Origin of the sequence: Methylocapsa acidiphila B2 (assembly GCF_000427445.1) — a bacterium.
GTDB lineage: Bacteria > Pseudomonadota > Alphaproteobacteria > Rhizobiales > Beijerinckiaceae > Methylocapsa > Methylocapsa acidiphila.
Window position 1 is genome coordinate 2,779,389 of record NZ_KE386496.1, and the last position, 57,671, is coordinate 2,837,059.

The following is a 57,671-nucleotide window of genomic DNA, read 5'->3' on the forward strand; positions in this document are numbered from 1 at the left end:
ATCTACACGTCCGGCTCTACGGGACGCCCGAAAGGCGTCGCCGTCAGCCATGCGGCCGCGCTGCGCTCGACCCTCGCGCGCCATGCCCTCTATCCCGAGCAGGTCGCGGGATTCCTGCTTCTCTCCTCCTTCAGCTTCGACAGTTCCGTCGCCGGCCTGTTCTGGACGCTGAGCCAGGGGGGGCGCCTCTGCCTGCCGCAGGAGGAAGAGCGGAGGAACCCGGCCGCGCTCGCGACGCTGATCGAGCGCCATTCGCTGTCCCATGTGCTTTGCCTGCCCTCGCTCTGGGCAGTCCTGCTCGAGCAGGACCCTGGCAAGTTGCGCTCGCTTCGAGCGGCGATCGTCGCCGGCGAGGCTTGCTCCCCGCGCCTCGGCGCCCTGCACGCCCGGCTGGCGCCGGGCGCGAAGCTCTACAATGAATATGGGCCGACGGAAGGCGCGGTCTGGAGCACGGTTCACGAGGTCGGCGCCGAGCCCGACGCGATTCGCGTCCCGATCGGCAGGCCCATCGAAGGCGTGCGAATCCACATTCTCGACGCCGCCGGCGTCGAGGCTCCGCGTGGAATCGCCGGCGAGATCCATATCGGCGGCGGCGGGGTCGCGCGCGGGTATTTCCGACAACCGAGCCTCACCGCCGCAAGCTTCACGCCCGATCCGTTCGGCGGGGCCGGTGCCAGACTTTATCGCAGCGGCGACGTCGGACGTTGGCGCCTCGACGGCGCGATCGATTTCCTTGGACGCAGCGACGACCAGATCAAGATTCGCGGCCATCGCATCGAGCTCGGCGAAATCGAAGCGAGGCTCCGGCTTCTCCCCGCAGTTCGCGATTGCGCCGTTCTCGCGCTCGAGGATGAGGCCGGCGAAAAGCGCCTCGCAGCCTATTTGGACCTGACCGCAAGCGACGATCAGGAGGCATCTGACGCGCGCGAAAGACGAATCGCCGGGACCGCCGACGCGCTCAAATCCGCGTTGCCGGATTATATGATCCCTGCCGACTGGATCGTCCTGGCCGAACTGCCGCGCAACGCCAACGGCAAGGTCGATCGCGCCCGCCTGCCCGCCCCGGATCGGGCGGGGACGCGCCGCGCCTATGTCGCCCCACGCGGCCCCATAGAGACGGCGCTCGCGGAAATCTGGCAAGAGCTGCTGTCAGTCGCGCCGATTGGCGTCGATGATAATTTCTTCGAGCTCGGCGGCGATTCCATCCTGAGCATACAGATGGTCGGGCGCGCCCGACGGCGCGGCGTCATCGTCACCGCGCGGCAAATGATCGAGCATCAGACAATCGCCCGGCTCGCGGCCGTGGCGGCGCGCGCGCCCGACGTCGGCGCCCCGGAGATTTCGCCTTCCAACGACCGCCCGCGCGACGTCCCACTCACCCCCATCCAGCGCTGGTTCTTCGAGCTCAATTACGAAAAGCCCGAGCTTTGGACCCATGCGCTTCTTCTCGACCTGCGCAAGCCGCTGCCGGCGGGAACGCTCGAAGCCGCCGCCGCCCTGTTGCTTCGCCGCCACGAGTCCTTGCGCAGCCGTTTTGACCGCGCGGCCGGCGCCTGGCGCCAGACGATCCTGCCGGACGCGGGCGAAAGCGGCATGACGCGGATCGCCCTGCCCGCTCTCGCGGAGACGGAGCGGCGCGCGGAAATCGAGCGCCTTTCGGCGGAGTTCATGCCGCTCGACCTCGGCGGCGGGTCGATGCTTCGACTCGTCCATTTCGAGGGCGAAGCGGGAACGCCCGGACAAATTCTCGTCGTCCTGCATCATCTCGTCGCCGACGGACTCTCGTGGCGGCTGATCGTCGAGGATCTCGATCAGGCCTGCCGCGACATTCTCGCGGGCTCGCCCACCCCGGACCCCGCGCCCGGCGCGCGCTTTTCCGATTGGTCGAACTTGCTACAGGGAGAGGCTCAGAAACAGGGGCTCGCCGAAGAGGCGCAATGGTGCGGCGAGCAAATCCGGCGTGCGCCGTCGCTGCGGCCGGACGATCCCCAAGGCGACCGGCGCGAGGCGTCGAGCGCAAGCCTCGTCCTGTCTTTCGATGCGGATGAAACCGAAACCTTGCTTCGCCGCGCCGCGCCCTCCCGGCGCGCCAGCGTCGAGGATTTCTTGCTCACGGCCCTGGCGCTGAGCCTCGCCCGCCGCGAGGGGGCGGAAGGCGACGGAGAAAAGGCCGTCCTGATCGATCTCGACCGCCACGGCCGCGAGAGCGGCGACGCCGAGCTCGATCTGTCCCGCGCGGTCGGCTGGTTCACCAGCGTCGCGCCCCATCTCCTGACGGTCGATCCCGCGGCGCTTCCCGTCGCGAATTTGGCGCGCGTCAAGGAGCAGATCCGACGCGTCCCGCGCCGCGGCCTCGGCTACGGGATCGCGCGCTATCTCGCCCCCGAGGCGATCCGCGCCGCCCTGCCCGGAAAATCCGACGGGATCATCTTCAATTATATGGGCCAGCTCGATCCATCCTTCGGATCGGACTCGCTCTTCGCCCTGGCGGACGGGATAATCAGAAGCGGCTCCAACCCGGAATGGGAGAGGCCCTATGAGCTCGCCGTCAACGCCGACGTCGTCTCGGGGCGGCTCCGCGTGGCATGGGATTATGGCGCGAAGCGCTGGCGCCATGAGACGATCGAAGCTCTGGCGAAGGATTTTCAGGACAGCTTGCGCAGCCTCGTCTCGGCTTGCGTCGCTTCCGGGGCGGGAGGCTACGCCCCCTCGGATTTCCCATTGGCGCGGCTCGATCAGAATCAGCTCAAACTCCTCCTCGGGGAATCGAAGGAGATCGCGGATGTCTATCCGCTGACGCCGCTGCAAGAGGGTATGCTGTTCCACAGCCTCTATGCGCCGCGCTCCGGCGTCTATGTCGAGCATTTGAGCTGCGTGCTGAAGGGCTCGCTCGACCCGCCGGCGTTCGAGGCGGCCTGGGGCCAGGTCATGCGCGAATTCGCCATCCTGCGCACAGGCTTCGCCTGGGACGGGCTCGATGCGCCCTTGCAACTGGTCCACGAGGCGGTCGCGCCGCCCCTCGTCGCGCATGACTGGCGGTCATCGCCGCACGAAGAACAGGAACGGCTCTGGGCCGAGCTTCTGGAGGAAGACTGGCGGCAGGGCTTCGACTTCGCGACCGCGCCGCTGATGCGTCTTGCATTGGCCCGGACCGGCGACAATTCGTGGAATTTCCTCTGGAGCCACCATCATATCCTGCTCGACGGCTGGAGCGCTCCACTCGTGTTGCGTAGGGCCTTCGACTGCTACCGCGCGCGCGTCTCCGGCGAGCGGCCCTCCCAGGCGCCGCGGGCTTTGTTTCGCGACTACATCGCGCATCTGCGCGGTCGAGATCCCACCGCGTCCGAGCGCTTTTTTCGAAGCTATCTCGCGGGCTTCAAGGGGTCCGCGCCGCCGCGCGACGAAGCGGCGACCGCGCCGGGCGCCGCGACTGAAAGCAAAGAATTCGCGCATTTCGAGAAAATCCTCACCCTGGACGAAGCGGCGACCGCGGCCCTGGAGGCGGCCGCGCGCGATCTAAAGGTGACCCTCAACACGATCTTGCAGGGAGCGCTCGCCGTCCTGTTGGCGCGCCTGAGCCGGCGCCGCGAGGCGCTCTTTGGGATCTCCGTCTCCGGGCGCCCCGCCGAACTTCCCGGAATCGAGGAGATGGTCGGTCTCTTCATCAACGCGCTTCCCTTGCGCGTCGCCCTGCCGCCCGAGGCTTCGATCGGAGACTGGCTGCGTGGGCTTCTGGCGCTCAACGCGGAGCTGCGCCAGCACGAGTCGACGCCGCTGGTCGACATCCAGGGCTGGAGCGAGACGGCGCGCGGCCAGCCCCTGTTCGACGTTCTCTTCGCCTTCGAGAACTACCCCGTCGACAAGGCGCTGAGCGAGCAGCAGGGGCCGCTCGTCGCGGAACAGATCCGCTTTAGGGAGCAGACCCATTACCCGCTGACCGTGGTCGCTTTTCCCGGACGGGAGCTCGTCGTCAAGTTCAACGCCGCCCCCTGCGCCTTCACGCCCGGCTTCATTGATTTTCTTGTTTCCGGCTTTGGAAGCGTTCTGGCGGGGATCGCAAGATCGCCTGAGGGGGTTGTCGGGAATCTGTCCTTGCTGACGCCCGCCGAGGAGCACCGGCTCATATCCGCGCAACGGGGCGAGGGCGTCTCCTTTGCGCATGCGGGCTCGCTCGCCGCGCTGTTCGAGGCTCAGGCGGCGCTGAGGCCCGAGGCCGTCGCGGTGAGCTTCGGCGACGCTTCGCTCAGCTACGGCGGCCTCAACGCGAGCGCCAACAGGCTCGCCCGCCATTTGCGCCGGCTCGGCGTCGGACCCGAGGTCCGCGTCGGCCTCCGCCTCGAGCGCTCGCCCGCGATGATCGTCGCCATCCTCGCCGTGATCAAGGCCGGCGGGGCCTATGTCCCGCTCGATCCCGCCCATCCGCAAGAGCGCCTCGCCTGGCTCGCCGAGGACGCGAGCCTCGCGCTTCTCCTGACCGAGGAGGCCCTGCGCGCGAATTGCCCCGAGCATTGGCCCGAGGCCGCCCGGGTCCCGCTGCTGCGCCTCGACCGCGACGCGGCCTTGTGGGCGGACGAGCCAGAGGACAATCTCGCCGACGCGAGCCTTCAAGACCAGCTCGCCTATGTCATCTACACCTCAGGCTCGACCGGCAAGCCCAAGGGCGTCCTCGTCAGCCAGCGCAATCTGGTCCGCCTCTTCGCCGCCACGCAGGAGTTCGGCTTCGGCCCGGACGACGTCTGGACCCTGTTCCATTCCACCGCCTTCGACTTCTCGGTCTGGGAGATGTGGGGCGCCCTGCTCCATGGCGGACGCCTGGTCGTGACGCCCTATTGGGCGAGCCGCGACCCCGAGGCTTTCTACGACCTCCTCCGCCGCGAGAAGGTCACCGTGTTGAACCAGACGCCCTCCGCCTTCCGCCAATTGCTCGCGAGCGAGGCTTTCGCCGCCGGCCGGCGCGATCTCGCCCTGCGCCTCGTCATTTTCGGCGGCGAGGCGCTGGATCCAGCCTGCCTCCTGCCCTGGCTCGCCCGTTATGGCGACGCGCGGCCCCGCCTCGTCAACATGTATGGCATCACCGAGACCACGGTGCATGTGACCCAAGCCGATCAGGATCTGGCCTTGGCCCAACAACGCCGCACGCAACAACATGCGGCGCAACAACACACGACGCAAGACCAAGCCGGCGGGCTCATCGGCCGACCCTTGCCCGATCTTTCCGCCTATCTGCTCGACGACGCCCTGCGGCCCGTCCCCCAAGGCGTCGAGGGTGAGCTCTACATCGGCGGCGCGGGCCTCGCACGGGGCTACCACAACCGCCCGGACCTCACCGCCGAGCGCTTCATTCCAGACCCCTTCGGCGGCGCCGGCGCGCGCCTCTACAAGACCGGCGACCGCGCCAGGCTGCGCGAGGACGGGCGCCTCGACTATCTCGGCCGCATCGATCTCCAGGTCAAAATCCGCGGCCATCGCGTCGAGCTCGGCGAGATCGAGGCCGCTATCAGACTATCCCCAAACGTCGAAGACGCCGTCGTCGTCCAACGGGGAGACGAGACAACGGACGGCGGCGGGACACTCGTCGCCTTTGTCGTGCCAAAGGCCGCGCAAGAGTTGGACGACTCGCTTGGCGCCGAGGAACAGATCACCCAATGGCGCTCGGTCTTCGACGCCGCCTATTCCCCGTCGGCGCCCAAAGGCGACCCGCGCTTCGACATTTCCGGTTGGGTCAGCTCCTACACCGGGCAGCCCGCGCCAGCGGCCGAGATGCGGGAATGGGTCGAGCGCTCCGTGGAGCGCGTTCGCGCTCTCGGCCCGCGCCGGGCATTCGAGATCGGCTGCGGGACCGGCTTGCTCCTGCTCCGGCTCGCGCCGCATTGCGAGCATTATGTCGGCGCCGATTTCTCCGCCGCCGCACTGCGTTCCCTGCAATCCGCCATGGGCGACGACAAGAGCTTCGCCCATGTTCGCCTGCTTGAGCGCTTTGCCGATGATTTCTCTGGCCTCGAGGCAGGAGACTTCGACACGGTGGTGCTGAACTCCATCGTCCAATATTTCCCGAGCCTCGATTACCTGACCCGCGTGCTGAAAGGCGCCGCCGCGCTGCTCGCGCCGAATGGGCGCATCTTCATTGGCGACATCCGCTCATTCGCCCTGCTCCCGGCGTTCCATCTCGCCGTGGAGCTCGAGAAGGCGCCCGGGTCTCTTCCGAGCGCGGAGCTGAGGCGCCTCCTGCCCCTGCGTCTCCAGCAGGAGGAAGAGCTGGCGCTGGATCCGGGCTTCTTCACGGCCTTGCGCGATCAGCTCCCGGGCATAGGCAGGGTCGACCTGCTGCTGAAGCGAGGCGTCCATGCCAATGAGATGGCGCAGTTTCGCTATGATGCGATCCTCCGCCGCGAGGAAGAGACCGAGCCGTTCCGGGCCGACGCAGATCTCGACTGGACAAAGGAGGTCAAGGATCTTGCCGGCCTTCGGCGGATCCTCGAAGCCGATCAGGATTTAGCTTCGCTGCGGATCATGGGCGTTCCGAACCGCCGAATCGCAGGACCGGTCCATGCAGCCCGCTTGCTCGCCCGAGACGAATGCCCGGCGACCGTCGAGGGCTTGCGCCAGGCGGCCGCTGCGGCGCAATCGGCGGCAATCGATCCGGAGGCGATCTGGGCTCTGGGGGAGGAACTCGGCTATGAGGTCGCCATCCATCCCGGCGTCGAGACGGCGGAGGGCGTCTTCGACGTCACTTGCCGCCGCCGTGCAGGCGGGCGCGACGGCCAATTAACCTCCCCCACGATCCCCGCGCGCGCATTCGGCCCCGCCATGCGGCGTTACGCCAATGATCCGGCGCAGGGCCGCCGCATGCGCCGATTGGGGCCGAGGCTGCGCGAATTTCTGGGCCGCAGCCTGCCGGACTATATGATTCCCGGATTTTTCATGGCGCTCCCGGCCTTGCCTCTCACCGCGAACGGCAAGGTCGACCGCGCCGCCCTGCCGGCGCTCGAGCTTCGCGACGACGCCGCGCAGGGCTATGTCGCGCCCGAAACGCCTACCCAAAAAATCCTGATCGAGATCTGGACCGAGGTGCTCGGCGTCGCGCGGATCGGCATTCACGACAATTTCTTCGAGCTCGGCGGCCATTCCTTGCTCGCGACTCAAATCCTGTCGCGCCTGCGCAAGACCTTCCGCGTCGATCTTCCCTTGCGCAGCCTTTTCGAAGCCCCGACCCCGAGTCAATTCGCGGAAATTCTCGAAGCCAAGCTGATCGAGGCGCTTGATCAGCTTTCCGAGGAGGAGGCCGAGAGCCTGCTGCGACAAATGGCGCCGGCTGAAGCTACGGGCCTCCCCCGCGCGGCCAATGGCTGACCCGACCATGAGCAAACTCACCGGCCTGTCGCCGTCGAAACCGTCGCTGTCGCCGGCCAAAGCCGCGCTTCTCGAAAAACTGTTGCAAGGCCGACTCGCCGCAGCGCCGGCGGCGGACGTCATCCAACGGCGGCCGCCGGGGCCGGCGCCGCTCTCGTTCGCCCAACAGCGGCTTTGGACGCTCGCACAGATCGAACCGCGCGACGCGACCTACAATATTCCGGCGGCCTTCCTGCTCTCTGGCCGGCTCGACCTTCGAGCGCTTCAGCGCTGCCTCGAAGAAATTTGTCGCCGTCACGAGTCGCTGCGCACGCGCTTCGAGACCAGCGACGGAGCCGTGGTTCAAATCGTCGACCCTCCCGGCCCGACGCCGCTCCAGGAAGAGGATCTGACGCATCTCCCGGAAGACGAGCGCCGCGCCAAAGCGCTAAGGCTGGCGCAAGAGGACGCCCTACGGCCCTTCGACCTCGCCGCCGGCCCGCTGGTCCGTTTCCGCCTCTGGCGGCTTTCGGGCGCCGGCGGGGCAGCCCCGTCGGATTATGTTCTTTTCGCAAACTTGCATCACATCATCGCCGACGGATGGTCGATCGACGTCCTTACGCGGGAAATATCCGAAATCTACCGCGCCTTCGCCGCCGGCGCGCCTTCGCCTTTGCCCGAGCCCGCGATCCAATATGTGGATTTCGCCTCCTGGCAGCGGGGCCAGCTGCAAGGCGACCGTCTCGCCTCGGAGCTCGATTATTGGCGCCTGCAGCTCGAGGGCCATTCCGGTCTTCTCGACCTGCCGCGCGACCATCTCCCAGCTCATGCGCCGCGCCGCGCCGGAGCGAGCCATGCCTTTCGCATCGAGGAGCCAGTGGCCCGGGGGCTGCGAGACCTCGCGCGGCGCGAGGAGGCGACCCTCTTCATGGTCCTGCTCGCGGGTTTTTACGTTCTGTTGCATCGCACCTGCGGCGAGACGGATCTATGCGTCGCGAGCCCGGTCGCAAATCGCAGTCGTCTCGAAACTGAGGGCCTCATCGGCTGCTTCGTGAACACGCTGGTCCTGCGGACGGAGCTCGCCGGCAATCCGACCTTCGTCGAGCTTCTCCGCCGCGTCCGCGAGACCGCGCTCGGCGCGCAGGCGCATCAGGATCTGCCGTTCGAGCGCATCGTCGAAGATCTGCGCCCCGAACGCGCGCTCGGCCGCAATCCGCTCGCGCAAGCGATGCTGACGCTGCAGAACCCGCCGGCGCGCAACCTGGCGCTGCCAGATTTGCAGCTGACGGCGATCGAGCTTTCGACCGAGACCGCCAAATTCGACCTGTCTCTCGGTCTGACCGAAGAATCGGACGGAGGACTGAGCGGCGCGCTCGATTATGCCGCAGATCTTTTCTCGACGGCGCGGGCAAGCCGCATGGCCGAGCAGTTTTCGACGCTGCTCGAAGCCGCAATGGCCGACCCGACCCGGACCATCGCCGATCTGCCGCTGCTGAGCGACATGCGGCGCCGGACCGTCCTTGATCTCGGACGCAGGACCGAATGCGATTGGGGCGCGCAAGGCTTTGTCCCGGAGCTGATCGAGGCGCGTTGCCGTGAGCGTCCTTTCGCGCCGGCGCTGGTCTCGCGCGCCGAAGAGACGACCTATGGAGATCTCGCCCGCCGCGCCAACCGGCTCGCGCATGGGCTGATCGCGCGCGGCGTCGGAGCGGAGGACATTGTCGCGATTTATGCGCGCCGCTCGGTCGAATTCGTGATCGCCGCGCTCGGGATCATGAAGGCGGGCGCGGCCTTTCTGCCGCTCGACCCAGAGCAACCGCCCCTGCGCCTCGCCGCGACCTGCGCGGACGCCCACCCGAAAGCGGCGCTGGTTCAAGCCGGGCTCGTCTTTCCCGAAGGGGTCTGCGACGCGCCCGCCCTGCCGCTCGACGCCGCCGTCAGCGTCTTCGCGGAGGCCCCGGAGGAGAACCCGAGCCGACCCTGCACGCCGGGTCAGCTCGCCTATGTTCTCTTCACGTCCGGCTCGACGGGACGCCCGAAAGGCGTCGGCATCCCGCATGAAGGATTGCGCAACCGCCTTCTCTGGATGCGGCGCGACCTCGCCGTTTCGGAGGCCGACAGCATCCTGCATAAAACCAGCGTCGGCTTCGACGTTTCGGTTTGGGAATATTTGCTTCCGCTCATTTGCGGCGCGCGGGTGATTGTAGCAGACCCCGCGGATCATCGCGATCCGGAACGGATCGCCGAGCTCGTCGCTCGGCACGGCGTCACGATCTTGCACTTCGTGCCTTCAATGCTGGCCGGCTTTCTCGACCTCGCTAATTTGCAAGCCTGCGCGAGCCTGCGGCATCTCGTGTGCAGCGGCGAGGCTCTGCCGCCCGAGCTCAAGAGCCGTTGTCAGAAGAAGCTTCCGGGACGGCTGCATAATTACTACGGGCCGACCGAGGCGACAATCGACGTCAGCGCCTGGGAATGCGGCGCCGAGGATGATGCGCCGATCGGCCATCCTGTCGCCAATACCGAACTCTACATCCTGGACGGGCGGCTAGCTCCGGCTCCGATCGGAGTAGCCGGCGAGCTTTACGCAGCCGGGGTTCAGCTCGCGCGGGGCTATGTCGGGCGGCCCGACCTGACCGCGGCCGCCTTCCTGCCCAATCCTTTCGGCGCGCCGGGAAGCCGCATGTATCGCACCGGCGACCGCGCCCGCTGGCGCGAGGACGGCGGCGTCGACTATCTCGGCCGCCTCGACGGCCAGGTCAAAATTCGCGGCCATCGCATCGAGCTCGGCGAGATCGAGGCCGCGCTGATGCAATGCGAGGGCGTGACGAGCGCCGTCGTCGTCGCGACGAACGAAGAGGCCGGGCGCCGTCTCGCCGCCTATATCGTCGGCGACGCCGAGCCGGAGGCTTTGCGCGAGGCGCTCGCGCGCCGGCTGCCGGACTACATGACGCCGACTTTCTTCCAGCGCCTCGAATCCTTGCCCCTCACGGCCAACGGCAAGATCGACCGCAAGGCGCTGCCGATCCCGGACGCGCAAGACGCCAAATCAGCCAGCTACGCCGCGCCGCGCACGGTGGCCGAGGCGATCCTTGTCGGTATTTGGGCCGACGCGCTCGGTCTCCCGCGCGTGGGGATCCATGATAATTTCTTCGAGATTGGCGGACATTCATTGCTTGCGGTGCAAGTCATCGCAAAGATGAGACAGGAGGGTCTACGGACCGACGTGCGGGCGTTGTTCATGAACCCGACGCCCGCCGGTCTAGCCGCCGCTCTCGGCGACGCCGCCGAATTCGCGGTTCCGCCGAATCGCATACCGGAGGGCTGCGGCGCGATCACGCCCGACATGCTGCCGCTCATGGAGCTGACGCAAACCGACATCGACCGCATCATAGCGGGGGTTCCGGGCGGCGCGGCCAATGTGCAGGACATCTATCCCCTCGCGCCTCTGCAGGAGGGCATTTTCTTCCACCATTTGATGGCGGCCGAGGGCGACCCCTATCTGTTGCGGACCCTCGTCTCCTTCGACTCGCGTGAACGGCTCGAGGCGTTTCTCGGCGCATGGCAGGCTGTCATCGCGCGCCACGATATATTGCGCACGGCGGTCGTCTGGGAAGGGTTGCCAGAGCCGGCGCAAGTAGTGCAGCGGGAGGCGCCCCTCACCGTGGAGGAGGTCTGTTTCGATCCCGCGGACGGCGCCGTCGCCGAGCAAATCTGGACCCGCTTCGATCCGAGGCGCCTCCGGCTCGACCTGCGCCGAGCGCCGATGCAACGCGGCGTCCTCACGCGCGACGATGCCTCCGGCCGCTGGCTGCTGCTGCTACTGACGCATCACCTCGCCATGGACCACAGGACGCTTGAAATCGCGGTCGAGGAAGCGCAGGAGCATCTTCTCGGCCGGAGCGACCTCTCGGCCGCGCCGACGACGCCGTTCCGCAATTTCGTGGCACAGGCGCGGCTCGCCGCCAACGCAGACGAGGACGAGGCTTTCTTCACGGACATGCTCGGCGACGTGACCGAGCCGACCGCGCCCTTCGGCATGTTGGACGTTCAGGGCGACGGCTCGGGCGTCGCGGAGGCAGGGCTAGCGCTGGACGAGAGCCTGGCGCTGCGCCTGCGGGCGCGGGCGCGGGTTTTGGGCGCGAGCCCCGCGAGCCTCTGCCATTTGGCCTTCGCCCAGGTTCTCGCGCGCGTCTGCGGACGCGACGACGTCGTGTTCGGCTCCGTGCTGTTCGGACGCATGCAAGGCGGCGCGGGCGTCGACCGGGCGATCGGCATGTTCATCAACACATTGCCGGTCCGCATCCGGATCGGCGCGGAGACGGTCGCGGCGAGCGCGTGGCGCATGCATCAGTTGCTCGCCGGCCTGTTCAGACGCGAGCACGCCTCTCTCGCGCTGGCGCAAAGATGCAGCAAGGTACCAGCGCCCGCGCCCCTGTTTTCGGCGCTGTTGAACTATCGCCACAGCCCGGCCGAGACGGAGAAGTCAAACGACGCCAAGCGCGCGTGGGAGGGCGTGGAAGTGCTCCACGCCGAAGAACGCACCAATTATCCGCTGACTCTATCCGTAGATGATTTCGGCGAAGGGTTTCGGCTCACCGCGCAAACGCAAAACCCGATCGATCCAGCGCGACTCTGCGCCTTCATGCGGGTCGCGCTCGAGCGCCTCGTCGACGCGCTCGAGACGGCGCCGGATACGGCGGCGCGCGCGATCGACGTTTTGGGCGCCGAGGAGCACCGGCTCATATCCGCGCAACGGGGCGAGGGCGTCTCCTTTGCGCATGCGGGCTCGCTCGCCGCGCTGTTCGAGGCTCAGGCGGCGCTGAGGCCCGAGGCCGTCGCGGTGAGCTTCGGCGACGCTTCGCTCAGCTACGGCGGCCTCAACGCGAGCGCCAACAGGCTCGCCCGCCATTTGCGCCGGCTCGGCGTCGGACCCGAGGTCCGCGTCGGCCTCCGCCTCGAGCGCTCGCCCGCGATGATCGTCGCCATCCTCGCCGTGATCAAGGCCGGCGGGGCCTATGTCCCGCTCGATCCCGCCCATCCGCAAGAGCGCCTCGCCTGGCTCGCCGAGGACGCGAGCCTCGCGCTTCTCCTGACCGAGGAGGCCCTGCGCGCGAATTGCCCCGAGCATTGGCCCGAGGCCGCCCGGGTCCCGCTGCTGCGCCTCGACCGCGACGCGGCCTTGTGGGCGGACGAGCCAGAGGACAATCTCGCCGACGCGAGCCTTCAAGACCAGCTCGCCTATGTCATCTACACCTCAGGCTCGACCGGCAAGCCCAAGGGCGTCCTCGTCAGCCAGCGCAATCTGGTCCGCCTCTTCGCCGCCACGCAGGAGTTCGGCTTCGGCCCGGACGACGTCTGGACCCTGTTCCATTCCACCGCCTTCGACTTCTCGGTCTGGGAGATGTGGGGCGCCCTGCTCCATGGCGGACGCCTGGTCGTGACGCCCTATTGGGCGAGCCGCGACCCCGAGGCTTTCTACGACCTCCTCCGCCGCGAGAAGGTCACCGTGTTGAACCAGACGCCCTCCGCCTTCCGCCAATTGCTCGCGAGCGAGGCTTTCGCCGCCGGCCGGCGCGATCTCGCCCTGCGCCTCGTCATTTTCGGCGGCGAGGCGCTGGATCCAGCCTGCCTCCTGCCCTGGCTCGCCCGTTATGGCGACGCGCGGCCCCGCCTCGTCAACATGTATGGCATCACCGAGACCACGGTGCATGTGACCCAAGCCGATCAGGATCTGGCCTTGGCCCAACAACGCCGCACGCAACAACATGCGGCGCAACAACACACGACGCAAGACCAAGCCGGCGGGCTCATCGGCCGACCCTTGCCCGATCTTTCCGCCTATCTGCTCGACGACGCCCTGCGGCCCGTCCCCCAAGGCGTCGAGGGTGAGCTCTACATCGGCGGCGCGGGCCTCGCACGGGGCTACCACAACCGCCCGGACCTCACCGCCGAGCGCTTCATTCCAGACCCCTTCGGCGGCGCCGGCGCGCGCCTCTACAAGACCGGCGACCGCGCCAGGCTGCGCGAGGACGGGCGCCTCGACTATCTCGGCCGCATCGATCTCCAGGTCAAAATCCGCGGCCATCGCGTCGAGCTCGGCGAGATCGAGGCCGCTATCAGACTATCCCCAAACGTCGAAGACGCCGTCGTCGTCCAACGAAAAGATAACGCCAGCGAGGCGCGCCTTGCCGCCTATGTGGTCGGCGCCTGGGACGTGGACGAGCTGCGGGCCGAACTGCGGCGCGCCTTGCCAGACTATATGGTCCCGGCCGATTTTGTCCGCATGGACGCCCTGCCTCTCACGGCGAACGGCAAGATCGATCGCCGGACGCTGCCGATCCCGGATGCGCAAGACGCTCTATCGATCAGTTATGCCGCGCCGCGCACGGAAATCGAAGCGATCCTCGCCGGAATTTGGGCCGACGCGCTCGGCCTTCTCCGCGTCGGCGTTCATGACAATTTCTTCGAGATCGGCGGACATTCTCTTTCCGCGACAAAACTCGTCGCGCGCATAAGGCGCGATCTCGGCGCCGAAATCGCGCTTCGCGCGCTGTTCGAGGCCCCGACGGTCGCCGAGATCGCGCGCCTCATCCCACATAGCGGAGCGTCGGCCCGGCCGGAGCGCATCGGCGAAATCGGCCGCGGCCTGCGCGCGGCCGCGCTGGCGAAAGGCGATCCCCTTCCTCTCTCCTTCGCGCAACAAAGACTGTGGTTCCTAGACCGGCTCGAGCCTGCGAGCCCATTCTACAACATCGGCCTGGCCCTGCGCCTCACCGGGCGCCTCGACGTTCTCGCGCTGGAGCGGAGCCTGCGCGACATGGCGCGTCGCCACGAGAGTCTCCGCACATGCTTTCCACTCGTCGACGGGCGACCGATCCAATCGATCGCTCCCGAACCGACCCTCCGCCTTGCACGCGGCGCAGTCGAGGGCGAATCCAAGCAGGATTGGGCGGAGTCCGCGCGCCGCCTTATCTCAGCCGAAGCGCAAATGTCCTTCGATTTGGCGAGCGGGCCTCTGATCCGGGCGCGCCTGCTGGAACCAAACCAACAGCAAGCCGTCGACGACGAGCAACATGTCCTCATCTTGACCTTGCATCACAGCATCGCGGACGGCTGGTCGCTGGACATTATGTTGCGTGAAATCGCGCAAAACTACGAAGCCGTCCGCTCCAGCCTGGATGCGTCTCATGCGGATCTGCCGGTTCAATATGCGGACTACACGCTGTGGCAGCGCGCTTTTCTGGAGGGAGCGGAGCTCGATCGCCAACTCGCCTATTGGCGCCGGCGCCTCGCCGACGCGCCCGAGTTGCTTGCGCTTCCGACCGACAAGCCGCGCCCCTTGGAGCAAAGTTATGCAGGCGCCATTTGCCGTTTGCCGCTCCCGCCGGGTTTGATCGGAAAGATCGACGCTCTGGCGCGCCAAAATGGCGCAACGAGGTTCGTGACCCTACTCGCCGCGTTCAATCTCCTGTTGGCGCGCTACAGCGGACAGGACGATATTTGCGTAGGAACCCCGGTCGCAAACCGCCGATGGACCGAGCTCGAGGGATTGATCGGCTGTTTCGTCAACATGCTGGCGCTTCGCGCCGATCTCTCCGGCAATCCGCGCTTCACCGAGCTGCTCGCGCGCGTGCGCGCCGTTACATTGGAGGCGCAAGATCACCAGGATCTTCCCTTCGAGCGTCTGGTGACGGAACTCGGCCTTGCCCGGGATCTCGGGCGAAACCCCTTGTTTCAGGTCTGCTTCGCCGCGGAAAACAAGCGGGCGCAGCGCATCGCTCTGGATGATCTCGCCATCGAGCCTATCGAGGTCGAGACGACGACCGCGATGTTCGACCTCTCTCTCGACGTCGTCGAGGACGATGACAACGCCTTCGCTGTCTTCGAATATAATTCCGACTTGTTTCTTCGCGCCACGATCGAGGGCCTCGCGGCAAATTATATCGCCCTCGTCGAATCGATCGTTGCGCGGCCCGACGCGCGCATCAATGCGTTTCCAACATCGACGCCGCAAGAAGGGCGCGCGCTCCTGGAGCTGGGTGCAGGCGCCGCGGCCGAGCCCGGTCCCGCCGCCGATGTCGTATCGCTGATCGAGGCGAGCGCGAGGCGTTTTCCGGATCGCCCCGCTGTAGCGGACGGCGAATATTTGTTGACTTATCGAGACCTCAACATTCGAGCCAATCGTCTGGCGCATCGCCTGATCACGCTGGGCGCAGGGCCGGAGGCCATCGTCGGCGTTCATATGGAGCGCTCGATCGCGCTCGTCGTCGCGCTCCTCGCCGTGCTCAAGACCGGCGCCGCCTATGCGCCCTTGGATCCTGAATATCCGGCCGAGAGATTGCGCGCAACACTCGAGGATTGCCGTCCCGCGCTTGTCTTGTCATCCAGCCGCAAAGCGCATGAATTCGCGGCTGGATCGCCCGTTCTCGACCCTGAGGCCGACGTCTGTCTCGATTGCCCGGAGAGCGACCCGGCCGTCCAGATCGACGGCCGAATGCTCGCCTATGTCCTTTTCACTTCCGGCTCGACAGGACGGCCCAAAGGCGTCGCCGTCCCCCATGCCGCGCTTGCCAACAGGATCGCTTGGGGCCTCGCGCAATTCGACCTTGGCCCCGCCGACGTCATGTTGCAAAGGACCTCGGCCAGCTTCGACGTGTCCGCGTGGGAGATCTTTGGCGCGATCGCCGCCGGGGCCAGCCTCGCGATCGCCGGACCCGAGGCGGCCGCGGACCCGGATCAACTCGTCGCGCTGATCCGACGCCATGGCGTGACAGCGGTCGAATTGGTCCCATCGCTTCTTCGCGCGCTCATGCTTTCCCCGCGCTTCCGCGATTGCCGCACATTGCGCGTGGTCTGCTGCGGCGGAGAGGCGATGAGCGATTTGCTGCGCGCTGAATTCCAGGCAGCGCATAACGCACGCCTCTTCAACATGTATGGCCCGACCGAGACGACCGTCGACGCATCATTCTGGAACTGCGGCGCATCGGCGGATGATCCAACAGGCGATGGCTGCGCGCCGATCGGACAGCCGATCCGCGATGCGCGCCTTTATGTGCTCGACCGCGCGTTGAATCTTGCGCCGAGGGGGGCGATCGGAGAGCTTTATATCGGCGGCGCGGGCCTCGCGCGCGGCTATTATGAAAGGCCCGGACTCACGGCGGCGAGCTTTATTCCCGATCCGTTTGGCGATCCAGGGGGGCGGCTTTATCGCAGCGGCGATCTGGCCCGCTGGCGCGCCGACGGCCTGTTGGAGTTTCGCGGCCGCGTCGACCGGCAAGTCAAGCTGCGCGGATTTCGCATCGAGCTCGAAGAGGTCGAGGCGCGCCTGGCCGAGGCCCCAGGCGTGCGCGCGGCGGCCGTCGTCGTGGAAGCGGACCGCGCCGGCGAAGGCCGCCTCGTCGCCTATGTCGCGACCAGCGACTCCCATGCGACCCAGGAGTCGGTCCGACGCTATGCCCGCTCGGTTCTGCCGAACTATATGGCGCCGGCGGTCATCGTGTTGATCGATGAGCTGCCGCTCGACGCAAATGGCAAGATTCGTCGATCCGAATTGTCGCGGCCCGGCTCCGCCGCGCACGCGCAAGCCGGGGAAATCCGCCATGATCCGCCGATCGGCGCATTTGAGTCGCGGATCGCCGAAATTTGGGCAGAAGTTCTCGGTCTGCCGCGCGTCGGTCGTAGCGACGGTTTCTTCGAGCTTGGCGGCCATTCGCTTCTCGCCGTGCGCCTCGCCGCACTCTTGGGCGATCGCCTGCAAATCGAGGTTCCGCTCGCGGCCGTCTTCCAATATCCGACGGTCGCGGCCCTCGCGGAACGACTGCGGGCCAAGCGCGAAAGCGGGACTTCGCCGCTGGTCGTGATCCGCGAAGGACGGGCGCCACTCTATGTTTTTCACACGGGCGTCGGGCATGTCCAAGGCTACCAACCCCTGATCGCGGCTCTCGATCCACGCGATCCCGTCATCGGCGTCCAGATGCGGGCTCTGGAAAATCCGGAGATGGAGGCGCAGGATTTCGAGAGCGCGACGGCGGATTACGCCGAGGCGCTTCGGTCCCGCCATCCTGGCGGCGCCTATCGCCTTCTCGGGTGGTCGCTCGGCGGCCTGCTCGCGCTCGGCGTCGCCGCGCGGCTGCGGGACGCGGGCGACGAGATCGGCTTCCTCGGCCTTGTCGACGTCGACTGTCCCCAAAAGCTCGCGATGGAAGATTGGGCGGGCCGCCTCATGGAGTTTCTGCACGATCCAGAGGATCGCGCGCGTCTCGCGGCCCTGCCGAAGGACTTGACGGCGGAGGCGGGACGCCTTTTCGCGCGGGTCCCTTGCGCCGAACGCGCGGCGACGGCAGCCCTTTGGGGGCGCGAGAAAGGCCTGTGGCTCAACGAAGCGTCGATCGAGGCTTTGAGCCTCGAAACCAAATTATGGCGCCATGTCGCGGCGCTCGAAGACACGTTCGCGCCGCCGCGCTTCGCCGGCGATCTCCATCTCTGGCTGGCGACGCGCGGCCTCGCGGTGAACGGCGCCGCCAGGGTGGATTGGGCCGCGCTCTCGGGGGCGAGGTCGCGCGTGGAGACGATCGAGGGCGATCATTTCTCCATCGTCGCAAGTCCTCGCCTCCATGCGTCGCTCCGCGAGATCCTGGCGGCTCTCGATGAGCGCGAAGGCCGAGACGGCCAAAAAAATGCGTAGGTTTTTCGGGCTCTTTGTTCCCGCCGCCGTCATCATCGTCGGAGCGCTCGCGGCTTTCGTGATTTACGCGATCAGAGCGCCTTTGCCCGACGACGACGGCTTTCTCCCCCTCCCCGGTCTACGCGCGCCTGTCGAAGTCGCATTCGACGATCTCGGGACGCCGAAAATCACGGCGCAAAACCGCCACGACGCCTTTCAGGCTCTCGGTTTCGTAACGGCGCGAGACCGTCTCTTCCAGATGGATTTGATGCGGCGCCAAACGGCGGGACGGCTCGCCGAAATTTTCGGAGGCGCGACGCTCGAAATGGATCGCTGGAACCGGGTCATGGGCTTCGGCCGATTGGCCGAAGACATTCTCCCCCGACTTCCGGCGGCGCAACGCGAAGCGCTTGAAGCCTACGCCGCCGGCGTCAATCAAGCGATCGCCTCCGCGCGCATGCCGGCGGTCGAATTCACCTTGTTGAATTACCGCCCCGAGCCATGGCGGCCGCAGGACAGCATTCTTATCGTGCTGGGGATGCAGAGCCTGCTCACCTGGTCGGCCGAGCAGGAGCGGACGGCGACGGTCATGCGGCGCGCGCTGCCGCGCTCGGTGGTCGATTTTCTGACCCCGGAAAGCGATTGCTACAATGAGGAGATTGCCCCACGCGACCCCGGCCGTTGCGCCGCCGACGCCCTGCCGCTCCACGATCTCATCGAGGTCATGAACGAGGCGCACGCGCCGGGCTCCTCGGCGCTTCATTTCGTCTCCGGCTTCGGCAATCCGCGCGGATCGAACGCCTGGGTCGTCGGCCCGGCGAAGACGACCGATGGGCGCGCCATTCTCGCCAATGACATGCATCTCGAGCTTTCGGTTCCCGATGTGTGGTATCGCGCCGAATGGCGCTATCCGGGCGCCAACCTATCCGGGCTGACCCTGCCCGGCGTCCCCTTGCTCATCGCGGGAAGCAATGGCGCGCTCGCCTGGGGCCTGACGAGCGTGGAAGGCGATTTCGTCGATCTCGTCCAAATCGACGCCGTTCCGAATGATCCGGACCAATATCAAACTCCGGTGGGCGCTCGTTCCTTCGAAAGCCGGATCGAGACCATCCACATTCGCGGCGGCGCCGATCTATCGCTCCAGGTGCAGGCCACCATCTGGGGGCCATTGCTCCCGGAGCCGCTGCTCGGTCATCGCGTGTCCGCGCATTGGACGGCGCTCGATCCGGCGGCGACGGATCTGGGCCTCGGCGACCTCGCCGAAGCGACGACGGCGGCGGCCGCGATCGCCGCACTTCATCGCGCAGGTGGGCTGCCCCTTAACGTGCTCCTGGCCGACTCGGCCGGGAACATCGCTTGGACCTACGCGGGCAAATTTCCAAATCGCCGTGGCATGGACGGGCTTTTCAGCGAGTCATGGGCGGACGGGCGCAAGGGCTGGGACGGCTATATTCCGGCGGAGGAGCTGCCGAGCCTAATCAATCCGCCCAGCGGCTTTCTCGTCAACGCCAATCAAAGAATGCTGGGCGGCGAATATCCAACCGTGATCGGGCATGATTTCTCCGGCGGCTATCGCGCCTGGCGCATTTCGCGCCGGCTGCAGGCGCTCAACCGGGTCGGCGAGCGCGACATGCTGGCGCTGCAGCTCGACGCGGAAGCGGATTTCTATCGCTATTATCAAAAAGCGGCGCTACGGGCGCTCGAGGGCGAGGACGCTTTGGGTCCGCTTCCCGCCGCCGATCTCGCCCGCGCGATCGCAGGATGGAACGGCCGAGCCGAGACCGGCTCCCTGGGCGTCGCCCTGCTGGCGGCCTTTCGCGAAGAACTCGTCGAAGCGGTGCTCGCTCCTCTGCTCGCCAAATGCCGCGAGCTCGATCCGACATTCTTTTACGGATGGACCAGCGCCGATCTGCCTGTCCAGCGGATCATCGACAGCGGCCGCGCCGAATTGCTGCCGGACCGACAACGCTTTCGCGACTGGCCGAGCTTTCTCCGCTCCGCGCTTCTGAGCAGCGCGCAAAAGCTGGCGGCGCGTCAAAACGTCGAGATCGGCGCCCTTCCGCAACTGAGCTGGGGCGAGGTCAACAAGGTCGAAATCCGTCACCCGCTCGCGGACGGACTCCCGGTCTTGCGGGGTCTCCTCGACATGCCGCGCGAGCCGCTCGCCGGCTGTGGAAACTGCGTTCGATTGGCGAATGGGAAATTCGGCGCCAGCGAGCGCTTGGTCGTCGCGCCCGGACATGAGGCGGACGGCATCCTCCATATCCCCGGAGGGCAGTCGGGCCAGTTCGGCTCTCGCCATTATTCCGATCAGCAGAAGAGCTGGCTCGAAGGGCTGCCGACCGAATTTTCCAATGGCGAGATCTCCCACCGATTGACGCTGGAGCCGCGGCCCTGACGATCCGTGCGAGGCCGGAGCGCGCCGGGGTTGCGGGTCGATAAATTTTGCGTCCAAATATGGCGGCGCCAAACCGCTCTGAACGTCTATTTGTATCGAGGCGGCTTGCGCCTTCTAATAAGAAAGCGTGCGGAATGGTGATGACGAGCCCGCCGGCGACGAGCGCATTCGCCCGGCGAAACGGGCGATTGCGGAGCGCCGCGCTCCTGGCGGCGCTCCTCGCGACGGGCGCCGCTGGCGCGATAGGCTGGCGCCAATGGAATTCGGTGAGCGAGACCTTAGGCGAAGCCTATGAAACGCGGCCGGTCGCCTTGGGCGTCGTTGAGAAAACGGTTTCGGCCACAGGGTCGGTCAAGGCCCTCGTCACGGTCGACGTGGGATCGCAGCTCTCCGGCCTGATCGCGGAAATGAAGGTCGATTTCAACGATCCCGTGAAGGCCGGGGATCTTTTAGCCGTCATCGAGCGCGCGCCCTACGAGGCCAAGGCCGCCTCGGCCGAAGCCAGTCTCGCCATCGCCCGCGCCGATGTCAGCCAGAGGGAAGCCGCGATCGCGCGCGTCATGGCGCAGATCGCTCAAGCGAAGCGCGATCTCGACCGATCGGAGGTTCTAGCGCCGCGGGGCTTCGCCTCCCATGTGCAGCGCGATCAATATGAAACCCAATATCAGATGGCGAAAGCCGATCTCGCCAGCGCCCGCGCCCAGCTCGAAGCGGCCCAAGGGACGGTCTCGCTGCGCCAGGCGGATCTCGCCAAGGCGAAGATCGATCTCGGCTATACGCTCATTCGCTCGCCGATCAATGGCGTCGTCATCGACCGCAAGATGCAGCCGGGCCAAGCCGTCGCGGCCGAATATCAAACCCCGGTCCTGTTCCAGCTCGCCCAGGATCTGTCGCAAATCCTGATCTACGCCCAAGTCGACGAGTCCGACATAGGCGCCGTGCGGCCAGGCGCGGCGGTGACCTTCACGGTCGAGGCCTATCCCGACGAGACCTTCGAGGGCAAGGTGGACCAGGTGCGGCTCGCCGCCGCGAAAATTTCCGGCGTCATCACCTATACGGTGGCGATCCGGGCGCAAAATCCGCAGCAACGGCTCTTTCCGGACATGACCGCCACAGTCCGCATCGTCGGCGCGCGGCGCGAGAACGTGCTCCAAATTCCCAATGACGCCTTGAGATTCCGCTCCCGGCCGGCTGGGGACGGAAGGGATCAGCCGGAAACGGCCGTCGTATGGACGCCGGGCGCAAGCGGTTCGCTCGAGCCTCGGACGATCGCGCTCGGCCTCAAAGGCGACGCGACGACGGAAATTCTCAGCGGGAGCGTTCAGGCGGGCGACATGGTCGCGGTCCGAGCTGGACGCGGGAAGGACCAGGGGAAGTCCTGAGTGACGGGCGGACCAGACGCGCAATCCGAGAGGCGGCCGGTCATCGCATGCTCCGCCTTGACCAAGACCTATGATCTCGGCGTCGAAAAGGTGCGCGCCTTGCGGGGCGTGACTTTTTCGATCGCGCGCGGGGAATTCGTCGCCATCATGGGCGCATCCGGGTCCGGCAAATCGACCTTGGCCAATCTTCTCGGCGCTCTCGACACGCCGACTTCGGGAGAACTCATGATCGACGGACAATCGGTCGCGGGCCTCTCGAGCGACGCGCTCGCGCGGCTGCGCAACCACGACATCGGCTTCGTGTTTCAGCAATTCAATCTGCTGCCGCGGATGACCGCGCTCGAGAATGTCATGCTCCCGCTCCTTTACGCGCCGCGTGGACGCAAGAACGGAGCCGTCGACGCCCGCGCAAGGCTCGAAGAGGTCGGGCTCGGCCGACGCATGGATCACAGGCCGGCGCAACTTTCCGGAGGCCAGCAGCAGCGCGTGGCGATCGCCCGGGCTCTGATCAACGATCCCCGCATCGTGATCGCCGATGAGCCGACCGGCGCGCTGGACACGAAGACCTCGCAGGACATTATGGAGCTTTTCCTGAAGCTTCACGCGGAAGGGCTCACCATCATCCTCATCACCCACGAGCCGGACATCGCCGCCTATGCCGGCCGACTGCTGCGCTTTTCCGACGGCGAGCTCGTCGAAGACCTGACCCGGCGCCCGCAGAATCAGGGTCGAGAGAGAGCGCGATCGTGAGCCTCGGCGCCTTGATCGCGGAAGCCGTCGCCGCGCTGCGGCTCAGCGCCTTGCGCAGCGCCCTCACGGCGATCGGCGTGATCATCGGCGCGGCTGGCATCGTCGTCCTTGGCGCCGCGGGCGGCGGCGCCAACGCCAAGATCGAGGAGCAGCTCAACGCGATGGGGACCGAAAATCTCATCGTGAACGCGGTCAAGGTCGAGAACGCCGGCGCGCACGGTCCGGTCGCGCTGTTGACCGACGAGGACGCCAAGGCGATCGCCGAGCGCGTGCCTGAGATTCAATTCGTCTCGCGGGAGGTCTACAGCAATGTAACTCTCGTCGCAGGGAACGCGAGCTGGACCACGCAATATTGGGGCGTCGACGCCTCTTACGCCGACGTGTTTAACGTAAAAATCGCTGATGGTCGTTTTCTCGACGCCGACGACATTCGCTCCGGCGCCAAGGTGGTCGTGCTCGGCCCGACGGTCGCGCAAAAACTGTTCGGCGACCAATCCCCCATCGGCCGCTCGCTGCGCATGGGCGGCGCTCCTGTGCAGGTGATCGGCGTGCGCGCGAAGCTCGGCTTCGTCGGCGGACAAGACTACGATAATTTCATCATCACGCCGATCACGACGGCGCGCGCGCGCTTGCCGAAAGCCGCGCAGGCGAGCCCGCACGAGCTCGACCAAATCGACACCAAGGTCTTTCCCGGCTCGGATAGAACAGCCGCCAAGGACGCGATTTTGGCGTTGCTGCGCGAACGCAAGCATATCCCCGCCAGCGCGCAAGACCGTTTCACGGTTTTCGATACGGCGCAATATGTCGAGTTGATGAACGCCACCCATTCAACATTGAGCTGGCTGCTCGCGGCGACAGCCGCGATCTCGCTCGTCGTGGGCGGCGTCGGCATCATGAACATCATGCTCGTCTCGGTCACCGAACGGACCCGCGAGATCGGTCTGCGCCGGGCGATCGGCGCCCGCCAACGGGACATTCTCGCGCAGTTCCTGACCGAGGCCATCGTCCTTTGCGCCGCCGCGGGCTTCGTCGGCCTCGCGCTCGGCGTCGCCTTGAGCGCGTTGGTGGCGCGGACATCGGGTTGGCCTCTGATCGTCACGCCGCAAAACATGTTGCTGGCTTTAGCGGCTTCGGTCGGGGTCGGCGTCGTCTTCGGCTATGTGCCGGCGCGCAAGGCTACAGCGCTCGATCCGATCGAAGCGCTGCGTCACGACTGAAGACGGGATAAGGGAGAGTAGGGCCGGCTATTCGTCCCGGTCCCTCGCCATTCTATCGAAATCGACCTGTTCATGAATTTGGATCGATTGCCGGTCGATTCGGCCCGCAGCTTCTGATCAGGCGTAGCTCCGACGAAGGCCACTGAGGAAGCCGCCATATTCGTTCGTCTGGCTCAGCGCCAGCCCTCCGCTATAGGCGGCGAAGGCCAACTGGCCACGGAGGGTCGGCGCCACGAGCACACCCTGGCGATACAGCGTCTCTTGCGGTCCCCATCTAAGCTTTGAAGGGTCGTTTCCGGTCGACAGATTGACGATGTCGAACCGCTGGTCGACGGCCCATTTGATCGCCTCGGCGACCACGGTCGTCATGATGCTATATTTGCTCCAATCCGGGTTAAATCCCGAATAATAAAGATAGAGTTCCTTGCCAAACACGAAACCGATTCGCGACGCCACGACCTTCCCCGCCACCAAAATTTCAAAAACCCGAAGGCTGTCGCGCTCGGCCATGGCATGCGCGTAATCGCGGAGAAACCGTCTCGATTTCTCCGCCGCGAATACGTCGCGATGCCTAACCATGTCGGCGCGAGCCGCGCGCGCTTTGTGCAGGAGGAAAAAACGAGAAATGGCGGCAGCCGACTCGTCGGGCCGGTCGATGACGCGAAACGTGAAGGCATGGCCGTCGCGCTTTAGGGAATTATAGCATTTCCGAAGCGCTTCCTTGGTGTTTCTCGACAGTCCGGCCTTCAACTCGTCCCAGGAGCGCGGAAGCCTCAAGTAGTAATCCGGCACATCCTTGACCGCCCTCAACGAAATCGAATCGTCGAGCTCGCCAGCAAGGTGCGCGTCCTTATGGATGCCGCCCCATTTGAGCCAATCCCAATTCTTGTCCCTCTCGATGAAATATGCGCTCAAAGCCAGCATGGCCCTATATTGATCCGCCGGCCGGCAAGCGAGCCCACGAATTTCCGTCATGTTCGGATCGGCGCCGAAAAACCCGAGCTCGCGCAACGGGAATAGTCGTGAACGGGGCCTACGCGTGAGCATCATCGGCGCAACCGCGATCAGCCTGGACGCCGCATCGCGAACGACATGCGCGTAGAACGAGTCCCGAACATATATGTTGTCGGAGGGCATATGTCGCCACCACAACATATTCCATAATGGGCCTGTGAAAGGCAGGCGCGGGCTCAATTCGGCGTCGAGATCCTCCCATTCGGAACAGAGTCGCCAAAGAGATTCGGGGTCGGTCACAGCCTGAACGGTCAGCACGATACGACCCTCAACATGCGTTCAAACGCCTTGAGCCCGTAAAATTCGACGGACCCCATTTCCGCGCGATACCTTTCATGCATGCGTTTGTAGCTTTGCCTGACGAGCGTCTGAACGCCCGGGCGATGCATGAGCGACGGGCCTATGCGATAATGCAAGGAGACTTGCTGCATGAATAAAGCGCCGAAACGGCGAATGGTCCGCGCGTAGAAATCGACATCCTCCATGAGCGGCAAGTCGGGGTCGAAGCCGTTCACCGCAATGACGCACTCCCGTCGAACGACTCCTGCGCTGCAAACCAACATGGTTTCGCCGAAGAGCATGCGCGCGGCGAAGGCCACATGCGGGCCGAACTTTTGACAGGTTGCGGCGCGGCGCGCGGCGCGCGAGAAAAACGCCCGCTCATGAGAAAGTTGCGCTTCGTCGAAGCCGAATGGCTCGACCGTCCCGAAAACGACCCCGATATCGGGAGTCGCAGCGAAGACCTTCTTGATGGCGCGGTAGTGTCCATCCGGCACGATGTCGTCGTCATCGAGAAAATGCATCAGCGCGCCGTTCGCTAGCGGCCAGGCCAGATTGCGCACAACCGCGGGCTTCCCCCCCGAAGGCTCCGAATTTCTAACATAGCGTATGCGCGGATCGGCGAAACGCGACACGGTTGCCTCGGCCGAACCGGAAGGACAATCGTCGACGACGATAATTTCAACAGACGCGTCCGTCTGCCGGAGAGCGCTGGCTATGGCGTCGACCAGCGTCTGAGGCCTGCGAAAAGTAGGAATAACGACGGTAATGTCTGGAATTTCAAATGAAATAGGATTTGCCATTTTGAATATGACGTCCGTCATTCCTCCGCCAACGGAACAATCGCAACAGACACACGAACGAAGGTTGGACGGACAATCGTCTAAGAGCGAAGCGCTGCTTGAGAATTCAGTAAGAATAGTAATTAATCTCAGACTTGGATCTGCAATACGACTGAAATGTAAACGGGCGCCCCCCGTTGCGCCTCGTTCAAATATATGACTTGCATAAGTCTAATGTGAGCCTCTTAAAGTAAATTGCTCAAAAATTCTATATTTTTTCGGACTTCAGCGTAGAAGGCCTATCCGATCGAAAAGACGCGAGGCGCGATGGCCTACGCATCCTTGAAGCCACAACACATATTTCTTGTCGCAGACCCTGACGTTCAACGCCTTAGAAAGCTGACGACATTCGTTAAATGTTATATGCCTGCGGCGCGCCTTAGGCTCTAGATAATGAATTTTTCAAAGATACCGCAAACTTGGCTCGGGCGCAAATTTCCAACCTGTGTCGCAACCAAGGCGAAGGAGCGATCTTTCTGCCGAATTCAGATCATCTCAAGTCAAATTGATGCAAAATCCAACAGAGATCGTATCCTCTCGGCTCCAACCCCTATATTCCCTTCAATTCGCCCGCCATAGGCGACATGGGGGATCGGCTCGCTGTCCGCGAGCAGCTATGATTTGCGCGCGGAAGCGCCGAAAGGCGAGGCGCCTTATCAAGCGATTTGATTGTCGACGCAAATAAGCGTCAATCATCGCTCAAGGGATGGAGGTCGCGCACCATCGCTTTCACCCGTTCATCAAGCACATGCGTGTAGATCTGCGTCGTCGAAATATCGGCATGGCCGAGCAATTCCTGCACGACGCGAAGATCGGCGCCATTCTGCAACAAATGGCTCGCGAAGGCGTGGCGCAATACGTGCGGGCTCACCCGAGCCGCCCCAATTCCCGCCGCGCTCGCGCAGAGCTTGAGGTCGCGCGCGAACGCCTGCCGCGCGACATGGCCGCTCGCGCTGTCGGCCGGAAATAGCCAAGGTCCCGCGGCGGCGCCGGGAAGCGTTTCTTCGAGGAGGGCGCGATAGGCGCGAACCGCGCGACGGGCCGGCGCCGAGACCGGGGCCAGGCGTTCGCGCCCGCCCTTGCCACGAATATTGAGAAAAGGCTGCTCGCCCCGCGCCGCGCTTTTGGGCAATGCGACGAGTTCCGACACGCGCAGCCCCGTCGCATAAAGAAGCTCGAGGAGAGCCGCGACCCGAAGCGTCCGCAAACGCTCAGCCGGCGGGCGGGCGCCATCATCGAGGCCTTCTTTCGAGACGTCGAGCAGCCGGTCAACCTCGGCGATGGACAGGACTTTCGGCAGACTGCGGCCACGACGGGGCCCTTCGAGGATGGCGGCCGGATCGTCGGCGCGGCGGCCCTCGGCGAGGAGAAAACGGTGAAACTGGCGCAGCGACGATAATTTCCGGGCGCTCGACGTGGGCTTCAATCCACGCGCCTCGAGCGTCGAAAGATAGGCGCGAATATCCTCGGCCCGCGCCTGAAGGGGCGTCTTGCCGGCGCCGGCGAGCGCCGCGACATAATCGACGAGGTCGCGCGCATAGGCGTCAAGCGTATTTTTGGACGCACCCCGCTCGGCGGCGATCATCTCGAGAAAAGCGTCGATCAGATCCGAGCGCCTGCCGGCCGTGGCCATCGCCCGAGCCTATTTGTTCAGCCGCGCGGCCGGAATCGCCTGGCTCATCTCGCGCGGGTGCGGGTCGACGAAAGCGACGAGCGCGAGCATGCCGGCATAGCCCAGTCCTGCCAGGATCGCGAGCGTGATGAGGAAGCGAATAAGCGTCGGCAAGTCGTTCTCCGCGAGTGGCGCGCCTAGCGCATATCCCGATTCGATGGAATCGATCCAATCGACAGAACATGCTCCAACTTATTGATCTCGAGCGAGTCCTTGTCGACTGGACGAGTCCATCCGATCGAAACGCGCTCTAGAGTTCGTTTTGGGGCGCAATCGCCGCCGCTTCGCGCTCAGAAAACGCAGCCGAATAGAAGTTTGAGCGGCGTTCGGAGTCCAGCGAATTCTAGAGGGTCCATCGCAAGACATATCCGCAAGCCGTTAACAATTGACGACGCTTCGGCGCTCGGACTGCGCGGCGGACGGACGGCGGGCGCCATTCAGCGCCTCTCCGTCGGCGCCGCCTATCTCGACGTCGAGTATTTGGGACGGCGCCTCGCCTGGAAGCCTGACGCGCGAAAAATCCTCCGCGCGGCCTATGCCGCCCCGCTCGGTCAGGACCCGCAAGACCTTGCCGATCTGCGCCTCGTGATGCGCGCGCAACGCCGCGGCGCCTGCGTCGCGCAGCCTCTGCGCTCGTTCCTTGACCTCTCGAGCGGCGACGGGCGGCATTTTCGCGGCGGGGGTTCCGGGGCGCGCTGAAAATGGAAAGACATGCAGATGGGTGAGGCCGCAATCGCCGATCAGCGCGAGGCTGTTGCGAAACTGGGCTTCCGTCTCGGTGGGGAAACCGGCGATGAGATCGGCGCCAAAGACGAGATCCGGCCGCCGTCGGCGCAGTTCGGCGCAAAAGCGAAGGGCGTCGGCGCGGCTGTGGCGGCGCTTCATCCGCTTCAGGATCAGATCGTCGCCCGCCTGCAAGGAAAGATGGAGATGCGGCATGAGCCGCGCTTCATTGGCGAAAGCGTCGATCAGATCGGCGTCGGCCTCGACGCAATCGATCGAGGATAGTCTCAGCCGCGCAAGCTCGGGCGCGGCGCGAAGAATCGCCCGGACGAGGCCGCCGAGGCGTGGCGCGTCCGACTGGTCCTCGCCATAGGAGGTCAAATCGACGCCCGTCAGCACGATTTCTCGAAAGCCTTTGTCCACCAGACGGCGGACCGCGGCGAGGATCTCTCCGGGCGGCGTCGAGCGCGAGCGGCCGCGCCCAAAAGGAATGACGCAAAAGCTGCAGCGGTGGTCGCAACCGGTCTGGACGGCGAGAAACGCGCGGGTATGGTCTTCAACGCCTTCGCTCAGCGCCTGAGGGCCGGCGCGCGAGGCCATGATGTCCGCGACCTCGACCTTCGCAGAAACCCCGGCGCGCTGAGCCCAAATATTCGGATCGGTTTTCTCAACATTGCCAATCACCTGGGCCACTTCAGCCATCTCGGCGAAGCGGGCGGGATCGATCTGGGCGGCGCAGCCGGTCACGACGATCTCCGCGTCCGGGCGCTCGCGCTTGATCCGGCGAATGGCTTGGCGAGCCTGACGGGTCGCCTCCGCCGTCACCGCGCAGGTGTTGACGATGACGAGGTCCTCGCGGCCATGCGCCGAGGCGGCGCGCCGCATGGCCTCGGATTCGACCAGGTTCAGCCTGCAGCCGAAGCTCACGACCTCGACGGACGCCGGGCCGTCGCCGGCGCTCGCCTCGGGGGCCGTGATCATGCCGCGAGATCCGCGAAAAGGGCCGGGTCGAGCCTGGTCTCGAACTCGAATTCGACCGGTCCGGTCATCACTACAATGTCGTCGCTCTCCCGCCAGGCGATCTCGAGATCGCCGCCGGGAAGGCTTACGACCGCCTCTCGCCGGGTCAGGCCCTTCCGCGCGCCGGCGACGAGAGCGGCGCAAGCAGCCGAGCCACAGGCCTTGGTCAGGCCGGCGCCGCGCTCCCAGACGCGCAGGGCGATATGGGCCGGGGAGAGCGCCTGCGCCAGAGAGACATTGACCCGATCCGGGAACATTGGATCATGCTCGACCAACGGCCCGATCGCCGCGAGATCATAGACGTCAAGAGCGGCGACCCAGAAGATCGCATGGGGATTGCCCATATTGACGACGGAGGGGCCAGACAGAACCGGCGCCGACTCGGGACCAATGCGCAGCCCAATCGCGCGCGTGTCCTCAGCCGGATCGCGCAAGGGAATTTCATTCCACGCAAGACGGGGCCGGCCCATCTCCACGGAAAAACGCAGCTCGCCGAGCCGCCGGCACTCGAGCCGGCCGGCGGCGGTCTCGACCGCGAGAACGTCGCGCGCGCCATCGCGCATCAGGAACCAAGCGACGCAACGCGCGCCATTGCCGCAAGCGCCGGCCTGCGAGCCGTCATTGTTGAAAATCGTCACAAAGGCCTCGGTTCCGGCCGAAACCGGGTCCTGCAGCGCCATCAACTGATCGAAGCCGAGACCTCGAGCGATCGCGCGCGCCTCGGCGCCGCGGACCGCCACCCCGCCGCCGCGCACGTCGAGCACCAGGATCTCATTGCCGAGGCCGTTCATCTTGGTTACTAGCCTGTTGGCGAGAGGGCTCATGGCGGATTTCATTCATCCCTGGTTTAGCTTCCATATAGGAAAAACATGCGGGAACGGCCATCGTTTTGTCGAAGCTTTGGCGTTCTCATGGAATGAAGCGGCCAAGCCGGCCGGTTCGATTCGTTTCGACGATCAAAGCCGGAGCCGGGAAGGGCGCGCGCGGCGCATCAGGAGCTGCACATGAGGTTCGGCGAATTCAACGGATTTGCGAGCGCCGTCTTGGCTCTCGTCGCGCTTTTGGCCTTGGCGGCGAGCCCGCCAGCGGCCGCCGAGACGCGTTTCGCAGCGGCGGACAAAGTCGCGCCCGAGGAGGCTCCCCCGACGGCGGCGCAGGAGACCGAGACGCCCAACACGGCGCCCGGCGTCCCGAGCGATGCGACGACAGTTACGCTCGAGGTTGCCGCCCGGCCTGTGGCCTTCGTCGCAGGCGACTCGGACTGGGCCAATGGGTTCAAGGCGATCGGCGACGCGATCGCCAAGGTCGAGACGGCGGTCAAGACCGCCAATTTGACGCCGGCGGGGCGGCCTTTCGCGGTCTTCCTGTCGACCGACGACAATAATTTTCACTTCGAGGCCATGGTGCCCATTCCGGTCAAGCCGGAGGACAAAACCGAACTCTCGGACGGGGTGAAGCTCGGGGACTCGCCATCCGGGAAGGCGATCAAATTTCTTCACCGCGGCGCTTATGACGACATCGATTCGACCTATGATCTCATCACGGCCTATCTCGATGAAAAAGGCCTGGAGGCGCGCAATCTCTTCGTCGAGGAATATCTGACCGACACGAAAGAATCGAATGACGCCACGCTCGAGGCCGATATTTACGTGTTCTTGAAGTAAGCGGCTCGCCAGCGCGTCAAGCGTCCGCGACTTCGACGGCCTCTTTGGCCTCGCGCTGCGGCGCGAGGCCAAAATAGCTCTGCATGATCCGGTCGCGATAGGCGACGAGATTGGCGCGCCCCTCCGCCGCGGTCCGGATCGGCGTGTCGAAGGCCGGCGCCAGCATATGCGCGACAAAGGCGAACACAGTCGCGTCGGCCGCGCAGGGCTTCGCCCCCATCAGGAATGTCTTGTCGCCGAGGAGGACGGCGAGCGCATCGATGTCGCGAGTCGCGAGGATCGCGATTTCCTCCTGCGAATGGCGGCCGAAGCCCTGTGCGATCAGATTTCGCGCGACCTTGCGGCGGACATAGCTTCGCACGAGCGGCCGGACGAAGGCCGGGGCGGAGTCGAAAAACCGCGCCGGGCCTTTTGTGAAATTGGCCAAGTCGAGCCAGCGCACCGCGAGCAAGGCCAGATAGAGATGGTCCTCGCACATTTTCTCGATCGCCCAGGCCGCGGCCCTTTGCGCGGGGTCGAGGCCGGCGTCGAAGTCGAAGCCGTATTTCTTCTCGATATGAAACCGGATGAAGGTCGAATCGGCGACGATCTCGCCGTCATCCTCAATGTAAGGCAGCTTGCATTTTGGGGCGCGGCCATAGCCGCCTCGATCTTCCGCATAGGGCAGGCCGGCGAGCTTCAGAAGCATCATGGCCTTGGTGACGAAGGGACTTCCGTCCGGCAGGCCGAAATAGGGGCCGAACGTATAGAGCGTGATCATGCGGCGGGCCTTATCTGAGCGGAAGACTCGAGGAGGAGCGAGCGAGGATCAATGCGTGCTCGTCGCCGTCACGTCGCTCGGCTCGACGGAAAATTCGATCGCGTCGATCTCGGCCCGACCGACGAGCGTCGCCAAGGCGACATGGAATGGCACGACCACGTGAGCATGCGGCACGGGCGCGAGCCAGGCCTCGATGTCGCGGTTCTGCGCCATGAAGCGCGCCGAACGCGAATCCCATTTATGGCCGGACACCGGCGCGTAGCGCGCCGCACAGACGGAGACCGGACCGGAATAGCCTTTGACCGCCACATCCTTGGTCCCGACATAGGAAAGCGTGACGTCGAACCGGATGTAACCATCATAAATCGGGATCGTGCGATTGCAGGCGGCCGGCCCCACGAGGGGCTGATCTTCCGGCACCGCCATGATGAAGGCGCTGGTCGGATCGAGAATATTGCGCTTATGCGCGTCGGTGACCGGAACCCGGCCTTCGCGATCTTCCCAAGGCGGGACGATTTCCACCGATTTGACGGTCCCGGCGTTGAGCGCCATCCGCACGGTCCGAGTCTCGTGCGAGCTCGAGGAGGTCGTGGCGAAAGTGGCCGGCAGAGCGACTCCCTTGCGAAGCGCGCCAGTCGACGCCAAAGCCATTTTTACGTTGGCCAGCATCGCGGCGATCCCGGTCAACCGCGCGTTGAGATCGACGCGATAATTCGCCGCTCCGAGCGAGCCGGCCGCCGCCACCTCGCCGATATGGAGCCCAACGAGGCTCACGGAATAGCGCGCACGCACGACATCGGCCGAGGCGGCGCCCACGCCGAGGCAGCATAGGGCGACGCCTATGCGTAACGTGCAAGGCTTGGCGAAAGCGCCGATTCGCGATGCGCCATCCGCCAGAGCCTTGCCGAACCTCGCTGCTTTTGCGAGCCTCGCTGGTTTTGAATGGAAGGCGGTCCGATCGGCTGCCGGCGGCATGCCCATTGCCTTGCGGCCGTCTCGATCGCCCCTGGCTGCTGAGCCGCTGTGCAAGACTGAAAAAACCTCTCCGGAAACAGACCCGTACAAAGCCTATCCGGCCGCGACGGTCCTGTCACGAGAACGGATAGCGCATTTTGGCCCGAGCGACAAATCGCGCGGCGGATCGCTGCTCTCTTGGAAATCTCCTGGATTTGGCGCGAGGCTCCTACGGCGGGAATAGGGTTGGCCTAAAGCGCGGATTTTCGCTACCTGTTGAAAATGCGCCGGCTCCGGCGAGGCGCGCAAGCGGCTTGGAGATATTCGCGAACATGAAAAAAGCGAGCGGGATGCGGAAATGGGCGAAAAGCGCCTCGGCATGGCGGGGACTGGCGCTGGCCGCGAGCGTTTTTGTTTGCGCCGAGGCGCAGGCGGCCGGTCCCGGCGACGCCGCGCCCGATTCCGCCGAAAGCGCGCCGACGCCGGCGAAGCCTGTCAAGCACGCCGCCAAGACCGCGCCGCGCGCGAGCGGCGCCTCCAGCGAAATGGCCGGCCGCTATTCGGTGCTGCGGGAGGCCGGCAAGGACACGGGCTGCATGCTGACGCTCGACGCCAAGCCCGGCGCGCATGGCAATAAAGCGTCGCTCGCTCCCGGCTGCCGCGATCAAGGCATTGTGATCTTCGATCCGGTCGGCTGGCAGATCGGCGGCGGGCGCCTCACGCTCACCGCGCGCAAGGGCCACAGCACGCATCTCGATCAGCAACCGGACGGAACCTGGCTGAAGGACCCGAAGGAGGGGAAGGGCCTGAGCTTGAAAAAGATGTGAGGCGCGCTCGGCGTTCACGCGCGGCAACTTCTAAATCGTTCGCGCATGCCTGTCTTTGAAGGCTCCACTAGCCGCAATGGCTTGCGGCGTGGCCCGCGTGAGTTGATGCTCCATTACCATGCGTTCGCAAAGCTCGCCAGCGCCCTTGATCCGATACTGGACTTCGCCGCCCGACTCCGGCAATTGCGCAACGACCGTGAAGGCCAGGTCCGATCTCAAGAAATTTCCAGCGCGCCCGTCGAGAGAAACCCGGTCTCCGACTTGATAAAGATGGCCGGCGATAGCTGTTCTCATGCGGGTGCACTTTCAGCTTCCGGATAATCGTTCACTCGCACGTGGCATGGGACGTCCTCCAATTTGTTCTCGACGGCGGCGCGCTGTTTAGCGTCCTCTTGCGCCGAAATGACAAGAAGCTCATGCAAGATCTGAACGGTTGAGGGAAGCGGGAGTCGTCTCCCGAAACGATGCGTTTGGGCCATAATAAAAGCTCCGATACGCCTTTGATGTGCAGGTCATTAAGTCGCTTAGAAATAAGACGACGGCAAGCATCGCCGCCGCCAGACTATTCCGCTGCCTAGAGCATGCTTAGAAAAGTCCGATCGACTTTTTTCGATGCTCTAACTTATTGGATTGGAGCGCTTACGAGAAGGCTTATCTCTTTACTTCAGGCGCCTTAGGAGCCGAGACATCAGCCGGCTTGGCCCGGCGCGGGTTGACCTGGGACTGAGTCGGCGGCGCGACATCCGCATTGTCCGTTTTGGGAGCGTCAGCAGCGGACTTGATCGCGGGATTATTTCATCGAGATGAATCCTTGAAGTTCACTATTCCGAGATGGCGAGCGCCAAGACGGCCTTCACATAAAATCTCCTCGATCGCTCCGAAGAAGGTTTTCATGCTCATAATGACTTCTAACAAAGCCACCAGAGACAGCTAAATACGATACATGACGACATTTACCTATATCTTGAAAACATATATGGAAATTGCATGTTTAAAATACAAGGTATATGCCGGAATTTACTTCTGCAGCTACAACGATGCGACGGCAGATCGGCGGCCCGCACTCTTTCGTCATAATGGACAGCGGGAGTGACTTGTCGTCGTGCGAGACACAAGCGGTTCATACGCTCGCTCGGCACGAAGCGGCCGCGCGCATGCGTCCGATTGTGGCGTCATTGGCAGGCAAAGCGCCATCGGCGCAATCCGCTCATCCGCTTCTTAAAGTCTCGCCAAGCGGTATCTCGGGCGGCGGGACGCCAAACGTCAAAACTCATCTGCTGGCGACTCATCCCTAAAACCACTTCACTCCGGCAGCGGCCGCGGCTTGCGGTCCTCGCCGATCGCCACGAAAATGAACAGCGCGTCCGTCACCTTCACGCTCTCCTCGCTGTCCCGCGCTCGCTGCCAAGCCTCGACTTCAATGCGCATCGAGATGCGGCCGCGCCCGACCAGCCGCGCGAAAAGGCTCACTTCGTCGCCGACAAAAACCGGGCTGTGGAAAACCATGGCCTCGGCGCGCACAGTCGCGGCGCGGCCGCGCGAGACCCTGGCGGCGACGCTGCCGGCGGCGAGATCCATCTGCGACATGAGCCAACCGCCGAAAATATCGCCCGCCGGATTAGTGTCGGCAGGCATGGCGATCGTGCGGATGACCGGCGCCTCATTCGGCAGGGCGGACTCTTTATCGGCCATGGCGCGGTCCTGAACCAGAGCAATCATGGTAAAGCCGGGCCGCTGCCGCTTCTCGCAGCTTGAAGCGGATTTATCGCAAACTGTCGAGCAAAGCCTCATTGTCTCGCACGGGCAGCGAGCAGGCGCCCCCCGAGCAGACAAAAGCCGCCGCCTCGCCGGCGAGCGCCGCTTGCGCCTTGGCCGGATGCCCCTCGGGAATGTCCTGCGGCCGATCGATGTCCATCACGATCCGGTCGATGAAGGGCGCGGCCAGCGCCGTCTCGTAAAGCTCCTGTCGATTGGGGCCTGCGGTCACGATCTCCTTGGCTCGGAGGCGAAGGTCGAGCGCATTCAAAATGCCGGCGTGGCCGACGAAACTGGTTCTGACATAGGGCGCGACCGCCTTGAACAAAGCGTCGGCCCGGTCGAGCCAGCGCGCCTCTCCGGTTAGCCCGGCGAGCCGGACGAGGGCCGAGAGATAGACCGGATGGGCGTTGGGGATGGCGTCGTCCGAGGTCGGCGCGAGATGCAGGATGACGTCGCCGGCGTCGGCCGCCGCCATGCGGAGAAGCCCGCTCTCCGGATCGACATGACAGGCATCGAGCGCCTCGGCAAAAGCGATGGCCTCGGCGAGATAATCGCGCGGCGGGAGCGCGGCTACGGCTGGAAGGTTGCGCGCCTCGTGCAAAGCGAGGGCGGCGCGCATCATGGCCGCATAGTCGAGCGCCATGCCGGGCTTGACGAACACGCCGGCGCGCCAGCTATGGGCGAGCCGCTTCCGCCCCTCGGCGTCCTTATACTGCATGGTCTCGGCGATGAAGCGATAGGCGCGGGCGGCGAGCGCGATCCATTCATGCTCGCCGAGAAGCGTCGCGCCGTTGACGAGGGCGGCGATCATCAAGCCGTTCCAATCGGCCATGATCTTGTCGTCGAGGCCCGGGCGGATGCGCTTCTCGCGGACCTCGAAAAGCCTGCGCCGGATCGGGGCGAGCCGCGCCTCCTCCTCCGCCGTCGGGCGCTTGGATTCGAGGCGGTTCAGGATCGTCACCATCTCATTATGTGGGTGCTCGGCCCAATTGCCGATCCGCGAGGCGTTGTAGAATTTGCCGAAGAAGCTCGCATCCTCCTGCCCGAGCCGCGCCACGAGCTCGTCCCAGGTCCAGACATAATATTTGCCCTCGACGCCCTCGCTGTCAGCGTCGAGGCTCGCGCAAAAACCGCCTTCATAATTGGTCATCTCGCGCTTCAGCCAGCCGACCGTTTCGCGCGCGCGGGTCAGAAAGAGATCATCGCCGAATTCGTGATGGCAAAGCGCCAGAAGCTCCAAAATCTGGGCGTTGTCATAGAGCATTTTCTCGAAGTGCGGCGCGAGCCAGCGCTCGTCGGTGGAATAGCGCGCGTAACCGCCGCCAAGATGGTCATAGATGCCGCCCTCCGACATATGGGTGAAGGTCAGGCGCACAAGGTCGCGATAGGGGACCTTGCCAAGACGCGCGCCGGCGCGCCACAGAAGCTCGAAGATCGGCGTATTGGGAAATTTTGGCGCGCCGCGGAGCCCCCCATCCACTTGGTCAATGAAGTTGATGACCTGCGGCGCGAGATTGTCCAATTGCTCCAAGGTCAAGGCGCCGCCTTCGCCGCTCGGCGCGGCTTTGGTCAGGCCCTGGCGGACGATCTGCGTATTTTTGGCGATCCGCTCCGGCTCCGCGTGAAAGGCCTGGGCGACGGTCTTCAGCACGGTGACGAAGGCCGGCCTGCCATATTGCTCGACCTTAGGAAAATAGGTCCCGCCCCAAAATGGCTCGGCGGCCGGCGTCAAAAACATGGTTAACGGCCAGCCGCCGCGCTCGCCGAAAGCCTGAAGCGAGGACATATAAATATGATCTATATCGGGCCTCTCCTCGCGGTCGACCTTGATGTTCACGAAAAGTTCGTTCATCACAGCGGCCGTCTCGGCGTCCTCAAAGCTTTCATGCGCCATCACATGACACCAATGGCAGGCGGCGTAGCCGACCGAGAGAAGGATCGGCTTGTTGAGGTCCTGCGCCTCCTGCAGAGCCTCCTTGCTCCAGATCCGCCAATGGACCGGATTTTGCGCATGCTGCAAAAGATAAGGGCTTGCGGCCTTGGCGAGTTCATTGGTTGACATGGCGATCTTCTCTTCGGAGGACGGCGGAGCGCAAAGACGAAACGAAATGATGCGATGATGTTACAGGACGAGCCGGCGACAGGGCGATGAGCAAGGACACGATTTTCGCCATCGCCTCTGGCACGAGCCGTGCCGCGATTGCGGTGCTGCGTCTTTCCGGCCCGGCGACGCCGCAGATCGTCGCGCGCATGGCCGGCAAATTGCCGCCGCCCCGCGCGGCGACTCTCGCGAAATTTATAGACCCTGCTTCGGACGAAACCATTGATCGCGGCCTTGTGGTCTTTTTTCCGGCGCCGAGGAGCTTCACCGGGGAGGACTGCGCCGAATTCCATATCCATGGCGGCCGCGCGGTGGCGGCCCGGCTGATCGCAGCGATCGGCGCTTTTCCCGGCGCGCGGCCGGCTAAGCCCGGCGAGTTCACACGGCGTGCGCTTTTGAACGGGAAGATGGATCTCGCCGAGGTCGAAGGTCTCGCCGATCTGATCCAGGCCGAGACCGAATGGCAGCGGCGGCAAGCGCTCCGCCAAATGGAGGGACGACTCAGCCGGCAGGCTGAGGATTGGCGAAGAAGCCTTCTCGAAGCCGCCGCCCTGATCGAGGCGGAGATCGATTTTTCAGACGAAGCGGCCGTACCGCCCGAGACCAGCCGCAAGATCGGCGAGATCCTGGCGCCGGTGCGCGACGCGCTTCTCGCCGAGCTTGCTGCGGGAAGGGTCGGAGAGCGCATCCGGGAAGGTCTGGTCATTGTGATCGCCGGCCCCCCAAATGCGGGAAAATCGACGCTTTTAAACGCGCTGGCCCGCCGCGACATTGCGATCGTCTCGCCCGAGGCTGGCACAACGCGGGACGCGATCGAAGTTCATCTCGACCTTGATGGGTGTCCGGTGATCTTGATCGATACCGCCGGCCTGCGCGATAGCGCCGATTCCGTCGAGGCGATCGGCGTCGCTCGCGCGCTCGAAAAAGCCAAAGGTGCAGATCTTGTTCTTTGGCTAAGCGAATTGGCGGCGCCGCAAGCCGCGCCAGAGTCTTTCCTTGGGCTTGAGACCTGGCCGATCTTGACAAAAAGCGAGTTCGGCAAACGAGAGACGACGCAGGACGCGCTTGCGATCAGCGCCGCGACAGGCAATCTCGACCTCCTGATCGCGCGGCTCTCGGATTTCGCGCGCCGCAAGACGGGGGAGGGATTTGCCGGACTCATCACGCGCGAGCGGCATCGGTTGGCCTTTCAAGCGTCGGCAGAAGCTTTATCGCGCATTCTCAACGCGCCCGAAGCGCCGGTGGAATTGCTTGCCGAGGATTTGCGGGCGGCTGCATTCGCCCTACAAAAGATTACCGGCTTGATCGACGTCGAGGATATATTAGGCGAGATTTTCTCGCGTTTTTGCATCGGCAAATGACAGGCCGTCTCATAATCATTGCGGGGGACCCCGAGATCTCCGCCCAAATACCTGTTTCACGTGAAACAGGGAGGCCATAAGGCGCGCGAAATGGCGGCAAGTTTTGATGTGATTGTGATCGGCGGCGGCCATGCCGGATGCGAGGCGGCGGCGGCCTCCGCGCGCCGCGGCGCAAGGACCGCTCTGCTCACGCAATCCGTCGCTCATATCGGAACCATGTCCTGCAATCCAGCTATTGGCGGACTGGGCAAAGGTCATCTCGTGCGAGAAATCGATGCGCTCGACGGACTCATGGGGCGGGTCGCCGACGCCGCCGGAATCCAGTTCCGCCTCCTCAATCGCGCCAAAGGTCCTGCCGTGCGTGGGCCGCGCGCGCAAGCCGACCGCAAGCTCTATCGCATGGCCATGCAAGAGGCGATTGGCGCGGTGGACCAACTCACGGTGCTCGAGGGGGAAGCCGCTGAACTCATCCTCCGTGACGGCGGCATCGCCGGGCTGCGCACCCTAGACGGCGAAGACATCGCCTGCGGCGCGCTGGTTATCACGACCGGCACTTTTCTGCGTGGGATGATCCATATCGGCGAAAGGCGAATCCCGGCGGGACGCATGGGCCAATCGCCTGCCAATCGCCTGGGCGCGACGCTACAGGCGCTCGGTTTTCGGACGGATCGGCTCAAGACCGGCACGCCGCCCCGGCTCGACGGGACAACCATCGACTGGGCCGCGCTGGAGCGACAGAAGGGCGACGACGAACCCGAGCCATTTTCCTTTTTGACCGAGCGCATTGAGACGCAGCAAATCGATTGTTTCATCACAAATACGACCGAAGAGGGCCATAGGCTCATCCTCGATAATCTGAAAAGCTCTCCGGTCTATTCCGGCGCGATTTCGGGCAAAGGGCCGCGCTATTGTCCCTCGATCGAAGATAAGGTCGTGCGCTTTCGTGAGCGCGAGGCGCATCAGATCTTCCTCGAGCCGGAAGGGCTCGAGGACAAGACCATCTATCCGAATGGGATCTCCACCTCGCTTCCTGAAGAGATCCAGGATCGCTTCTTGCGCACCATCCCAGGCCTCGCAGAGGTCGCCGTTCTTCAGCCGGGCTATGCGATCGAATATGATTTCATCGACCCGCGGGAATTGACGCCCCTCTTGGAGACAAAGCGCGTCAGAGGCCTCTTTTTCGCCGGGCAGATCAATGGCACAACCGGCTATGAAGAGGCTGCGGCTCAGGGACTCGTCGCCGGACTGAATGCAGCCGCCTTCGCGGGAGGCGGACCCAGCGCCATTTTCGATCGCTCCGAAGCCTATCTCGGAGTCATGATCGACGATCTCGTCAGCCGGGGCGTGACCGAGCCCTATCGCATGTTCACCTCACGAGCCGAATATCGTCTCTCTCTGCGCGCGGATAATGCCGATCAGCGCCTGACCGCCAAGGGTGTCGAATTGGGCTGCGTAGGCCTCGTCCGCCGCGCAGCCTTCGCCAAAAAGGCCGAAGCTCTGGCCGCAGGGCGGACTCTCTTGGAGGGCCTCAGCCTCAGCCCCAATGCGGCGGCGGCGCAAGGCTTAAAGGTCAATCAGGACGGCGTCCGTCGCAGCGCATTTGATCTCCTCGCCCTCCCCGAGATCGCCATCGACCGACTTTCCGCGATCTGGCCTGAACTTGGCGCGCTCAGCGAGAAGACCGCTCGGCAGCTCGAGATCGACGCCAAATATGCCGTTTATCTGGATCGGCAGAACCGCGACATCGAGGCCTTCCGTCGAGACGAGGCGCTGGAAATTCCCGAAGAACTCGATTATGCGCGTCTTCCTGGGCTTTCCAATGAGATTCGCGCGCGGCTGGAGATGATCCGACCGCGCACCATGGGCCAGGCTGGACGCATCGAAGGCATGACCCCGGCCGCCTTGACCTTGCTCGCGTCCAAGCTGCGCAGCGCGCGCCGGGAGGTCTAGGCTTGGCGAAGCGTGCAAATGACAGACAGGCTTCGACGCCGGTCGGCAAGGACGGTCCTCACCACCCTGCTTTCGCGCGCGAATCTCCAGAAACTTTGCAGCGGCTCAGGATCTATGCCGAACTTCTGAAAAAATGGAATCCGACGATTAATCTTGTCGGCCCCAAGACGCTGGATCAAATTTGGATCCGGCACTTTGCCGATTCGCTCCAAGTCTCGGACGCTTTGCCTGAGGCGCGCCGCTGGATGGATCTTGGCTCGGGAGCCGGATTTCCTGGGCTCGTGACGGCGATCCGCTATGCGGACGATCCACAGGCCCGAGTCCATCTGCTCGAATCGGACCAGCGCAAATGCGCTTTTCTCCGCGAAGTTTCACGTGAAACCGGCGCGCCGGCCACCATCTGCTGCGAGAGAATCGAGAAATTCCTGCCAAGCTTCCATGAGCCGATCGAGGCTGTGAGCGCCCGCGCTCTGGCGCCTTTGCCGATATTGCTGCGCTACGCTGAAAATCTTATCGCAAAAGGTGCGATCGGCGTATTTTCCAAGGGAGAACACGCGGAAGCTGAATTGACCGATTCATTTACCGCAAGTAAATATTTGATCACGACGATGGAAAGCAGGACATGCGCCTCGGCTCGCCTTGTCATCGTGCGCCGGCGCCCCGATCTCAACGAAGATCGAAGCTTAGATCAAGAACCCGACGGTAAATTGCGTACAATCTAAAACAGATTGGCGTCAACTCACTTGCTGCAAATCTAATTACGTTACAGGATAATAGAGAGCGCGTGCATGCGCTCTCGATGGAGCCAGGCTTGTCATCACCCCATTCCCAAATGCGCATCCTCGCGCTCGCCAATCAAAAAGGCGGGGTGGGCAAAACGACGACAGCCATCAATCTCGGAACCGCCCTCGCGGCGATAGGCGAACGCGTTCTCGTCATCGATCTCGACCCGCAGGGCAATGCATCAACCGGTCTCGGCGTCGATCGCAGAGACCGCCGCCTTTCGACCTATGACGTGCTGATCGCGGAACGCACTTTGGCCTCGGTCATTCAAGAGACCGCCGTCCCACGGCTCGCCCTCGCGCCCGCGACCATCGACCTCGCCGGAGTCGAACTGGAGATCGCCGACCATAAGGATCGCGCTCACCGCCTCCGCGCCGCGCTCGCCGCACTCGCGCAAGAGCAAAGCGCCGACACGAATGAGGCGGCCTTCACCTATGTCCTGATCGACTGCCCCCCCTCACTCAATCTCATCACCATGAACGCGATGGCGGCGGCGCATGCCGTGCTCGTTCCGTTGCAATGCGAATTCTTCGCTCTCGAGGGCCTGACCCAGCTCTTGAGCACGGTTGACCATGTCCGGACCAATCTCAATCCAGGGCTCGCCCTCCACGGAATCGTCCTCACCATGTTCGATTCCCGCAACAGTCTCGCGACCCAGGTCGTGGCTGACGTGCGCGGTTTCCTGGGGGAAAAGGTCTACGAAACGGTCATTCCGCGCAATGTCCGGATTTCCGAAGCGCCTTCGCATGGCAAGCCCGTCCTGCTTTACGATTTGAAATGCGCCGGCAGCCAAGCCTATCTAAAGCTCGCCTCGGAAATGATTCAACGCGAGCGCGCCTATCGCGCGACGGAGTCCGGCGGCGCGCAAACCTCGCCAAATCAGCACCCGGAAAAACCCAATGACGAAAGTCTCCAAAATGGCGGATGAGCCGAAGCCAAGACTCGGCCGAGGCCTTGCGGCTTTGCTCGGAGACGCCCGTGAGGCTGCGCCGTCGGGAGACGTCGCGCGCGGGCAAAAAAAGGTCCCGATCGAGTTTCTTCGCCCCAATCCACGCAATCCGCGCAAGAATTTCGAAGAGGCGGAGCTCGACGATCTTGCGGCCTCGATCAAGGAAAAGGGCGTTCTCCAGCCTATTCTCGCCCGCCCCGCGCCCGGCCTCGCCGACGCCTATGAGATCATAGCCGGCGAGCGCCGCTGGCGCGCCGCCCAGCGCGCCGGTTTGCATGAGGTGCCGATCATCAGCGTCGAGGCGGACGACCGCCAGGCGCTGGAAATCGCCATTATCGAGAATGTCCAACGAAGCGACCTCAACGCCCTTGAGGAAGCCTCCGGCTATGACCGGCTCGGCCTGGAGTTCGGCTATTCGCAAGGCGATCTCGCCAAAGTCATCGGCAAGAGCCGCAGCCATGTCGCCAATAGTCTCCGCCTCTTGAAGCTGCCGGAACGAACGAAGCAGCATTTGGCCGCGGGCCGAATTTCCGCCGGCCATGCCCGCGCCCTTCTCGCAATGTCCGACGCAGACCCCCTCGCCGAGCGCATCGTGGCGCAGGGCTTGAGCGTCCGTGAGGTCGAGCGGATCGTCCAGGAAGAGGCCGAGCGGGGCTTGGCCCAGAAAGGGAAGGGCGGCCCGAAGCGTGCGGCGCCCGAGAAAGACGCCGATACCCGCGCGCTCGAAAGCGCGTTGATCGCCGCTCTCGGCCTCAAGGTCTCGATCGCCAATAAGGGCGAGAGCGGCGAGTTGCGCATCGCCTATAAAACTCTTGAGCAACTCGACGCCATCTGCCGGCTGCTGAAGAGCGACGCGTGATCCGCGCACGACCTGATCGCGCAAAGTGGCGTTCTCATATGTATCCTCTACGCGTCACCGCGCGCAATTCAGCAAATCTGGTTAACCAAGTCTTCCGGTTAACCATACCTCGATCATAAAGCGATTTAAGCCACGAATCGCTAAGGGCCGCCTTCGGTTCAACTCCCTCTACCCACCGCGCAGTTCTTAACATTCTCATTGCCTGACGTCGTCCGGTTGCATTCCGCGACACAAGGCAAAATCATCCTTTCATCGGAACTTAACTAAAAATCGCCTCAATCTCGCTTCAACAAGGAAGGGTAGCTCCTTGTGCGGAACGTAGATTGAGCGATCACACAACCACGCATCTCGCGCGGTCGATCGAGTCATTGCTCCGCAGAACAACTTGGCGCCCGAAAAGCGCCACGAAATGACAACATTTCGAGAGCGAGACGAATGACGCATTGGCTCGAATCGCCGCAAGACTTGCCTGCCCCCAGGCGCACTTCAGTCGCTCTGACAGTTCTTTCGCGAATCGTCCCAGGCGCGGTGACGCTTGGCCTTACAATGATGTTCGGCGTCTGGACGCTCTACCTCCGCGACGATGTCCCTCGCGTCTCCGAGGCGCAATCCATCGCAACGCCTCCGACCACCGAGGTCGCGGCGCTCACGTCGACGCCGACGGCTGAGACTCCACGCGCCGCGAATCCCTATGGCGCATTATTCGACCCCCGCGGCCTGCCAAACTCCGAGGCCGCCAGCCTGACAAAGAACTTTCCTGTCGCGGCAAACGACGCGCAACCGGCGACGCCAGCGGCTGCCCAGCCCGTTGTTGAAGCCGAGGCAGCCACGCCTTCCTCGCTTCAGTCCAACGCGAACGTGCCTATGCCCGTTCCGCGACCCGTCGAACTCGCCGCGCTGGACACGCGCAACCCCATTCCTGCGGCGTCGCGCCGCGTTGCGCAACAAAACAACAAGACATCCATCGCCGTTTCGCCGCCCGCCGACAATCGCTCGTTCTTCGAGAAGCTATTCAGCCCGGCGCAACCCTCAGGTCCCGTGCTCGCCTATGCCGCGCCAGAAACCAACATGGTCCTCGGCGCGGCCAAAGCGAGCACGACCGCAAACGCGCCGCGACTCGGCGGCGGAACAGCGATCTATGACATCTCGGCGCATACGGTCTACCTTCCCAATGGCGCGCGGTTGGAAGCGCATTCCGGCTTAGGCGACAGGTTGGACAACCCCCACTTCGTCCATGAACGCATGCGCGGCCCGACCCCGCCGAGCGTCTATGAATTAAAATTGCGGGAGGCGCCTTTCCACGGCGTGCGCGCGCTGCGCCTCACGCCTGTCGGCAATAGCTCGGTCTATGGCCGCACCGGCCTCCTTGCCCATACCTACATGTTGGGCCCCAACGGCGATTCCAACGGATGCGTGTCTTTCCGAAACTACAACGCCTTCCTGCAAGCTTATGAGAGCGGCGAGGTCAGACGCCTCGCGGTCGTCACGCATATGAATTAACGTGGCGACCGTCCTCTCCCCCTAGCGACAGGTCGGGTTTGCGCGGCGCGCCCGACCACATCGCCCCGCCTAACCGAACTTGCGCCGCACGCGCGGCGAAATCTCACGGAAGGGGAAAGGACGCTTTCACCAACGGCCGCAAGATAGTGTATGGGATCTCGCATGAACACATGCACTCGGCATATCCGCCGAAGGCGTCGTCATCATAGCTAACGGTCGCCAATTCGGCGCCGAAGCTCCAGTTATCGATGCGTCCGGTCTTCTCGACGACTTCGCTCATATTGACCTCGTCTGAGGGTTCTGAAAATCCCTCTGACTTTTGATGCTCGGCCTTTTCATTTTTGAGAAAAGTCTTACAGTAGCTGAAAATTTTCTCTGCGTTTTCTTTATCTAATAAATCGTCAAAAGACAGGCTGCGGCCGGTTTTCAGATCGACGTTGATATTATTATATTCGCGATACGGGTGAGGTTGACCCTCGAAAGACTCGTAATTCAAATGAGCGGAAATCAGCTGCGGCGACGCATAGGCCAAGCTGGCCTTCAGATCGACGAAATACGTGCTGGACCCATCTAGATCATATTCATCATCCATTCCTCGCAATGCGCGCTGGACGAATTTTTCCATTTCGGCATTGAACTTCTTTTCGCCCGGCCCTCTCGCGGGATTAAATTTAAACGCCTCGACAGAAGTTTTTATCTTCTTGCCTCCGCCTCTGAAGAAGAAGCGCGGTTCGATCGGCGTCGGCGTCCCGGGCCCCGCTTGCGGGCGCCCCTCCAGAAATTTCTGGCGCTCAATGCTTTGCTTCGCGAGGCATCCGGCCAAAAGGTCCGTTTCCGCGCCGCAATTTTCGTCACGGTCATGAATCCAGGCGATCTGGGAACGTTTCAGATCGCCCTTTTCCTTTTCGGGCAATCGATCGCGCAACAGCGCGAAGGCGCGTCCTAGAGCCCCGTCCGCGGCGAGCGCCGCGGGGTCGGAACAAATCGCTCTTTCGGTTGAGCTTTTCGCCTTGCCGCAGTCCAGAGCATATTCCGATCGGACTGAACCGATCCGATCGCCAAGACTATCCTCAACCAATTGAATCTGGGCCGAGTTCTTATCGATTGGATGAGTCCATCCAATCGGAACGCGCTCTAGAGCCTCGGCCCATGTGGCCGGCGACGCGAGATACACGACGGTGAGGCCTCGAATGACAATCAGCTTCATTGCGAATTCCTGAAAATAAATTCTTATTTGCCGAAAAAATGTAGACGGCCGGCAGACGCAAAAATATGGACCGGTGCTACGCGCCGCAATGCTCCTCACAAAAAGCTCTGCGGATCGATGTCGACCGCAACCTTTACCCCGCCGCGTTCGGGCGGGCCGGCCGCGAGCAGCGCGCGCAAGAATCCCTGCAGATCCGCCGCGCGTGGCGCCCGGACGAGCAGACGAAAGCGATGTCGCCCACGGATGACCGCGATCGGCGCCTCGGCGGGACCAAGCAATGTGAGGTCGTCCTCGGCCGGCAGACCGCCGGCTGGCGCGAGACGCCAATGATCTGAAGGCGGCAAATCATAAGCCGCCCGAGCCAGCGCGCGGGCATGGCCCTCCGCCGAGGCCGCATCCTTGCCGGAGACGATCAACGCCGCGAGACGGCCGAAAGGCGGCAGGCCCGCACGGCGGCGCTGCTCGGTCTCCTCATTGAAGAAGCGCTCGTAATCGCCCGACAGCAACGCCCGCATCACGGGGTGCTCCGGCTGCCAAGTCTGCACCAGCGCGCGGCCGGACGTGTCGAAACGCCCGGCGCGGCCCGTCACCTGTTGCAGCAATTGGAATGTTCGCTCCGCCGCGCGAGGATCGCCCGAGGTCAACCCAATATCCGCGTCGATCACGCCGACAAGGGAAAGCATCGGAAAATTGTGCCCCTTGGCGACGAGCTGCGTGCCGATGACGATGTCGCAGGCCCCGCGCGCGATCGCGTCGAGCTCCGCCCGCAACCTTTCCGCGCCGCCGGGAAAATCAGAAGACAGAACCAGGAGCCGGGTGTCGGGAAACAGCTCCGCGGTTTCCTCGGCGAGCCGCTCTACGCCCGGGCCGCAAGCAGTCAACGAATCCTTCGCCTCGCATTCCGGGCAAACCTGCGGCCGGCGTTCGATATGGCCGCAGTGATGGCACACGAGTGCGCGGCGAAACCGATGCTCGACCAGCCAGGCGGTGCAGTTCGGGCATTGGAACCGGTGGCCGCAGCTTCGGCAAAGCGTGAGCGGCGCATAGCCCCGGCGGTTCAAGAAGAGCAACGCCTGCTCGCCCCGCCCCAGAGTCTCGCCAAGCGCCGCCACGAGTTTCGGCGAGATCCATTTTCCGCGCGGGGCCGCCTCCCGCCTCAGATCGACCGCGGAAAGTTCAGGCAAAGCGCGGCCCTGGAACCGCGCCGCGAGCCGCACATGGCCATAGCGACCTTGCTCGGCATTGACTCTCGTCTCGATGGAAGGGGTCGCCGAGGCGAGGATCACGGCCGCCTTTTCGATCCGGCCGCGCACCACGGCCATGTCGCGGGCGTGATAATTAACCCCGTCCTCCTGCTTATAGGCGGCGTCATGCTCTTCATCGACGATCAAAGCCGCAAGATCCGCGAAGGGAAGAAACAGCGCCGAACGCGCCCCCGCCACGACCTTGGCCTCTCCCGAGGCGACCGCCTTCCAGATCCGCGCGCGCTTGCGGGCGGAGACTCCCGAATGCCATTCGGCCGGCCGCGCGCCGAACCGAGCCGCGAAACGATCGAGAAACTGGGTCGTCAGCGCGATCTCCGGCATCAGGATCAAGGCTTGGCGCCCGGCCTTCAGACATGCGGCGACCGCCTCGAAATACACCTCGGTCTTGCCCGAGCCTGTCACCCCTTCGAGCAAAGTCGCGGAGAAGGCGCGGGCGGCGACGCGGTCCGCGAGAACGCGCGCCGCCGCCGCCTGATCGGCTTCAAGCGTAGGCGCGGCGAAATCGGGAGCGGAGGGGAGAGCGACCGGCTCGGGCGGAAGCGCGATGGTTTCGAGTGCGCCATCGTCGATGAGCCCATCTATCACCCCGACCGAACAGGCCGCCGCCTCGGCCAAGGCGGATTTCGCGAAGGCGAGCCCACCTTCCGCCGCGGCGAGAACGCGGGCCCGCGTGGGCGTCAGGCGGGAGGGCGCAGCGCCCGAAAGGCGAACGCCGACCCGCACTGGCTCGGGGCCGGCGGAGAAAGGCGCCCGCACGCCCATGCGGAGGACCATGCCGCGCGGGGACATGGTCCAGCGCGCGGTCCAATCTATGAACTCTCTTAACGCGCGCCCGAGCGGCGGAAGCGCAAGCCGCGTCTCAATGCTTTTGAGATTGGACGCGCCCCCAGGCGCCGCCCGCAGGCTCCAGACAACGCCGATCGTCGTTCTGGTCCCCAGCGGCGCCTCGACGAAATCGCCCTCGGCGAGATCGAGACCTGCGGGGATTTTATAGGAATAGGCAGTATCCACAGCCACAGGGACAAGGACGTCGGCGACGCCGGGCGCCGATGCTTTTGGGGCCTCAAAGCCGCTTGCCAAAGAGGGCCCCCTCTCCTTCGCCAAAGACCGGCTCCCGACTTGATTTCAAGCCAGGACTATAGGGCGCTAGGCGAGGAAAGCCCAAGACCAAGGCGAAGAGGCCTGCAAAACCGTCTCGAAGGGCGAGGCAAGTGAAGATTTCAAAATAGTCTCTAAGCTTCGTGAGCCGGCAGGCGTTGCCACGCGACCGGGCGCAGGGAGGCGTCTAATGAGACGCTTTTGCTAATTCCTCGCCGCCAAATACGTCGTCCGATAGGCGGCGACGAGCGGAAAGCTGAAGCCGATGCTTTCGAGCGTCACGTCGCCGGTTTCGATCATCAGCGGCTCGCTAGGCCAGGAGCCGTCTGGGTTGCGGCGCAGCAGTTCAGCGCCGATCGAAGCGGTGCTGAAGACGAGGATCTCCTGAACGCTAGGCAAAGTCGCATAGGCCCAGACATTGGCCCAGATTTCAGCCCGATTGTTCGGAGAGTGGATCTCGATCAAAAGGACAGGATCCTCGAGCGCGCTTTCCTCAAATTCATACGCCGAACAGATGACGGCGAGGTCGGGGATTCGAACATTGGTCTTTGACTGAATGCGCGGAATCACGTTCGGCGTCGTCAGGATCGTGCAAGGACCGCCCCGCGCCTCAAGATAGCCCGCGATGAGATGCGCGACTTGGCTTTGTATCGCGCCATGCGTGCGGCTTCCGCGAGCCATAGTCTGCGGTTCGCCATCGATCAACTGCCAGGGCAACGGCGTGGACGGGTTCCATGCGAAAAATTCCGCGACGGTCATTCCAGCTGGGATTTCGGGCAAAGCAATCAAGGGAGGGCTTCGCATTGGCTCAGCCTTTGGCTCAGACGAAAGCTTCGTCGGTTCCGGCGGCAAGCTGATCGACGCCGGCGCATGGCGGTTGCGCGCAAGGCTGTTCAACCCCTCGACCACGGCCGAAAATGCCATCGCCGCATAGATATAGCCCTTGGGAAGATGGAAGCCGAAGCCATCCGCGACCAGAGTCGTGCCGATCAACAGCAAAAAGCCCAGGGCCAACATCACGATGGTCGGATTTCTACGAATGAAATGGGCAAGCGGATCGGCCGCGAACAACATGGCGAGCACCGCCACCACGACGGCGACGACCATGATCGGCACATGCTCGGTCATTCCGACCGCAGTGATGATCGAATCTATCGAGAAGACAATGTCCAACGCCATGATCTGCGCGACCACGGCGCCGAAGCGCACGGGCTTACGACCGGGCGAATCCTCATGAGCATCGGCGGCGACGTCGACATTGTGATGGATCTCGGTCGTCGCCTTCCACACGAGAAAGGCGCCCCCAGCGATCAGGATCAAGTCGCGCCAGGAAAAATCATGGCCGAAGGCCGCGAACACGGGTTCGACGAGCTTGACGACGAAACCCGCTGCGCCAACGAGTAAAATTCGGAAGATGAGGGAAAGGCCAATGCCGATCCGACGCGCCCGCCCGCTTTGCGGAGACGGCAGCTTATTGGAGAGGATCGCGATGAAGACGAGATTATCGACGCCGAGCACCAGCTCCATCGCGACCAATGCCGCAAGGGCGAGCCAATTCGCGGGCTCGTAGGCGAGGCCGATCAGAGCGGGAGGCAAGAAGGCCATGGCCCGACCCGCGCGCGACTAGGCCGCGCTCAGGTGTTCATCGCCTCGAAGAAGGTGGCGTTTCCTTTCGGCGTCTCGCGCAACTTGCCGAGGAGGAACTCGATGCCGTCCACCGTGCCCATAGGATTGAGAATGCGCCGCAAAACGTACATTTTCTTGAGAATGTCGGGCGGCACGAGCAATTCCTCCTTGCGGGTGCCGGAACGGGTGATGTCGATCGCCGGGAAGGTGCGCTTGTCGGCCACCTTGCGGTCGAGAATGATCTCCGAATTGCCGGTGCCCTTGAACTCTTCGAAAATCACCTCGTCCATGCGCGAGCCGGTGTCGATCAGCGCGGTCGCGATGATCGTGAGCGAGCCGCCCTCCTCGATATTGCGGGCGGCGCCGAAGAAGCGCTTGGGCCGCTGGAGGGCGTTGGCGTCGACGCCGCCGGTCAGCACCTTGCCGGAAGACGGAACCACAGTGTTATAGGCCCGACCCAATCGGGTGATCGAATCGAGAAGAATCACCACGTCGCGACCATGCTCGACGAGGCGCTTCGCCTTTTCGATCACCATTTCAGCGACCTGGACATGGCGCACCGCGGGCTCGTCGAAGGTCGAGGAAACGACCTCGCCCTGGACCGAGCGCTGCATGTCGGTGACTTCCTCCGGCCGCTCGTCGATCAACAAAACGATCAAATAGCATTCCGGATGATTGGCTGTGACCGATTGCGCGATATTCTGCAACAAAACCGTTTTGCCGGTGCGCGGCGGCGCGACGATCAAGGCGCGCTGGCCCTTGCCGATCGGCGCGACGATGTCGATGACCCGGGCGGAGAGGTCCTTCTTGGTCGGATCCTCGACCTCGAGATGCAGACGCTCGTCGGGATAAAGGGGCGTCAGATTGTCGAAATGGACCTTATGGCGGATTTTCTCCGGGTCCTCGAAATTGATCGTGTTGACCTTGAGGAGGGCGAAGTAACGCTCGCCATCCTTGGGGCTGCGGATAAGGCCTTCGACTGTGTCGCCGGTGCGCAAGCCGAACCGCCGAATCTGCGACGGCGAAACGTAAATATCGTCAGGACCCGCGAGATAATTCGCGTCCGGCGAACGAAGGAAGCCGAAACCATCCTGCAGCACCTCGATGACGCCTTCGCCGACAATCTCGACGTCGCGGCTCGCGAGCTGCTTCAGGATCGCGAACATGAGCTCCTGCTTGCGCATGATCGACGCATTCTCGACTTCGTGCTCTTCGGCGAAGGCGAGCAATTCGGTCGGCGACTTGAGCTTCAAGTCTTGCAGCTTAATTTCCCGCATGGGGATGGAGTCCTTGGAAGATGGCGCGATCCGCGCGCGCGAATTCGAGACAGAAATGACGCAACCACGTCCGGCGAGGACAGGCGCGCAAGTCCCGAAAGACAGGTGCAAGGGTTTCGACGCGGCGCTTCGCACGCGCCTGATGAAAGCCAATAACCTTAGGGAGGGACTTTATTTATAGACGGATCTCAATGCTTTGACAAGCGAAACAGAGCCTACAATGATTCGCCGCCGCGATCAAAATGGCTTGACGACGACCAAAATGATGATGCCGAGCATCAGAATTGTCGGAATTTCATTGAGAATTCGGAAAAATCTGGGGTCGTGACGGTTTTCTTCGGCGGCGAAATTTTTAGCGCATCGGCTCAAATATCCGTGGAGGCCGGTCATCAAGACGACCAAAAGAAGTTTGGCCTGCAGCCATCGAGCGTCGAAGAAACCCGCTTGCGACGCCAGGGCGAGGCCGCTGAGCCAGGCGACGATCATGGCCGGGCGCATGATGATCCGCAGCAGCCGGCCTTCCATCACCGTGAACGTCCGGTCCTGATCGGAGCCTAGGGTTGTTTCGGCGTGATAAACGAACAGGCGCGGCAGATAGAACATCCCGGCCATCCAGGCGATGACCGCGGCGATATGAAGGACCTTGGTCCAATGATAGGCGTCGTTCATCCCGGAGCTCCCTCACGCAGGAGCGCGACGAGCCGCGACACATGATCGAGCGGCGTTTCGGGGACGACGCCATGGCCGAGATTGAAAATATGCGGCCGTCCTCGGAGCGCCGACAGGATTCGCCGCGCGGACCGATCCAGCGCCTCTCCGCCGGCGACCAGAGCCAAGGGATCGAGATTGCCTTGCAGGACGAGGTTTTGATCGAATTCCGCGGCGGCCCAGACCGGATCGATCGAGCTGTCGAGCCCGAGCGCGGAGACCGCCGTATCTTGCGCGAATTGCCGTAAGCGTGGGCCTGCCCCTCTCGGAAAACCAATAATGCGAGCAGTTTTATGCTTCTGCTTGAGGCCGGAGACAATCGCCTTGATCGGCGCGACGCACCATTGCTCGAACTCGCCGGCCGGAAGCACGCCGGCCCAGCTGTCGAAGATCTGCACCGCCTCAACGCCTGCCGATATTTGCGCCGAGAGATAATCGATCGAGGCGGCGGTGAGCCGATCGATGAGCCGTTGAAACAGATCGGGATGACGATAGGCAAAAAGCCGCGCGGGCGCTTGGTCTGGCGTCCCCTTTCCTGCGATCATATAGCTCGCGACAGTCCATGGCGCGCCGCAAAAGCCGATGAACGCGGTCTCGGAGGGAAGGCTCGCGGCGACTCGCTCAATGGTTTCAAAAACCGGCGCGAGACGAGCGAGATTCAGGCTTTCGGCAAGCTTGGCGAAATCTTCGGCCGAGACAATAGGCTCAAGCCTCGGTCCTTCGCCGGACTCGAAGCTGACTTTTTGGCCAAGTGCGTCTGGGATCACCAAAATGTCGCTGAAGAGGATCGCTGCGTCGAAGCCAAACCGTCGGATCGGCTGCAAGGTCGCCTCGGCGGCGAGCGTCGGCGCATAGCAAAATTCCAGAAACGAGGGCGCCTTAGCGCGGATCTCGCGATATTCGGGCAGATAGCGGCCGGCTTGCCGCATCAGCCAAATCGGCGGAGGGACGCCCGCTTCGCCGTCGAGCGTGCGAAGGAAAGGCTTCGGGTTGGATCTCGTTTGATCGGCCAAGCTCGGATGAACCTTTAAGAAATTATGAATCTTTTTAGAAATTCTTCTGTTCTCTAGACCGTGGATTCGCGTTGCGCACGGGTTTCCACAACGGACGCAGCCGCTATTCGGTTCTCCCCATAATCCACGCTATGGATCAGGCTCTAGCTGCTCCAACGATATCATTTTAATATCAAGAGATTAGAGCTTATCTCTCCAAAGCCTGTGGAAACCGTTTCCACAGGATCGACAGAAGTCACAAAAGAGGCGCATCCAGCTTCCCGCGCTCATGGCTGTTGAAAACTTTGCAGTCAAGTCCGGAGCCGTTCGCGAGATTTCGATTGTCATGGCGCAGGCCAGGGATTTATCCACCTTTATCCCCTGCAATGCGGTTTTCCTGTCTCATGAGGCTCTCAAGGGCATTTGGGGAAATCCTCGGGCGAGGCTGTTCGTGCCGCGTGACGCCTGCCACCTGCATCTTGTCTCCGACGCGACAGGAGAGACCCTGATCGCGGTGAGCCGCGCTGGGGCGGCGCAATATCAGAATGTAAAATCACAGGAGCATGTCTATCCGCTGGTGCGCACGCGCGCGCAGCTCGACAAGGCCCTGGCCGAAATTGCCGCGACGCCCGGCATGGTCTTGTTCACCTTGGTCGATCAGAAGCTGGCGCGTCGGCTTGAGGAGGGATGTCGCGAGATCGGGGCGCCCTGTCTTTCGGTGCTTCAGCCGGTCCTGACCTTGTTCCAATCCTATCTCGGAGCGCCGGGAAAGCAGCGGCCTGGCGCGCAGCATATGCTCAACGCTGATTATTTTCGCCGGATCGACGCCTTGAACTTCACCCTATTGCATGACGATGGCCAGATGACCGATGATTACGAGGCGGCCGACGTGATCCTGATCGGCGTGAGCCGGACGTCGAAAACGCCGACGAGCATCTATCTCGCCAATCGCGGCGTCAAAACCGCCAATATCCCTCTTGTGCCAAATGTGCCTTTGCCCAAATCGGTCGAGACACTGCGGCGTCCTCTCGTCGTCGGCCTTCTGGCCACGCCCGACAGCATTGTGCAAGTCCGCAAGACTAGGCTTCTGTCCTTGAACGCCGATATCGAATCTCCTTATGTGGATCGGCATCTCGTGGCTGAGGAAGTCGCCAAATCGCGCCAGCTTTTCGAGCGGCGCGGGTGGCCCACGATCGATGTGACGCGCCGCTCGATCGAGGAGACGGCCGCGGCCATCATCCATCTTTTCAAAATTCATAAGGCGAAGGTGATCGCAGCGTCATGAGTGGGCTTTGGCGAAACGAAGCGCCCCTTCTCCTCGCCTCGAAAAGTGCGGCGCGGCGCGCTCTTCTTGTGGCGGCAGGCGTTCCCTGCGAGACGGCGGATGCCGGGATTGACGAGCGTCTTGTCGAAGCGCCTTTGCGCGCCGTTGGCGCGGCTGGTGGCGAGATCGCGCTTCATCTGGCGCGCGCCAAGGCTCTTGCCGTCGCGACGTCTCGACCTGAGAGGCTCGTCGTCGGCGCCGATCAGGTCTTGGCCCTCGGCGATCGGATTTTCGCCAAGCCGCCGGATCGAGCGGCTGCGGCCGCCCAGCTTGCGGCACTGTCCGGCCGCGCCCATGAACTTCACTCGGCTTTTTGTGTCGCGCGTGGAAATACAATCCTGTTTGAAGCCGCGCCGGTGGCGCGGCTCGTCATGCGGCCCCTATCCGCCGCTTTCATCGAGGCCTATCTCTCTATGGCGGGGGAAGCGGCTCTTTGCAGCGTCGGCGCCTATCAGCTCGAAGGGCTCGGCGTTCATTTGTTCGAGAAGATCGAGGGCGATCACGCGACGATCCTCGGTCTTCCCTTGCTCCCGCTTTTGGCTTTCTTGCGCGAGGAAGGAAGCTTGCTCCAATGACCGATGCGCGCGAGACGCCGCCTAAGGCCTGCATTATCGGTTGGCCGGCAGGCCATTCGCGCTCGCCGATGATTCATGGATTTTGGCTCGCCGAGCTTCGAATCGCTGGCGCCTATGAACGGGCGCCTGTCCCGCCCGAGGATTTCGCGCGCTTCATTCGTAATCTCGCCGCGAACGGCTTCGTCGGGGCCAATGTGACCTTGCCGCATAAGGAGGCCGCTTTCGCCCTTTGCGATCGGACGACCGAAACCGCGGCCAAGCTTCGGGCGGCCAATACGCTGTGGATCGAGGATGGCGAGCTTCACGGCGACAATACGGACGTCGAGGGGTTTCTTGCCGCGCTCGATCAAGACGCTCCGGGCTGGGCCGATCGGTCGGGCAAGGCGGTCGTGCTCGGGGCGGGCGGCGCTGCGCGGGCGATCGTTCATGCGCTTTTGTCGCGGGGGGTCGAACGCATCGTCCTTGTGAACCGCACCAAGGATCGCGCCCAGGCGCTCGCCGAGCAGGCGGGCGCAGGCGTCGTGGCGGCTGAGTGGGGGGACGCCTCAGCCCTCGCCGAAGCCGATCTTCTGGTCAACACCACATCGCTCGGGATGAGCGGCCAACCGCCGCTCGATCTCGATCTCGCGCCCTTGTCGGCGGGAGCCACTGTCTGCGACATCGTCTACGTTCCGCTCGAGACGGAGCTGCTCCGCCGCGCTCGGACCCGAGGGCTGCGCGGGGTTTCCGGCCTCGGAATGCTGCTGCATCAGGCGGCGCCCGGTTTCGCGCGCTGGTTCGGCGCAAAACCTTGCGTCAGCCCCGAGCTGCGCGCGCTTGTCGAGGCCGATATTTTGAAGAGCGCATAAATGTTCGTGCTTGGCCTCACCGGCTCGATCGGGATGGGCAAATCGACGACCGCCGCCATGTTTCGCGCCGAAGGCGTTCCCGTTCACGATTCCGACACCTCGGTGCATCAGCTTTATCGCGGCCCGGCAGCGCCGGTGATCGAGGCTGCATTTCCGGGGACGACGCGGGAGGGCGTCGTCGATCGCTCGGCGCTCGCGGCGCGGGTCTTCGAGGATCCGGCGGCGTTGCGTCGGCTCGAATCTATCGTTCATCCTTTGGTCACGGCCGCGAGGCAGGCGTTTCTCGTCGAGGCCGCGAAAACGGGCGCGCGCGTGGTCGTTCTCGACGTGCCTTTATTGTTTGAGACCGGCCTCGAAGGAACGGTCGACGCCGTGATCGTCGTCACCGCGCCGGAAACTGTGCAAAAGGCCCGCGCGGCGACACGTCCGGGCATGACGCCGGAGCGGCTCGCCGCGATACTAGCGAAGCAAATGCCCGACGCCGAGAAACGGGCGCGGGCGCATTTCATCATCGACACCAGCTCAGGCTTCGCCGCGGCGGAACGGCAGGTTCGCGGGGTCCTGCGCGCGCTTGCCGGGCCGGCGAATAAAAGCCGAAGCCAGATCGAACATTAAGGCGGCCCATGCGCGAAATCATTCTCGATACGGAAACGACTGGATTGGATCCCTCGAAAGGGCACAGGATCATCGAGATCGGCTGCGTCGAGCTTTTGAACGCCATTCCGACCGGCCAGACTTTTCACGTCTATTTGGATCCGGAGCGCGACATTCCCGAGGAAGCCTTCAAGGTGCATGGGATTTCCGCCGATTTTCTGGCCGGGAAACCGCTGTTCGCGCATATCTGCGCCGATTTTCTGGATTTTGTCGGCGACGCTAAGATCGTCGCGCATAATGCCGAATTCGATCTGCGCTTTCTCAATGCCGAGCTTGCCTTTCTGGATCTCCCTCCGATCGCGTCGGATCGCGTGATCGACACTTTGACTTTGGCGCGGCGCAAATTTCCTGGAGCGGCCAATAGTCTCGACGCCCTTTGCGTCCGCTATGGCGTCGACGTCTCGCGTCGGACCAAGCACGGCGCCTTGCTCGACGCCGAAATCCTCGCCGAGGTCTATGCCGAGTTGACCGGCGGCCGTCAGGCGGCGCTGATCTTTGGCGCAGGCGCCGGGTCATCGTCGGCTGAAGCGAGCGCTCTCCTGAGTCGCCGCCCCGAGCCGCGGCCCTCCGTGCTGACCGAGGAGGAGCTTGCGGCGCATCGCGCCTTTGTCTCGGGTCTCGGTGACAAAGCGATCTGGAATTTCTATCTCGTCGCGGAGGCGAGCGCCGCCGAGTGACGGCGGGCCGCCTCAAAAGCGCGCGGAAACGCCTGTGTAGAGATTGAGATTGGGCGAGGCCTTGGTCAGCCCGAAATTGGCTCCGGCGTCGAGCTGCACATTGGGAACGACCATATAAGCGAGGCCCAAATCCAGCGTATAGACGGGGGGCGTATAGGCGTCCGTGGCCAGGGCCGAATAGAATTCGATAGAGGCTGTCAGGTCCTTGCTGATGAACGAGACCGGATGGCTCAAATTGGCGATATTGATCAGGTTGGAATAGCGCCGCGAATCATTCGCGTCTTTCAGGACGTCATATTCGGTTTGCAAGCCGAGGGCGAAATCCGCTGGAAGGTTGATCTGCATCGGCAGCGCGATCCCGCCTTCGACCACGCCATTGCCGAGGCCCGGCGCGGCCGAGGGGGCCTTGACCCATGGAACCAGGGCCATGGCGAAGGTTCCGCCATCATTGCCGACGAGATTGAACTTCGCCTTGAAGAACGCATCGCCGAACCCATGGCCGTTGGCGGTCAAGGCGCCGGTCTGATCATCATGCGTGGCGCTGTTCTGATAGCCGTTGAGGACGAGCTCGAAATCGATCGAATTCGTCAGGCCGAGCTTGAAGGTTGGATCGGCGACCTCGAAAAACTGCGTGCCGGCGCCCGAATAATTCGTGTGAATCGAGT

36 protein-coding genes and 1 pseudogene (2 of these 37 cut by a window edge) are annotated in these 57,671 nt (G+C 63.7%); 19 read left to right on the forward strand and 18 right to left on the reverse strand.

Annotated elements, in window-relative coordinates:
• The 6 genes from METAC_RS0115625 to METAC_RS0115650 form a co-directional block, all read left to right on the forward strand.
• Positions 1-7,350, forward strand: partial view of a non-ribosomal peptide synthetase gene (locus METAC_RS0115625; RefSeq protein ID WP_026607771.1) — the 3' portion only. Its footprint begins 1,725 nt before the window's first position; 7,350 of the gene's 9,075 nt are visible here — the last part of the coding sequence; its start codon lies off the left edge, out of view; the stop codon is at positions 7,348-7,350.
• Positions 7,351-7,357: 7 nt separating this feature from the next.
• Positions 7,358-18,013 carry a non-ribosomal peptide synthetase gene (locus tag METAC_RS23940; protein WP_198017230.1) on the forward strand — a complete coding sequence of 3,552 codons (10,656 nt, stop codon included), beginning with the start codon at positions 7,358-7,360 and terminating at the stop codon, positions 18,011-18,013.
• A complete protein-coding gene (locus METAC_RS0115635; RefSeq protein ID WP_198017231.1) occupies positions 17,976-20,390 on the forward strand; it encodes a penicillin acylase family protein in 2,415 nt (804 codons plus the stop codon). Before METAC_RS23940 ends, METAC_RS0115635 begins: the two co-directional genes overlap by 38 nt.
• A 134-nt stretch (positions 20,391-20,524) precedes the next feature.
• Positions 20,525-21,772 carry an efflux RND transporter periplasmic adaptor subunit gene (locus METAC_RS23945; protein ID WP_051335617.1) on the forward strand — a complete coding sequence of 416 codons (1,248 nt, stop codon included), beginning with the start codon at positions 20,525-20,527 and terminating at the stop codon, positions 21,770-21,772.
• Positions 21,773-22,522 (forward strand): ABC transporter ATP-binding protein, encoded by a 750-nt coding sequence (locus tag METAC_RS23950; RefSeq protein WP_051335618.1) that lies wholly within the window; start codon positions 21,773-21,775, stop codon positions 22,520-22,522.
• Positions 22,519-23,739 carry an ABC transporter permease gene (locus tag METAC_RS0115650; RefSeq protein WP_026607773.1) on the forward strand — a complete coding sequence of 407 codons (1,221 nt, stop codon included), beginning with the start codon at positions 22,519-22,521 and terminating at the stop codon, positions 23,737-23,739. Before METAC_RS23950 ends, METAC_RS0115650 begins: the two co-directional genes overlap by 4 nt.
• 117 nt (positions 23,740-23,856) lie before the next feature.
• Here the strand turns inward: METAC_RS0115650 and METAC_RS0115655 are convergent, their stop codons facing one another.
• The 6 genes from METAC_RS0115655 to dapF form a co-directional block, all read right to left on the reverse strand.
• Positions 23,857-25,011 carry a GNAT family N-acetyltransferase gene (locus tag METAC_RS0115655; RefSeq protein ID WP_026607774.1) on the reverse strand — a complete coding sequence of 385 codons (1,155 nt, stop codon included), beginning with the start codon at positions 25,009-25,011 and terminating at the stop codon, positions 23,857-23,859.
• Entirely contained in the window at positions 25,005-25,856 is an 852-nt protein-coding gene (locus METAC_RS0115660) for a glycosyltransferase family 2 protein (RefSeq protein ID WP_051335619.1), read from the reverse strand. Before METAC_RS0115660 ends, METAC_RS0115655 begins: the two co-directional genes overlap by 7 nt.
• A gap of 706 nt (positions 25,857-26,562) precedes the next feature.
• Positions 26,563-27,507, reverse strand: coding sequence for a site-specific tyrosine recombinase XerD (locus METAC_RS0115665; protein ID WP_026607776.1), 945 nt, complete (start codon positions 27,505-27,507; stop codon positions 26,563-26,565).
• Positions 27,508-27,516: 9 nt separating this feature from the next.
• Complete coding sequence (locus METAC_RS25900; protein WP_084143693.1) at positions 27,517-27,660, reverse strand: histidine kinase; 144 nt, start codon at positions 27,658-27,660, stop codon at positions 27,517-27,519.
• A gap of 264 nt (positions 27,661-27,924) precedes the next feature.
• Positions 27,925-29,250, reverse strand: coding sequence for a tRNA (N(6)-L-threonylcarbamoyladenosine(37)-C(2))-methylthiotransferase MtaB (gene mtaB, locus METAC_RS23955; RefSeq protein ID WP_051335620.1), 1,326 nt, complete (start codon positions 29,248-29,250; stop codon positions 27,925-27,927).
• Positions 29,247-30,113 carry a diaminopimelate epimerase gene (gene dapF / locus METAC_RS0115680; protein WP_026607777.1) on the reverse strand — a complete coding sequence of 289 codons (867 nt, stop codon included), beginning with the start codon at positions 30,111-30,113 and terminating at the stop codon, positions 29,247-29,249. The genes mtaB and dapF overlap by 4 nt, the downstream gene beginning before the upstream one ends.
• Before the next feature lie 180 nt (positions 30,114-30,293).
• Between dapF and METAC_RS0115690 the strand changes: the two genes are divergently transcribed.
• Entirely contained in the window at positions 30,294-30,953 is a 660-nt protein-coding gene (locus tag METAC_RS0115690; protein WP_026607779.1) for a GyrI-like domain-containing protein, read from the forward strand.
• 16 nt (positions 30,954-30,969) lie between these two features.
• Here the strand turns inward: METAC_RS0115690 and METAC_RS0115695 are convergent, their stop codons facing one another.
• Positions 30,970-31,713 (reverse strand): glutathione S-transferase family protein, encoded by a 744-nt coding sequence (locus tag METAC_RS0115695; protein WP_026607780.1) that lies wholly within the window; start codon positions 31,711-31,713, stop codon positions 30,970-30,972.
• Between the two features lie 48 nt (positions 31,714-31,761).
• Positions 31,762-32,688: a DUF3108 domain-containing protein gene (locus METAC_RS23960; protein ID WP_084144028.1), complete on the reverse strand. Its 927-nt coding sequence runs from the start codon at positions 32,686-32,688 to the stop codon at positions 31,762-31,764.
• Between the two features lie 311 nt (positions 32,689-32,999).
• Between METAC_RS23960 and METAC_RS23965 the strand changes: the two genes are divergently transcribed.
• Positions 33,000-33,494 carry an AprI/Inh family metalloprotease inhibitor gene (locus METAC_RS23965; protein WP_245257504.1) on the forward strand — a complete coding sequence of 165 codons (495 nt, stop codon included), beginning with the start codon at positions 33,000-33,002 and terminating at the stop codon, positions 33,492-33,494.
• A 1,302-nt stretch (positions 33,495-34,796) separates the two neighbouring features.
• On the opposite strand, the gene METAC_RS0115725 is transcribed toward METAC_RS23965, so the two are convergent.
• Both METAC_RS0115725 and METAC_RS0115730 read right to left on the reverse strand, forming a co-directional pair.
• Positions 34,797-35,186, reverse strand: a complete 390-nt coding sequence (locus tag METAC_RS0115725) for an acyl-CoA thioesterase (protein WP_026607783.1) — start codon at positions 35,184-35,186, stop codon at positions 34,797-34,799.
• A gap of 70 nt (positions 35,187-35,256) precedes the next feature.
• On the reverse strand, positions 35,257-37,314 hold the full coding sequence (locus METAC_RS0115730; protein WP_026607784.1) for a thioredoxin domain-containing protein: 2,058 nt from the start codon (positions 37,312-37,314) through the stop codon (positions 35,257-35,259).
• 86 nt (positions 37,315-37,400) lie between these two features.
• On the opposite strand from METAC_RS0115730, the gene mnmE reads away from it, so the two are divergent.
• The 6 genes from mnmE (at position 37,401) to METAC_RS23985 (ending at position 44,755) form a co-directional block, all read left to right on the forward strand.
• Entirely contained in the window at positions 37,401-38,714 is a 1,314-nt protein-coding gene (gene mnmE / locus METAC_RS0115735; RefSeq protein ID WP_026607785.1) for a tRNA uridine-5-carboxymethylaminomethyl(34) synthesis GTPase MnmE, read from the forward strand.
• A 90-nt stretch (positions 38,715-38,804) separates the two neighbouring features.
• Entirely contained in the window at positions 38,805-40,664 is a 1,860-nt protein-coding gene (gene mnmG / locus METAC_RS0115740; RefSeq protein WP_026607786.1) for a tRNA uridine-5-carboxymethylaminomethyl(34) synthesis enzyme MnmG, read from the forward strand.
• Positions 40,665-40,666: 2 nt separating this feature from the next.
• Complete coding sequence (gene rsmG / locus METAC_RS23975; protein WP_084143695.1) at positions 40,667-41,386, forward strand: 16S rRNA (guanine(527)-N(7))-methyltransferase RsmG; 720 nt, start codon at positions 40,667-40,669, stop codon at positions 41,384-41,386.
• A 77-nt stretch (positions 41,387-41,463) separates the two neighbouring features.
• A complete protein-coding gene (locus tag METAC_RS23980) occupies positions 41,464-42,375 on the forward strand; it encodes a ParA family protein (RefSeq protein WP_084144030.1) in 912 nt (303 codons plus the stop codon).
• Entirely contained in the window at positions 42,365-43,255 is an 891-nt protein-coding gene (locus METAC_RS0115755; protein ID WP_026607787.1) for a ParB/RepB/Spo0J family partition protein, read from the forward strand. Before METAC_RS23980 ends, METAC_RS0115755 begins: the two co-directional genes overlap by 11 nt.
• Before the next feature lie 435 nt (positions 43,256-43,690).
• Positions 43,691-44,755, forward strand: coding sequence for a DUF2778 domain-containing protein (locus METAC_RS23985; RefSeq protein WP_051335622.1), 1,065 nt, complete (start codon positions 43,691-43,693; stop codon positions 44,753-44,755).
• 103 nt (positions 44,756-44,858) lie between these two features.
• On the opposite strand, the gene METAC_RS0115765 is transcribed toward METAC_RS23985, so the two are convergent.
• The 7 genes and pseudogenes from METAC_RS0115765 to hemE all read right to left on the reverse strand — a co-directional run bounded on the left by METAC_RS0115765 (position 44,859) and on the right by hemE (position 52,949).
• Positions 44,859-45,962, reverse strand: a complete 1,104-nt coding sequence (locus METAC_RS0115765) for a lysozyme inhibitor LprI family protein (RefSeq protein ID WP_026607788.1) — start codon at positions 45,960-45,962, stop codon at positions 44,859-44,861.
• A gap of 95 nt (positions 45,963-46,057) precedes the next feature.
• Positions 46,058-48,307 (reverse strand): primosomal protein N', encoded by a 2,250-nt coding sequence (locus METAC_RS0115770; protein ID WP_026607789.1) that lies wholly within the window; start codon positions 48,305-48,307, stop codon positions 46,058-46,060.
• A gap of 222 nt (positions 48,308-48,529) precedes the next feature.
• Positions 48,530-49,129, reverse strand: coding sequence for a Uma2 family endonuclease (locus METAC_RS27150; protein WP_342446962.1), 600 nt, complete (start codon positions 49,127-49,129; stop codon positions 48,530-48,532).
• 57 nt (positions 49,130-49,186) lie between these two features.
• A pseudogene (locus METAC_RS27155) lies at positions 49,187-49,930 on the reverse strand (TerC family protein); the annotation flags it as partial.
• A gap of 29 nt (positions 49,931-49,959) precedes the next feature.
• Positions 49,960-51,228, reverse strand: coding sequence for a transcription termination factor Rho (gene rho / locus METAC_RS0115780; RefSeq protein ID WP_026607790.1), 1,269 nt, complete (start codon positions 51,226-51,228; stop codon positions 49,960-49,962).
• A gap of 237 nt (positions 51,229-51,465) precedes the next feature.
• Positions 51,466-51,897 (reverse strand): protoporphyrinogen oxidase HemJ, encoded by a 432-nt coding sequence (gene hemJ / locus METAC_RS0115790; protein ID WP_026607791.1) that lies wholly within the window; start codon positions 51,895-51,897, stop codon positions 51,466-51,468.
• Positions 51,894-52,949 (reverse strand): uroporphyrinogen decarboxylase, encoded by a 1,056-nt coding sequence (hemE, locus tag METAC_RS0115795; RefSeq protein ID WP_026607792.1) that lies wholly within the window; start codon positions 52,947-52,949, stop codon positions 51,894-51,896. Before hemE ends, hemJ begins: the two co-directional genes overlap by 4 nt.
• Positions 52,950-53,379: 430 nt before the next feature.
• Here hemE and METAC_RS0115800 point away from each other — a divergent pair, with 430 nt between their 5' ends.
• From METAC_RS0115800 to dnaQ, 5 genes are read left to right on the forward strand one after another with little or no spacing between them, the layout of a single operon-like run.
• Entirely contained in the window at positions 53,380-54,213 is an 834-nt protein-coding gene (locus METAC_RS0115800) for a pyruvate, water dikinase regulatory protein (RefSeq protein ID WP_026607793.1), read from the forward strand.
• On the forward strand, positions 54,210-54,827 hold the full coding sequence (locus tag METAC_RS0115805) for a Maf family protein (protein ID WP_026607794.1): 618 nt from the start codon (positions 54,210-54,212) through the stop codon (positions 54,825-54,827). The genes METAC_RS0115800 and METAC_RS0115805 overlap by 4 nt, the downstream gene beginning before the upstream one ends.
• Positions 54,824-55,675, forward strand: a complete 852-nt coding sequence (locus METAC_RS0115810; protein WP_026607795.1) for a shikimate dehydrogenase — start codon at positions 54,824-54,826, stop codon at positions 55,673-55,675. Before METAC_RS0115805 ends, METAC_RS0115810 begins: the two co-directional genes overlap by 4 nt.
• Positions 55,676-56,290, forward strand: a complete 615-nt coding sequence (coaE, locus tag METAC_RS0115815) for a dephospho-CoA kinase (RefSeq protein WP_026607796.1) — start codon at positions 55,676-55,678, stop codon at positions 56,288-56,290.
• 8 nt (positions 56,291-56,298) lie between these two features.
• Positions 56,299-57,006, forward strand: a complete 708-nt coding sequence (dnaQ, locus tag METAC_RS0115820) for a DNA polymerase III subunit epsilon (protein WP_026607797.1) — start codon at positions 56,299-56,301, stop codon at positions 57,004-57,006.
• A gap of 12 nt (positions 57,007-57,018) precedes the next feature.
• Here the strand turns inward: dnaQ and METAC_RS0115825 are convergent, their stop codons facing one another.
• Positions 57,019-57,671, reverse strand: the 3' portion of a protein-coding gene (locus tag METAC_RS0115825) for a transporter (RefSeq protein ID WP_198017233.1). The gene runs 226 nt beyond the window's last position; the window shows 653 of its 879 coding nt (coding positions 227-879); its start codon lies beyond the right edge, outside the window — the gene reads right to left on this strand; the stop codon is at positions 57,019-57,021.

Bases quoted from the DNA above. Each gene is read 5' to 3' on its own strand.
- METAC_RS0115810 (WP_026607795.1), top strand. From the start codon at position 54,824: ATGACCGATGCGCGCGAGACGCCGCCTAAGGCCTGCATTATCGGTTGG.
- METAC_RS23945 (WP_051335617.1), top strand. From the start codon at position 20,525: ATGGTGATGACGAGCCCGCCGGCGACGAGCGCATTCGCCCGGCGAAAC.
- METAC_RS0115730 (WP_026607784.1), bottom strand. From the start codon at position 37,314: ATGTCAACCAATGAACTCGCCAAGGCCGCAAGCCCTTATCTTTTGCAG.
- METAC_RS0115690 (WP_026607779.1), top strand. From the start codon at position 30,294: ATGAGGTTCGGCGAATTCAACGGATTTGCGAGCGCCGTCTTGGCTCTC.
- METAC_RS0115660 (WP_051335619.1), bottom strand. From the start codon at position 25,856: ATGACGGACGTCATATTCAAAATGGCAAATCCTATTTCATTTGAAATT.
- METAC_RS0115635 (WP_198017231.1), top strand. From the start codon at position 17,976: ATGAGCGCGAAGGCCGAGACGGCCAAAAAAATGCGTAGGTTTTTCGGG.
- METAC_RS0115695 (WP_026607780.1), bottom strand. From the start codon at position 31,713: ATGATCACGCTCTATACGTTCGGCCCCTATTTCGGCCTGCCGGACGGA.
- METAC_RS0115765 (WP_026607788.1), bottom strand. From the start codon at position 45,962: ATGAAGCTGATTGTCATTCGAGGCCTCACCGTCGTGTATCTCGCGTCG.
- coaE (WP_026607796.1), top strand. From the start codon at position 55,676: ATGTTCGTGCTTGGCCTCACCGGCTCGATCGGGATGGGCAAATCGACG.
- METAC_RS23980 (WP_084144030.1), top strand. From the start codon at position 41,464: ATGGAGCCAGGCTTGTCATCACCCCATTCCCAAATGCGCATCCTCGCG.
- hemJ (WP_026607791.1), bottom strand. From the start codon at position 51,897: ATGAACGACGCCTATCATTGGACCAAGGTCCTTCATATCGCCGCGGTC.
- mnmG (WP_026607786.1), top strand. From the start codon at position 38,805: ATGGCGGCAAGTTTTGATGTGATTGTGATCGGCGGCGGCCATGCCGGA.
- mnmE (WP_026607785.1), top strand. From the start codon at position 37,401: ATGAGCAAGGACACGATTTTCGCCATCGCCTCTGGCACGAGCCGTGCC.
- METAC_RS0115725 (WP_026607783.1), bottom strand. From the start codon at position 35,186: ATGGCCGATAAAGAGTCCGCCCTGCCGAATGAGGCGCCGGTCATCCGC.
- dnaQ (WP_026607797.1), top strand. From the start codon at position 56,299: ATGCGCGAAATCATTCTCGATACGGAAACGACTGGATTGGATCCCTCG.
- METAC_RS23965 (WP_245257504.1), top strand. From the start codon at position 33,000: ATGAAAAAAGCGAGCGGGATGCGGAAATGGGCGAAAAGCGCCTCGGCA.
- rho (WP_026607790.1), bottom strand. From the start codon at position 51,228: ATGCGGGAAATTAAGCTGCAAGACTTGAAGCTCAAGTCGCCGACCGAA.
- METAC_RS0115665 (WP_026607776.1), bottom strand. From the start codon at position 27,507: ATGGCCACGGCCGGCAGGCGCTCGGATCTGATCGACGCTTTTCTCGAG.
- METAC_RS0115755 (WP_026607787.1), top strand. From the start codon at position 42,365: ATGGCGGATGAGCCGAAGCCAAGACTCGGCCGAGGCCTTGCGGCTTTG.
- METAC_RS23940 (WP_198017230.1), top strand. From the start codon at position 7,358: ATGAGCAAACTCACCGGCCTGTCGCCGTCGAAACCGTCGCTGTCGCCG.
- dapF (WP_026607777.1), bottom strand. From the start codon at position 30,113: ATGAGCCCTCTCGCCAACAGGCTAGTAACCAAGATGAACGGCCTCGGC.
- METAC_RS27150 (WP_342446962.1), bottom strand. From the start codon at position 49,129: ATGCGAAGCCCTCCCTTGATTGCTTTGCCCGAAATCCCAGCTGGAATG.
- METAC_RS0115805 (WP_026607794.1), top strand. From the start codon at position 54,210: ATGAGTGGGCTTTGGCGAAACGAAGCGCCCCTTCTCCTCGCCTCGAAA.
- METAC_RS23960 (WP_084144028.1), bottom strand. From the start codon at position 32,688: ATGCCGCCGGCAGCCGATCGGACCGCCTTCCATTCAAAACCAGCGAGG.
- METAC_RS23985 (WP_051335622.1), top strand. From the start codon at position 43,691: ATGACGCATTGGCTCGAATCGCCGCAAGACTTGCCTGCCCCCAGGCGC.
- mtaB (WP_051335620.1), bottom strand. From the start codon at position 29,250: ATGATCACGGCCCCCGAGGCGAGCGCCGGCGACGGCCCGGCGTCCGTC.